This window comes from Streptomyces sp. NPDC006687 (assembly GCF_040636215.1).
Classification (GTDB): domain Bacteria; phylum Actinomycetota; class Actinomycetes; order Streptomycetales; family Streptomycetaceae; genus Streptomyces.
The window spans coordinates 1-49,517 of record NZ_JBEYJJ010000026.1 but is presented as its reverse complement, the minus strand read 5'-3'; the positions used below and the strand labels follow the sequence as shown (position 1 = coordinate 49,517).

Here is a 49,517-nt window from a genome sequence, read left to right as displayed (position 1 = left end):
TATTCGGCCAATCTCCCTTCGGCTTCCTGCTCTTCGGCACCGACCTCACCGTGCGGCGCGCCAACCGCCGCTTCGCCACCGTGTGCGGCGCCGGGGCGCCGCACCACCGGGGAACCGACGGGGCGGGCGGGTCAGGCGATCGAGAAGGTCACGACCGACTGGTAGGTGTCGGCGAACATGAACGGCGGCAGCTGGAGCATCGCCGCGCCGCCCACGGCGAACTCGCCGCCGGTCAGCTCGTCACCGCCGGCCGCCTGCGAGGCGACCTTCATCGGGCTCTCCGTGATCGCGCCCGGCGCGCCCGCGGTGCAGGTGCTGGGGCTGTCCGGGTTGGTCACGGTGCAGGACGGCTGGATGCCGAGCTGCGCCTTGGCCAGGGTGTGGCCCGTCGCCTGGTTCAGGAACGGCGTACGGGTCGCCGTCACGTCCCAGCCGAGGGTGCCGCCGCGGAAGTCCTGGACGGTGGCGGCGTTGAACGCGCCGAACACCGACTGCGCCTTGCCGTTGATGGTCACCGCGCCGAAGCTGACGGCGGGCTGGCCGTCCTTCGGGCCGAGCGCCAGCGGACCGGGCAGCACCTCGACGTCCACCGGGTTCTTGACGCCCGCCTGCTCCTCGACGAACACGAAGGGCTTGGCCGGCGGGACCGAGCCGTCGATCTTGATGGCGTCGGCCTTCTTGGTGACGGTGATGTTGCAGGTGGCGGCGCCGGAGGCGTCCGCCGAGCCGGTGCCGGTGTCACCGGTGGCCGCGCCCGCGAGGAGGGCGGAGCAGGTGACCGGTCCGGCCGGGAAGTTGGCGCCGGTGGCGACGACGGCGGTGCCCGCCTTGCCGCTGTTGGGCGTCAGCCGGGTGGTGACCGGGTCCTTGGGGAGGGCCTCGACGGCGATCGAGCCGACGGAGGCGCTGGGGCGCGGGTCCGGGGTGCAGGTCGTGGTGTAGACCGTGCCGCCCAGGTCGGCGTCGGTGACCACCTGGTCGATGGTGATCTGGACGGTGGTCCCCTCGCTGCCGTCGGGGATCTTGACCGTGCCGGAGAAGGCGGGCGGGTCGGACTTCTTGTTGGCCTCCTGGTGGCTGGGGACGGCCGGGCTGGTGACGGTCTGGGCGACCCCGCCGACCAGCAGCTTCGCCTTGATGGTGTTGACCGTGTCGATCGTGAACATGGGGATGACCGGTGTCTCGCCCGGGTCGATGGTGATGGGTACGGTCTCACCCGCCTTGGCGGTGTCCGGCACGGTGACCGTGTAGTCCTGGTTGCCGTTGGCGCCCGGCTGCGGCGCGGGGGCGACGCACTTCACGGGGACGGGAGTGGTCTTGGTCGCGGCCTGCGCCGGCCCCGTCAGGGCCACGACGCCGCCCGTCAGGGCCAGGGACAGGGCGCCCGCTCCGGCCAGCACTCTTCGTCGAAACGCTCTCGTACTCGTACTCACTGGGTCGCGACTCCTTCGTCATGACGAACCCCTCCCCCCACCGCTGTGTGGGGGAGGCCGAGCCGGTGCGGATGGCCGTCATTGACGCGTCGCGGTGCCGAGAAGTCAATGGATTGCCCGGGCGCGAAGCGCACAGACATTGATGTCCCATCAGACCTGGGCGGAGCGGGGCGGGGGGTTGGTGGTCAGGGCGCGGCCGGGACTTGGAGGAGCAGGTTCGGGGTGTCGGGGGGCAGGGCGGTGACCAGGTCCGGGGCGGCGTCGCGGAGCAGGGCCGCGCGGACCTGCTCGGGGCTGTGCGCCGTGCCCGCCGCCAGGAGCAGCGCGGCGGCGCCCGCCACGTGCGGGGCGGCCATGGAGGTGCCGGTGGCCCGGGCGAGGGCGGTGGCCGAGCCCTTCCAGGCGGAGACGACGGATACGCCGGGGGCGGAGAGGTCCACGCAGGGGCCGTGGTTGGAGAAGGAGGGGTGGCGGTCGGAGGCGTCGGTGGCGGCGACGGTGATGGCCTGCGGGACGTGGGAGGGGGAGCCTGTGCAGGCGTCGCGGCCCTCGTTGCCGGCGGCCACGGTGACGGTGATCCCGTAGGCGGCGGTGCGGACGACCGCCGCGTCGATGGAGCGGCTGCGGGAGCCGCCCAGGCTCATGTTGGCGACGGCCGGGCGCAGGGGCAGACCGGCGCGGGTGGCGTCCTTCACCACCCAGTCGAGGCCGCGCAGGATGTGCGACAGTCGCGCGTCACCATGGCAGTCGGCCACCTTCACCCCCACGAGGGAGACCCCCTTCGCCACCCCGTACGTGGCCCCGCCGACGGTCCCCGCGACGTGCGTGCCGTGGCCGTTGCAGTCCGCAGAGCCCTCCATCCACAGGGCGTTGAAGCCGGTGCGGGCGCGGCCGCCGAACTCCTGGTGGGCCGTGTTGATCCCGGTGTCGACGACGTAGACCGTGACGCCGGCACCGCTGGAGGGATACGCGTACGAGCCGTCGAGCGGCAGCCCCCGCTGATCGATCCGGTCCAGCCCCCAGGGCGCCCGCCCCTGCCGCCCGGCCCCGGCCACGGGGGCGGGGGCGGGGGCGGCCGGGGGCACCGCGGCAGGGGTCGGGGTGGGGGTCGGGGTGGGGCTGGCTGCGGGGGCGGGCGACGGCCGGGCGGGGGTGGGGGTGGGGGTGGGCTCCGGCGCGGGGCTCGCAGGAGCGGCGGGGGCGGCCGAGGGCGCGGGCGCGGGGGTGGGAGCGGTCGCGGGCACGGGCGCCGGGGCGGGCGTCGCGGGGGCGGCCGAGGGCGGCGGCACCGGGGTGGCCTGTCCCGGGGCGGGTACGGGCGCCGGGGTGGAGGCGGGCGCGGCCGAGGGGGCGGGCTGCTCGGGTGCGGGGGCGGGTGCGGGGCTTTCGGCGGCGGGCGCGGGTCGCTCGGTGAGGGGGTCGGTGGGGCCGGTCGGGGCGGGCGGGTCGGAGATGCGGTAGACGGTGTCCGGTTCGACGGAGGCCACCCGGGGGTCGGCGGCGAGCGCGGCGGCGCGGGAAGCGGTCGTGCGTACCGCGAAGCCGTTGAGGGCGGAGTCGTAGACCGCGTCCACCCGGTCACCCGCCTTCGCCGCCTCGGAGGCCAGGGCGCGGGCCGGGGCGCGGGTGGCGGCGTCCTTGAGCAGGACGACGTAGGCGGCGGTCGGCGCGTCGGAGCCTTCGGCGTGCGCGGGGGTGTGCGGCGGCAGGACGGTGGCCGCCGCCAGCAGGGCGGCGGCCGGGAGCAGAGAGGTCATCGCGGTCATGCGCCCGATGCTCGGCCCGCCCCCGCGTAGGCGCGCGGAGGGTGCGCCGACTGGCCGCACGACACGCCGCCCCACCGGGCGCGGCGCGGGGGTTGTCACACCGTCAGGCCGTGCGCACCGCCAGGGCGGCGGCGTAACCGGACGGCGCCGGGAGGTCGCGCAGCGCCCAGCCCGGCACCCGGGCGGGGTCGGCCGCCGAGCTCACATAGGGCTCGGCCAGACCCTCGGCGAGGCCCACGCCGGTGGCCTTGAGGCACGCCTCCTTACGGGCCCACACCCGGGCCAGCGCCGCCCGGCGCCCCTCCTCGGGCAGGTCCGTGAGCTCGGCGGTCTCCGCCGGATGCAGGGTCGTCAGGACATCGGCCACCGCCGCCGCGCTCGGCAGGCCCTCCACATCCACCCCCACCGGCACCCCCGCGAAGGCGAAGTACGCCAGATCGCCGCTGTGGGAGAGGGAGAAGTGCACCCCGCCCCCCGCCACCGCGGGCCGCCCGTGCGGGCCGCCGCAGTTCGGGCAGTCCTCCCGGACGAACCGCACCTCCTCGGGCGCCACCCCCAGGTACCCGCCGAGCAGCACCCGCAGCCCCAGGTGCGAGGCGAGGTAGGTGCGCTGGTCGCCGGGGCGCACCAGCCGGCCCGCCCGCGCCCGCTCCTCGGTGTCCAGCAGCGCCGCGGCCCCGCCGGCCTCGTGCCCGCCGATCACCGCGCGGGTGGTGTCCAGCACCCACACCGCCGTCCCCGATCCTGCCGGTATCTCCCCCACCAGGGGCGCCGCACCGTCGAGTTGGCTCAGTTCGTCGATCACCTCACGAGAGTAATAGGGGGCCGCCGACCCGGGCGTCTGGCTACCCTCGTGGCCGGTAGACCGTGATGACCAGGGGGAGAAACACACCGTGCACAGCGCTGTCGTGACACCGGAAGACGACCGGATCCGCTGGATCGAGCTCCCGGGAGAGGAACCGGCCCGCGTCTACCTGCACGGCCTCGGCTCCACCGCACCCGCCTACTTCGCGGCGACCGCCGTGCACCCCCGGCTGGCCGGGCGGCGCTCGCTGCTGCTCGACTTCCTCGGGCACGGGCACAGCGACCGCCCCACGACGTTCTCGTACACCCTGGAGGCCCACGCGGACACCGTGGCGCAGGCGCTGACCGCCGCCGGCGCCGGCCCGGCCGAGGTGATCGCCCACAGCATGGGCGGCGCGGTGGCCATCGTGCTGGCCGCCCGCCACCCGCACCTGGTCTCCCGGCTCGTCCTGGTCGACGCCAACCTGGACCCCGTGCCGCCCACCCCGGGCACGGCGGGCAGCAGCGGCATCGCCGCCTACACGGAGGAGGATTTCCTGGCCGGCGGCTGGGCCGAGGTCCGCGACCGGGTCGGCGCCCACTGGTGGTCGACCATGCGGCTGGCCGGCCGCACCGGCCTGTACCGCAGCGCCGTGAACCTCGCCGCGGGCACCACACCCACCATGCGCGAGCTCCTGCTGGAGCTGAAGATCCCGCGCAGCTTCCTCTATCCCGCGTCGGACGGAGCCCTCGCCGGGGCCGAGGCCCTGGAGGCCGCCGGGGTCACCGTCGTCGCCGTGCCGGAGTGCGGGCACAACATCATGCTGGACAACCCCGAGGGCTTCGCCCGGGCCGTGGCGGAGGCCCTCGCCCGGGACTGACCCCGTCAGCCACGGACGGCCGGTACGGCTTCCGGTATTCGCGCCCCCGGGGAGGGCGTCCCGTCGGTCCAGGCGTAGACCTTCTTGCCGCGCACCGACACCTGGTACTGGTAGTGGTCCCGGCACTCGGGCCGCTCCTCACCCCGGGTGTCGCGCGGCCACCAACGGGCGCCCAGCCGGGGGCCGCCGGCCTTCGTCGGGGCCTGCTCGGCGCACTGCGGCCCGTCCAGGGGCGTCTTGCCCAGGGTGAACCGGATGAGCCGGGCCTTGCCGTCGGTGCGGGCCTGGATCCGTATGTCCGTGGCATCCCTGGGCACCCAGCTGGGCAGGGCCAGGTTCCGGTCCCCCCGCGTGTGCGCCTCGGCGGCGCGGGCGGTGGCGAAGTGCCGGCCCTTCTCCTTGAAGAACCGGTCGTTGAGGGCGTTGGTGACGGGATTGGGCGGGAGGTTGGGCAGCGCGAAGGCCGCGGTGGCAAGGGCTCCCACGATGGCTGCGGCGATGACGAGCGGACGACGGTTCATACCGACAAGTGTTCGTGCCGGGGCCCGTTCACGCGTCCCTCCTCAGTACGAACTTGGAATCTGCCGGAAGTCGCATACGGAGTCATACCTGAGAGTGGTCCGCCCCACCGCCCCCACCGCCACGCCCCGAGGACAGCAACTCCCGCGCCCGGCCGTCGCCATGGCGACACGTGGAGGCACCCCGCCCGACTCCCGGCACCCCAAGGGCCGGCCGGTCGCCCGTCCGGGCGAAGGTGCTTTTGCGCCTGCAAGGGTCCGAGCGGGTGATTTCCCGCCAGCGATGGACGGCGTCCGCCCCCGGCATGCCCCTGCGGGGCTCCCCCTACGGGCGGAGAAGAAGTGCCCCCGGCAGGACTCGAACCTGCGGCCAAGCGCTTAGAAGGCGCCTGCTCTATCCGCTGAGCTACGGGGGCCAGTGGTGACCGTGGTGGCCTGGAGCCCCTTGGTGGGGGTGGGACTGCGGTCGTGCCGGGTCAAGGATAGGGCTCCGGTTGCCTTGTCCCGGTTGCTTCGCTCGCGTGCCACGTTGTGGAGGTTCGGTGAAGCGGTCCCGATAATCGCAGGCAGGTGCGATTCTCGCACCGCTTTTGCGCCGCGGCGGCCTGGGTGTTGTGCAGTCGTTATGCCTGCGTCCCACTCGTCCGCGGTGTCCATGATGTCCCACTGGAGTCGCGGTCGGCGCGCAGAGGGCGTATAAGCTTCAAAAATGGTCCCAAATTGGGCATTCTTCGCATGTGGTGACCTTGGATGTTCGGCCTCAGCTGCTCGATGCCCTGTCCGCCCTGCGCGACCGGGTCGCGTCCGTGCGTCTGCCGCTGCCCCTGCCCGGCGCCCCGCGCGCCCGCCAGACCAGAGCCGAGCTGCTCGCGCAGCTCGACGACTACCTCGTACCCCGGCTCAAGGCGCCCGAGGCGCCGATGCTCGCCGTCGTCGGCGGGTCCACCGGAGCCGGTAAGTCCACCCTCGTCAACTCCCTCGTCGGCCGCCAAGTCAGCGAAGCCGGAGTGCTGCGCCCCACCACCCGCGTCCCGGTGCTCGTCTGCCATCCGGACGACCACCACTGGTTCGCCGGGATGCGGGTCCTGCCCGACCTCATGCGCGTCTGGGCGCCCCAGGACGAGGACGACCTGCTCCCCGCCTCCCGCCCCGGCCGTCCGCCCGGAGCGCACCGCGGCCCCACGGTCCGCGAGCTGCGGATCGAGACGGTCTCCACCCTCCCGCGCGGGCTCGCCCTCCTCGACGCCCCCGACGTCGACTCCCTCGTCGTGGAGAACCGGACCCTCGCCGCCCAGCTGATCTGCGCCGCCGACGTCTGGGTGATGGTCACCACCGCCTCGCGGTACGCCGACGCCATCCCCTGGCACCTGCTGCGCACCGCCAAGCAGTACAACGCCACCCTGGTGATCGTCCTCGACCGGGTTCCGCACCAGGTGCTCGCCGACGTCTCCCGGCAGTACGGGGCACTGCTCACCCGGGCCGGGCTGGGCGACGTACCGCGGTTCACGGTGCCGGAGCTGCCGGAGTCGGCCGGCGGGGGCGGGCTGCTGCCGGCCAGCGCCGTCGCGCCGCTGCTCGGCTGGCTCAGCCACCACGTCCAGGACCCCGCCGCCCGGCAGTACGCCGTCAGCCGTACCGCGCTCGGCGCGCTCGACTCCCTCCGGCGCCGCATGCCGGAGCTGGCCTCCGCCGTCGCGGCGCAGCACGCCGCCGCCGTCCGGCTGACCTCGGCCGTCGAGGACGCGTACAAGAGGGAGGGCAGAAGGGTGCAGGCCCGGCTCGACAGCGGCGCCGTGCTCGCCGGTGACGCCCTCACCCGCTGGCGCGGCTACCCCCTCGACACCAGCGCCGACGAACTGCTGGACTCCCTCGCGGAATCCCTCGCCGCCCTCCTCCAGTGCGCCGTCGCCGCCGCCGACGAGCGCATCGCCGAAGCGTGGCGCAGTGAGCCGGCCGCCGGGGCGGTGCCCCTGCCCGGGCCCGACCGGGAGGCGGCGGAACGTATCGGCATGGCCGTACGGCGCTGGCGGCGCGTCCTGGAGGAGCTCGCGGAGGAGGAGGTCGCCCAGCTCGACCGACAGCCCGCGCCCGACCCCGACGGCATCGCCGCCCTCCTCGTCGCCGCCCTCCTCGGCGGCAGGAGGGCCCGGCCGGCGGGGGAGAAGCTCGCCGAGCGGATCGGCGTACAGGCCGCCGTACGTCTGCGCGACCGGGGCGGGGAAGTGGTCAGCGACCACCTCGACCAGATCCTGCGCGCCGAACGGGACCGCCGGCTCGCCCCGCTCCAGGCCCTCGAAGTGACCCCGGAACCACAGGCCGAGCTGATCGCGGCGCTGTCCGTACTGCAGAAGGAGAGGTGAGGGGGTGACCGCCTTGACCGACCGCGACCAGGCCGGGGACCGCGACCACGTCGGCGACCAGGCCCGGGACGGCCTGCGCATCCGCGACCGCGACGGGGCCGGCGAGCGCGTCCGGGCCGCCGAAGCGGGTACGGAGCGCACGGAGGGCCGTACGGGCAGACCGGCCGCCGAACCGGCTTCCGGGCCCGCTTGCGACCCGGCCGCCGAACGCTGGGACGACGGGTTCATCGCCCGATCCCGCCACCGGGCCACCCGCAAGGGTGGTTTCGGCAGGGCCCGTTCCCGAGGCGCCGACGACGAGCCAGAGGCCGAGGGCGCCGACGAGGAGGCGGACGCGGGCGAGGAGGCACTCGTCCGCGCCGTCTCCGGCGCCGGCAGCGACGGCGGCAAGTCCCCCGCGCCCCCGCTCAGCCCCGAGGCCCACGCCCTGCGCACCCGCCTCGACGCCCTCCGCCAGCTGGTCGGGCTCTCCCGCACCCGCCTCGACGGCAAGACCCTCGCCGAGGCCGGCCGGGTCCTCGACGAGGCGGCCGCGCGGCGGGGGCTGTCCGCCCAGCACACGGTCGTCGCCGTCGCCGGAGCCACCGGAAGCGGCAAGTCCACTCTCTTCAACGCCCTCGCCGGAGTGCAGATCTCCGAAACCGGGCTGCGCCGGCCCACCACCGCCGCGCCCATCGCCTGCAGCTGGTCGGACGGGGCCGCCGGACTGCTGGACCGGCTGGAGATCCCCGGCCGGCTCAGGCGCCGCCCCCGTGAGACCGCCGAGGCGGAGGCGCTGCGCGGGATGGTCCTCGTCGACCTGCCCGACCTGGACTCGGCGCTCGGCGTGCACCGCGAGCACGTCGACCGGGTGCTGGCGCTGGTCGACGCCGTCATCTGGGTCGTCGACCCGGAGAAGTACGCGGACGCCGTCCTGCACGAGCGGTACCTGAGGCCGCTGGCCGGGCACGCGGAGGTGACGTTCGTCGTCCTGAACCAGGTGGACCGGCTGCCCGGTGAGGCCGCCGACCTGGTGCTGGACGATCTGCGCCGGCTCCTGGACGAGGACGGCATCGCGCTCGGCGAGCACGGCGAGCCCGGAGCGACCGTCCTCGGACTGTCCGCCCTGACGGGTGAAGGGGTCGGGGAACTCCGCGAGCTGCTCGGACAGTTCACCCAGGAGAAGGGCGCCGCGACCCGGCGGATCGCCGCCGACGTCGACCGGGCCGCCGCCCGCCTGCGCCCGCTGTACGTCGCCGACGGGCGGGGCGGTCCCGCCGGGCCCGAGATCGGCGAGGCGGCGCGCGCCGAGTTCGAGGACCGCTTGGCCGAGGCCGTCGGGGCCTACGCGGCCGGTCTCGCCGCCGAACGGGCCTGGCGGCGCAACGCCGGCAAGGCATGCGGCACGCCCTGGCTGAGGCTGTGGCGCTGGTATGAGGGCCGGCGCGCCCCGCGCACGCTGGCCGGGATCTCCGCCCTGGCGGTGATCGGCCGCTCCACGACCGCCGCCGCCGCGCCGGCCGAGGGGGAGGTGACCGCCCGGCAGCGGGTGGAGCAGGCCGTGCGGACCGTCGCGGACGAGGCGGCCGTCGGGCTGCCCGAACCGTGGGCGCAGGCCGTACGGGAGACCGCCGTGCGCGGGGCCGCCGGGCTGCCGGAGGCGCTGGACGAGCTGGCGGTGACCCTGGGGCCGGCCGCTCCGGCGCCGGGCACGAAGCCGCCCCGGCCCGCCTGGTGGCCGGCGGCGGTACTGGCGCAGGCCGCCATGACGCTGGTGCAGGTCTTCGGCGGGCTGTGGCTCGTCGGGCAGATCGCGGGGGTCCTGGAGCCGAAGCTGCTGCCGCCCGTGCTGTTCATGGTGGCGGGCATCGTCGGCGGGCCGCTGGTGGAGTGGGCCTGTTCGATCGCGGCGCGGGGCCCGGCCCGCCGCTACGGGCAGGACGCCGAGCGGCGGCTGCGGCAGGCCGCGGCCGGCTGCGGGCGGGCGCGGGTGCTGGAGCCGGTGGCGGCGGAGCTGCTGCGCTACCGGGAGGTCCGGGAGCAGTACGCGACCGTCTCCGCAGGGGGGGCGAGGTTGTCCACAACCCGCCAGTAGTCCACAGGCCGGAGCGGGGGACGGGGGTCCGGGCCAGCATGGTCGTACCTCGTGCGGACGGTCCGCACGAGCCGTACGGAACGCGGGGAGGGCAGCCGGGATGAACGACACCCTGGTGACGCTGGTGGGGCATGTGGCGACGCAGATCGACTTCAAGGAGACGGTGACCGGCCCGTCGGCGAGGTTCCGTTTCGCGGTGACCCCGCGCTACTTCGACCGGCGGGCCGAAACGTGGACGGACGGCACCACCAGCTTCTACACCGTGTGGGCGCGGCGGGTGCTGGCGGTGAACCTGGCCAGTTCCGTCTCGGTGGGCGAACCGCTGGTGGTGCACGGGCGGTTGCGGGTCCGCGAGGGGCCGCCTGACGGCGAAGGGGTCCGCTGGTTCTCGGCGGACATCGACGCGGTCGCCGTCGGACACGACCTCAACCGTGGAACTGCGGCCTTCCGCCGGGTGGTCAAGACGGAGACTCCGCTGATGGGCCCTCAGAAGGCGGCGGTGGTCTAAGTGTTCGATGAGGCTAGGATTCCCCGGTACTCACGGGCACCTGGGTCTTTGGCCCGAAGGGGAAGACTGTGTCGATTGCTGTTCCCGCGTCCTGCGCGTCCTGCGCGTCCTCCGAGTCCCACGCCGCCTCCACGGGCGGACCGGCTACCGCCCCGGCAGCCGCCGCAGCGGCCTCGCCGGCGGTTCCGCTTCCGGGTGTGGCCGCCACTCCCGCCCCTCCTGGGGGCCCTGTTACCGATTCCCGTCCCCTTCCAGTCCCCGGCCCCGGCACGGGTGCGGGAGCCGGTCCCGGCGCGGGTGCCGCCGCCGGTGGTTCCGGCTTCGCGGGCGCCCTCGCCGCCGCGGGGAGTGCGGTGCGGGGTTCCGCTCGGCGGCCGCTGGCGGTGGCCCTGCTGGCCGCGGCCCTCACCGCCGCCCCGGGCGCCCGGGCCTCGGCCGACTCCGGCCCGACGACGGCCAGACCGGCGGCCGGGGGCGCGAGCGCCGTGCTCGACGGCCTGAAGACCTACGGCCAGGCGGTCCTGCACGGACGCGACGGCTCGGTGCGGCACATCCCGGCGGGGCTGTACGAGATGCGGGTCGACGGCGGCGGCACACTCCAGACGTACGGGGTCGGCGTCGCGGGCAACGCGCAGCCGCAGGCCCGCTTCACCGAGAGCGGCTGGACGGCCGGCCCCCTCGCCGGGAACGCCGACGCGGGCGGCCGGATCCGCTGGGTGCTGGAGCACTCCTACCCGCAGCTCAACGATCTGGCCGGGCTGGCGAAGGCGGCCGGGGCCGGGGCGCTGACGGCGGAGAGCGCGGCCGCCGGGACCCAGGTGGCGATCTGGCGGCTGGCCGACGGGGCTCAGGTCGAGGCCGCCGACCAGGCGGCGGAGAAGCTGGCCGAATACCTCCAGCGGGAGGCGGGCCGGCTGCCGGAGCCCCCGGCCTCGCTGGGGCTGGACCCCGGCCAGGTGTCCGGCCCGGTGACGGGGCCCACCGGGACCCGGCTCGGCCCGGTCACCGTCCGTACGGCGGCGCAGAGCGTCACCGTCGTCCCCGACGCGGCGGCCGTGGCCATGGGGGTGCGGGTCGTCGACGCCGACGGGCAGCCGGTCGCCACCGCGGCCAACGGCAGCCGGCTCTACTTCGAGGTGCCCCCGGGCACCCCTGACGGGACGGCGTCGGTCACCGTGCAGGGCTCCACGAAGGTCCCCGTCGGGCGGGTCTTCGCCAGCGGGGTCCCGGACGAGGCGCAGGTCGTGGCCGGCTCCAGCGAGTCCGCGGCGGCCGCCACCGCCACGGCGGTCTGGCCGCAGCCCGGCGCCGAGCCGGCGGGGAAGGTGGGCACGCTGGCCGGCAGCGCCGAGGTGGCCCCGGCCGCCGCCGGCGCGGAGGCGCCGTCACCGGACGAGGAGCGGCTGGCCGTCAGCGGCAGCTCCGCCGCCACCCCGGTGATCGCCTCGCTGGCGGTGGGCCTGGTGGTGCTGGGCGGGATGGTGGTCCTGCTGCTGCGCAAGCGGCCGCTGGAAGGGGAGGGAGGGGAGGAAGGACAGACGGAGGGCTGAACGAGGAGCGGGCGCTTCACCCAGCGGGTGTTTCACCCGGCGGGTGCTTCACCCGCCGCAGTCCGGGTAAGCGCGGGAAATGGCAGATCATGATCAGCGACTGACCTGGCGGGGAGCTTTCGCGCGAGGGGACCGGCGGCTGTTCGACGCCGTGGCCCGGCGGCACTGGCCCGCGGCCGAGCGGGCCCTGCCCGCCCTGGGGCGGGCCGCCAACCACGGAGTGCTGTGGGGCGGGATCGCGGCGGGGCTCACCGTCCTCGGCGCGCCGCGCACCCGCAAGGCCGCGCTGCGGGCGGCCGCCTCGCTCGCGCTGGCCTCCGCGACCGTCAACACCCTCGGCAAGTGGTCCGTCCGCAGACCACGGCCGCTGCTGGAGGGCGTACCGCTGGTGCGGCGGCCGGCCGTGCAGCCGTGGACCACGTCCTTCCCGTCCGGGCACTCCGCCTCGGCCTTCGCCTTCGCCACCGGGATGGCGCTGGAGTCCCCGTTCTGGGGGGCCGTGGTGGCGCCGGTGGCCGCGTCGGTGGCGTTCTCCCGCGTCTACACCGGCGTGCACTACCCGTCCGACGTGGCGGCGGGCGCGCTGCTCGGGGTGGCGGCCGGGTTCGCCGTACGCCAGCTCGCTCGGGGCGTGCAGCAGGCGCGGGCCGTGCCGGGCGACGAGCGGCCGGCGGCCGGGGTGCCCGCCCTGCCGGACGGGGCCGGGCTGACCGTCGTGGTGAACACCGGCGCCGGCACGGCCGGCGGCGCGGTGCTCAGCACCCTGAAGAACCGGCTGCCGAAGGCCGAGATCGTGGAGTGCGGGGGCGAGGAGCTCCAGGAGGAGCTGGCCGCCGCCGCGGCCCGGTCGCAGGTGCTCGGGGTCTGCGGCGGCGACGGCACGGTCAACGCCGCCGCGACCGCCGCGCTGCGGGCCGGCGTCCCGCTGGCGGTGTTCCCCGGGGGCACCCTGAACCACTTCGCCCTCGACCTCGGCCTCGCCGGCCCGGCCGACACCTGCCGGGCCGTCGCCACCGGCGAGGCGGTCCGCGTGGCCGTGGGCCGCTTCACCCCGGCCGGCCCGGGAGGCGCCGCCGAAGGGGAGAGCGGGTACTTCCTGAACACCTTCAGCTTCGGGGTCTACCCCGAGCTGCTGCGCCACCGGCTGCGCTGGGCCCCGCGCATCGGCGGCGGCCCGGCCGCGCTCGCCGCCGCCTGGCGGGTGCTGCGCGCCGAGCGGCCCGTACGGCTCACCCTGGCCGGACGGCCCCGCAGCGCCTGGCTGCTCTTCGCCGGCAACGGCACCTACTACGGCTCCGGCCCCACCCCCCGCCGCCGCGAGGGCCTCGGCGAGGGCCTGCTCGACCTGCGCCTCGTCCACGGCGGCGGCCGCCCCGGCCCCCGCCTCCTGGCCGCCGCGCTCGCCGGACCGCTGACCCGATCCCCGGCGCACGTGGCCATCCGCCTGCGCCGCCTGCACATCGAGGACATCCCGCCCGGCACCCCCTTCGCCTACGACGGCGAATACGCCAAGGCCCCGCCCGCCCTCCTCCTCGACACCCTCCCCGACGCCCTCCCGGTCTACCGCCCCCACTGACCCCCGCGCGCCGGCCCCACCCGCCGAAGGACCCGGTGCGGGCCCCACCCGGCCCGCCCGCACCCCCGCCCCCGCGCTCCGGCCGCTCCCCCCGGGCGCGGAGGGCGCGGCCCGGACCTCGCAGACCAGCGCCCTGACCCTGCGCGTTTCCCCCAGGGGATGGACGTACGGCAAGATGGGGTGTATCTGCCCACCATCGATCTGCCGGACGGTTTCTCTTGGCTGAGTTCATCTACACCATGCGCAAGACGCGCAAGGCCCACGGCGACAAGGTGATCCTCGACGACGTGTTCCTGAACTTCCTGCCGGGGGCGAAGATCGGCGTGGTCGGCCCGAACGGCGCCGGCAAGTCGACCGTCCTGAAGATCATGGCGGGCATCGAGCAGCCGTCCAACGGTGACGCCTTCCTGTCGCCCGGCTACTCCGTCGGCATCCTCATGCAGGAGCCCAAGCTCGACGAGTCCAAGACCGTCCTGGAGAACGTCGAGGACGGCGTCGGCGAGATCAAGCAGAAGCTCAACCGGTTCAACGCGATCGCCGAGGAAATGGCGACGAACTACACCGACGAGCTGATGGAGGAGATGGGCAAGCTCCAGGACGACCTGGACCACGCCAACGCGTGGGACCTCGACGCCCAGCTGGAGCAGGCCATGGACGCCCTGGGCTGCCCGCCCGGCGACTGGCCGGTCACCAACCTCTCCGGTGGTGAGAAGCGCCGCGTGGCCCTCTGCAAGCTGCTGCTCGAGGCCCCCGACCTGCTGCTCCTCGACGAGCCCACCAACCACCTCGACGCCGAGTCGGTGAACTGGCTGGAGCAGCACCTGGCCCAGTACAAGGGCGCCGTCGTGGCCGTCACCCACGACCGGTACTTCCTCGACAACGTCGCCGAGTGGATCCTCGAACTCGACCGCGGCCGCGCCCACCCCTACGAGGGCAACTACTCCACCTACCTGGAGAAGAAGGCCGAGCGCCTCAAGGTCGAGGGCAAGAAGGACGAGAAGCGCGCCAAGCGCCTCAAGGAAGAGCTGGAGTGGGTCCGCTCCAACGCCAAGGGCCGCCAGGCCAAGTCGAAGGCCCGTCTCGCCCGCTACGAGGAGATGGCGGCCGAGGCCGACAAGATGCGGAAGCTGGACTTCGAGGAGATCCAGATCCCGCCGGGCCCGCGCCTGGGCTCGATCGTCGTCGAGGTCAACAACCTCTCGAAGGCGTTCGGTGACAAGGTCCTCATCGACGACCTGTCCTTCACCCTGCCCCGCAACGGCATCGTCGGCATCATCGGCCCGAACGGCGCCGGCAAGACCACGCTGTTCAAGATGATCCAGGGCCTGGAGACCCCGGACTCCGGCGAGATCAAGGTCGGCGAGACCGTCAAGATCTCGTACGTCGACCAGGGCCGCGCCAACATCGACCCCAAGAAGACCCTCTGGGCGGTCGTGTCGGACGAGCTGGACTACATCAACGTCGGCAACGTCGAGATGCCGTCGCGCGCCTACGTCAGCGCCTTCGGCTTCAAGGGCCCGGACCAGCAGAAGCCGGCCGGTGTGCTCTCCGGCGGTGAGCGCAACCGCCTGAACCTCGCGCTCACCCTCAAGCAGGGCGGCAACCTGCTGCTCCTCGACGAGCCCACCAACGACCTCGACGTCGAGACCCTGGGCTCCCTGGAGAACGCGCTGCTGGAGTTCCCCGGTGCGGCCGTGGTCGTCTCCCACGACCGCTGGTTCCTGGACCGGGTCGCCACGCACATCCTGGCGTACGAGGGCGACTCGAAGTGGTTCTGGTTCGAGGGCAACTTCGAGTCCTACGAGAAGAACAAGGTCGAGCGGCTCGGCCCGGACGCCACCCGTCCGCACCGCGCCACCTACAAGAAGCTCACCCGGGGCTAGGTCGCGCACATGGCCAGACACCACTACCGGTGCCCGCTGCGCTGGGCGGACATGGATGCCTTCGGGCACGTCAACAACGTGGTCTTCCTCCGCTACCTGGAGGAGGCGCGCATCGACTTCATGTTCCGCCTGGCGCCCGGGGAGGGCAGCGAGTCCTTCACGGGCGGCTCCGTCGTGGCCCGTCATGAGATCGACTACAAGCTGCCCCTCGTGCACCGGCACGAGCCGGTGCTCATCGAGTCCTGGGTGACCCGCATCGGTGCCGCGTCCCTGACCATCCGCTACGAGGTCAAGGACGAGGCGACCGAGGACACGCCCGAGACGGTCTACGTCCGGGCCGAGACGGTCGTCGTGCCCTACAACCTCGCCGAGGGGCGGCCCCGCCGCATCACCGACGAGGAGCGGGTCTTCCTCCAGGAGTACCTGGAGGAGCCCGCGGGCCGCGCCGCCGGCCGCGCCAAGGGCCCGGAAGGACGCCTCGCGGCATGAACGACCAGCTGCACTTCGCCGACTCCGGGGAGGCGGCCGACCTCGCCGCCTTCCTGGGGCGGCTGGTGCACTACGACCGCGCCGCCGTCGTCCGCCTCCAGGCGCGGGCGGGCGGCGGCGCGCTCGCCGTCTTCGGACGGCCGCCGTCCTTCGACGTCCTCGCCGTCCGCGCCGTGCGGCTCGCCGCACCCCTCGCGACGCCGCTGGACGTGACCGTCTCGGCGGGCGAGCTGCTGGAGTCGGTCGACGAGACCGGCGCCGGGGCGCGCGTGCCGGGAGCCGTCACCGGCCCGCCCTGGACGGGCGTCCTGCCGCCCCAGGGCGGCTGGCGGCCCCTGCCCGGACTGCCCCGCCCCGAGGCGGTACGGGCGGTCCTCGCCGCGGCCGTCGCCGAGTTCCGCTCCCGGGACGAGGCCCTGCCCCCGCAGCACCGCACCCGCTCCGAGCGCGACCGCATCGGCCGGGAGATCTGGTCGCGCAGCCTCGGCGACACCGACCTCCCGCTGCGCGCCGCGCACGCCGCGCAGTCACTCGGCTTCCTGCGCCCCGTACGCGCCACCGCGGCGGCCCCCGCCTCCGGCTCAGCCCCCGGCGCGCCGGGCGGCCCCGCTCCCGTGGCGCTGTTCGCCTCCGGCGGCTGGCTGCGGCTGAGCACCCCGTACGGCTCCGTCGCCACCCGCCGGCCCGGACCGGGCGGCGGCCTGGGCGCCCTCCAGGTACGGCCGCTCTAGGCGCCCGTACGCCCGGGCCCGCACGCCCGGGCCGCCCGGACGCCGCCCTAACCCGCGGTGTTGATCATCGAGGCGGCCGCGTAGGTCAGGTACCGCCACAGCTGCGCCTCGTGCTCCGGCGCCAGGCCCAGCTCGTCCAGCGCCACCCGCATGTGCTTGAGCCACGCGTCGTGCGCCGCCGAGTCCACCTGGAACGGAGCGTGCCGCATGCGCAGGCGGGGGTGCCCGCGGTTCTCGCTGTACGTGCCCGGGCCGCCCCAGTACTGCATCAGGAACAGCGCGAACCGCTCCTCGGCGGGCCCGAGGTCCCCCTCCGGGTACATCGGACGCAGCAGCGGGTCTTCCGCGACACCCTGGTAGAAGCGGTGGACCAGACGGCGGAAGGTCTCCTCGCCGCCCACCTGCTCGAAGAAGGTCGTCTCCTGGACGTTGCTCTGCGGATCGTCATTCACCCGACCATCGTCTCAGACACCCGGACGGAGGACCCCGGTCCTAGGACCACTCTCCGGCCGGGTTCCGGGAGGGCTCGCACCCGGCGGCCGGGCGCCGCACAGTGGAGACATGGGCACGGGCGGCAAGGGCGCACACGCGGCACACGCACACGCGGCACACTCCGAGCGGGAACCGACGGAACCGGCGCGCGATCTGCGCGAGGTCGCGCACGCCGCCCAGGTACGGGAGCTCACCGCCGCCGGGGCGCTGGAGGATCCCGCCTGGCGGGCGGCCTTCGCGGCCGTTCCCCGGCACGTCTTCGTGCCGTACTTCTGGACGGGCCGCGGCGCCGGCCACGAACGGCTGTGGGCCGAGGACCCCGACCCCGAACGCCGCGCCCGCTGGCTGCGCGGGGTCTACACCGACGCCCCGCTCGCGACCAGGCTGCGCGACGGCGAACTGCTCTCCTCCAGCAGCCAGCCCTCCCTGATGGCGAAGATGCTGCACGCGCTCCGGGTGCGCGACGGGGACGACGTCCTGGAGATCGGCGCCGGCACCGGGTACAACGCGGCCCTGCTCTGCCACCGGCTCGGCGAGGAGCACGTCACCACGGTGGACCTGGACGAGGAGATCACCGAGTCGGCCCGGTCGCACCTGGCCCAGCTCGGCTACCGGCCCGCCGTCGTCACCGGGGACGGCGCGCGCGGCTGCCCCTCCCGCGCCCCCTTCGACCGGATCCTGGTGACCTGCACCCTGCCGCTGATCCCGCACGCCTGGCTCGGGCAGTGCCGGCCGGGGGCCCGGATCCTGGCTCCGCTGTCGACCGGGCTGATCGCGCTCACCGTCCGCGACGCCGACTTCGCCGAGGGCCGGTTCCTGCACACCTCGGCCTACTTCGTCCCCCTGCGCGGGGCCACGGCCGGACCGCCGCCGCCGGGCATGGGCGGTCCGGTGCACGGGATCCCGTACGAAATGGTGGAGAACGAACGCCTCCAGTTCCTGCTGATCCTCACCGCGGGCGTCCTGCGCCCCCGGGAGGCGCTGGACCTGTGGCGCGGCGAGGGCCGGCCGGCCCGTGAACGGTTCGGTGTCACGGTCACCGCCGAGGGGCAGTGGGCCTGGCTCGACGATCCCCAGGGGCCCTACGTGTGGCCCCTGGGGGAGACCGCCGGGGCGGCCGGCGCGTAGCGGGCGGGCGGCGTGTGTCGCTCAGCCGCGGCGGATGGTGATGGTGGTCCAGGCGCCCAGGTGGACCCGGTCGCCGTCGGCCAGCGGGACCGGGACGTAGGGCTGGATCGGCTCCTCGCCCATGTTCACGGTGGTGCCGTTGGTGGAGTTCTGGTCCACCACCGCCCAGCTGGCGTCGGGCTGCTGGACGAGGACCGCGTGGCTGTGCGAGACGCCCGGGTCCTCCGGGGGCACCGACAGGTCGATGTCGGGGGACTCGCCCGTCGAGGCGCGGCGCCGGCCGATGGTGATCTGGCCGCCGGTGAGCGGAAGGTGCAGCTCCGGAGAGTAGGCGGGCAGGTTGAGCCCGGCCGCCTCGGGGCCGCTGCGCCGCATCATCGCCATGAAGTACGAGCGGTCGGGGGCGATGGTCGCCGTCCAGGAGCCGCTGTCGGGCTGCGGCTCGCGGTGCGGCTCGGCGACGGGCGCGGGCGCGGCGGGGTACTCCGGCCGGCCGGACGGCTCCACGGGCGCCGGTGCCACGGCCGGGGGCGCCACCGGCGGGGGCGGCGGCGGGGCCAGTGCCACGGGAGGGGCCGGCGGGGCGGGCGGGGCCGGCGGCTCCGGGGCGGCGGGGCGTACCGGGGCGGCGGGCGGGGGCAGCAGCCAGTCGTCCTCGGCCTGGAGCGGCTCGGCCGGGCGGTTGACCCGCGACGGCCGGGAGCCCTGGTACTCGAAGTGGTCCTGGGAGTACACCGGCTGCGGCGGTACCGGGGGCGGAGGAGGCGGCGTCGCCCCTCCGGCCGGGGCTGCGGGGGGCTGCACGCCTCCAGCGTCCGGCAGGCTCGGCGGCGGCGGGGTGTACGGGGTCGCCGTCCGGGTCAGGAAGTTGTACCGGCACTCCTCGCAGAACGGGGCCATGGCCTCGCGCGGCGTCCGGCACTGCGGGCACAGCTCCGCCTGGGCGGTCGGCTCACCGGTGGTCGGCGGGTAGCCGTAGGAGGGCGCCGCAGGGGGGCTCGTAGGGGCAGCCATACGGTGGCCGCAGACCTCGCACCAGTCGTCGGAGGCGGACTGGTGCCCGTTCGGGCAGGTCGGCATCGCGGCGCTTCCCCCTTCTTCCCCCTGCGTCATCGCGGCAGGCGGCTTCTTCTCAGGTCTTCTTCACTCGGACGGTCTGTGTCGAACGCGTTTCAAGGGTCATCTCGTCGGCATCGGCGACCTTGGCCTTCAGCCGCACAGTACCCGCCGCCGCGTCGACGACATCCACGACCTTGGAGAGCAGTCTGGCGGTGTCGGCGTTCCCGGAGGCGCTCGCCAACTGCACCGCACGGCCGAGTTTGGCCGTGGCGCCGTCGACATCGCCCATTTTGCGTGCCTCCAGGCCCTGTTGGATAGCCTGCGCGAGCTCCGCCTGCCCCGTGTAGTGCGCCACCTGCGGGCTGATCGCGGTCGAGGCGGCGAGGTCGTTGGTCCACACCGCCCGGACCAGTCCCTGGGCGAGCGGCGGCCGGGGCTCGCCGGCCGGCCCCGGCAGGACGATCGAGGCGCGGGCGGCCAGCATCTCCTGGCCGACGGACGCCTGCGGCACCCGGACGCACACGTGGTAGTCGCGGGCCTCGTCGCCCCAGGAACCCGTCGGGTAGTCCCCGGCCCGAGGGCCCGCCTCGGTACGGCGGGCGGTGAGGTCCTGGACGGACGGCGAGACCTGCTTGACGTACTGGATCTCCGCCCCGACGGGTGTCCACAGGCGCAGCGAGACGTCCGCGACCTCCTTGCCCATGACCTTCTCCATCATGAGCGTGAAGTCCTCGGCGAGGTGGGCGGGGTCGGCGACGATGTCGGCGGAGCCGAGCAGGGCTCCGGCGATCCCCGTCACCTCCTTGACCTCCCAGTCGGTGCCGACCCCGCGCGCGTCGCAGGTGAAGCGGCCGGCGCAGGCGTCGAGGGTGGCGCGCAGCACGGCCGGGTCCTCGTGCTCGTTGCGGCCGTCGGTGAGGAGGATGCCGTGCCGGATGGCGGCCGGGGAGCGGCGCAGCAGTCCGTCGGCCAGCCGCAGCCAGGTGCCGATGGCGGTGCCGCCGCCCGCGCTCAGGCCGCGCAGGGCCTCCTTGGCGTGGGCGCGGGTGTCCGGGCCGGCGGTCGCGAGGAGGCCCTGGCCGGGGTAGACCTCGCGGGCCTCGTGGGTACCGGCGATCACGGCGAACGCCGTGCCGTCGCGCAGGGTGTCGATCGCGGCGGCGGTGGCCTCGCGGGCGCCGCGCATCTTCTCCGGCGGGTACTCCATCGAACCGGAGCAGTCGACCATGATCACGACGGCCGCGTCCTGGCCGAGCGCCCGTGCGGTGGCGGTGGCGCCGCCGGTCGAGGTCACCGTCACGATGGCGTGGACGTCCCGCCCGCCCTCGGGGAGGAACTCGTTCTGGTACACCTCCACGCTGAAGCGCGGGGCGCGCGGCTTGGCGAAGTTCGCCATCGGGATGACTCCTCGGGGCTGTCGGGACGGCTCGGGCGGGGGCGGCTCGGGCGGGGCCGGGGGTTCGGGCGGGGGCCCCGGCCGGCGGCTCGGCTCAGGCCGGGGGGAGCGGCCGCCCGGGCGGTGCCCCCGCCCCCTCTTCTTCCGATGCGGCTTCCGACGCGGCTTCCGGTTCGCTTCCCGTTTCGGCTTCCGGTGGCGTGGCCGCGAACGGCACGACCGCGACGGTGATGTTGTCGTGGCCGCCCCCGTCGAGGGCGTGCCCGACGAGCACCTGGGCGCAGTGCAGGGGCCGTTCGGCGGCGTCCGCCGGCAGGAGCCGGGCCAGGTCCGTCGCCGACTCGGCATAGTTCCACAGCCCGTCGGTGCAGACCACGACCACACCGGGGTGGTCCGGCCGGAAACTGGCCGTGTGCGGGTCGAGGTCGTACGCGTCGGCGCCGAGCCAGCCGGTGATGGCGTGCGCCCGGATGTCGGCGTACGCCTCGGCCTCGCCCATCAGCCCCGCCGCGACCATCTGCGCGGCCCAGGAGTCGTCCTCCGTCAGCCGGCGGGGCAGGGCGGCCCGGTCGTCGGGGACCCAGTAGGCCCGGCTGTCACCGACCCACCCGACGGTCAGCAGACCGCTGCTGACGACGGCACCGACCAGGGTGCAGGCGGGGGCGTTCTGCGCGCCGGGCGGCTGCGGGGCGAGGGCGCTCACGGCGGCGCCCGCGGCGAGGATCGCCTGGTGCATGGCCTCCGCCGGGTGCGCGCCGCGGGGCAGGGCGTCGAGCAGCACCTCACTGGCTGCGCCCGCGGCGGCGGCCGACGCGTCGTCGGGGCGGCTGGCGGAGGAGACGCCGTCACACACGATGGCGACGGTGGCGGCCGAGCCGTCGGGCAGGGCCGTGGCGGCCACCGCGAAGGAGTCCTCGTTGCGGTGGTGGCGCAGTCCGCGGTCGCTGACGGCGGCGACGCTGCAGAGCTCCTCCTCCAGGTGATCCCGCTCGCGCGGCTGCGCGTGGCCGCAGTGCTCGCAGTACCCGTCGCTGTCCACGGACCCACTACGGCAGGCGACACAGCTCCGCCCGCCCTCAGCGACCCGCGGATCCCCTTGTGGAACGCCGTCGAGGGGGCCGGTGTGGGGCTCGCCCTGGGAAGCGCCGTTGTACGGGGCTTCGTGCGGGCCCCCCTGCGGGGCGCCGTGGTCCGGGCCTTCGTGCGGGGTGCTGTGGTGCGGGTCCCCGGGGGAACTGGCTACCGGCTCCGGATGGTTGGCGGGGTACGGGTCCACTTGCGGCTCCGGTCGGCCGTACGGGGGGGTGCTGTACGCGCCCTCGTGCGGGTTTCCCTCGCCGCACGCGGTCTCCGGTGCGGGCCCGGCCGGCCGGGCGGGGGTTTCGGGCTCCGGCTCGGCGGTGTCCCAGGGTGCGGTCAGGACGGCGGAACCCGGGGCCACGGGGGTGCCCTCCCAGCCGGGTGCGGGCACCCCGGCGGCCGAGCCGAAGCCCGGGCCGCCCTGCCGTACGGGCGCGCCGCCCGCCGGAGCACCGTGGCCGCCGCCGGCCCGGGCAGGGGCGTCCCCGCCGGCGCGGGTGCCGGGTGCCGTGGCCGGGCGGGGCGGCGCGTACGCGGACCCGGCCGGGCTGCCGTAGCCGGGGGCGGAACCGCCCTCGGCTCGGGCGGGCTCCCCGTCGGCGGCGCGTGCGCCGGGCGGGGCCGGCGGGGCTCCGAAGGCGGCGCCGGCGGGGTCGGGGAGGGTCGGGGTCGGGTCCGGGGGTGCGGGCGGGGCCGAGAGGGCGTAACCGCACACCCCGCAGAAACGGTCACCCTCTTCCAGGGGCTCCGCGCAACTGGGGCAGCCCGACAGCCGATGCATCGACATCACTCACACCCACGTCCGGGGACGGAAACGGTTCGCCCGCTCCACCAGTTCGATCCTCTCCTCGCCCCGCTGTGCCAGCCGGGCGAGGACGCGGTAGGAGCGCTCCAGGCCGAAGCGCAGCCCCCGCTCGTCCAGTTGACTGCCGAGCAACGAGCTCCGGCCGGGGTCGGCACCCCGGCTACCCGACAGTACCCAGTCCAGGGCCGTGCCCAGAACCTCCGTAGCCAGCCGCTCCTGGCGTTCGGGGTCCAGCCCGAACCGCCGCAGCGCCTCCACCTGGTCGGACGCCGCCCCGAGGTCGGCCAGCAGCTCCTCCTGCGGGGACCGGTCGCGCAGGCGTGCCCGTACCGCCGCCACCCGTGCGGCGGTGTAGTGGATGGAGGACTCCGGTACCGACTCCAGCGTGCGGACGGCCGATTCGCGGTCGCCGGAGGCCAGTTGGACCCGGGCCAGCCCGAACGCCGCGCTCACGAAGCCGGGGTCCGTGATCCAGACGAGCCGGTAGTACTCGGCGGCGTTGTCCAGCTGGCCCAGCACCTCCGCGCACAGCGCGAGCGCCAGCTTCGGCGCGGGCTCGCCCGGGAAGGCGTCGTAGACGGCGTCGAAGGACAGGGCGGCTATCTCGTTGTCCCCGGTGGCCAGCGAGGCGACCCCGCGGGCCCACACCACCCGCCAGTCGTCCGGGTACGCGGCCTCCAGCTCGGCCAGCGCCCGGACGGCGGTGGCCAGTTCGCCCAGTTCGAGCCGGGCGCGCAGCTCCCGCAGCCGCAGTTCGACGGAGTCGGCGGCGGCCGAGCCCAGCGCGCCGAGCAGGTCGGCGGGGGCGGAGGCGAGGAGCCCCGCGAGGAACCCGGCGTTCGGGTCGGACGGGTCCACCAGCGGTACGGGGAGGGCCAGGGCGGTGTCACGGGCGTCGAGCGGAGCCAGCCCGGCCGCCGCCGCGGGGGCCGGGGCCGGGGTGACGGGCCCGACGACGGCGGGCCCCACCGGCGCCACGGGAGCCGTCCGGGGTGCGGGCACCCCGGCGGTCCCCACGTGCGTGGCGGTGGTCCCGAGCACGGAAACTCCGCCGAACGGCCCCTGACTCCGCGCAACTCCGGCCCCGGGCCGGCCGCTTCCGGGCACGCCGTTCCCGGGCCGCCCGGCCCCGGGCGCCCCTGGAGCCCCACCCGGCGCCACGACGCTCCCGGAGAGGGGATCCGGCGCCGCGGGTCCGAGCGGGCGGGGCGCCTGCCCCGAAGGCTCCGGTGCGCCGGACGCGGCGGCCCAGGGGCCCGGCGCCCCGGTTCCGACGGCTCCCTGTACCCCGGATGCCGGGACCCCCGGAGCCGGGACGCCGGCCTCGGCCGCGCCCGCCGCCACCGCCGCGGCCCCAGCGGAGCCCCGCCGGCGGCCCAGGGTGAAGACGCGGCGGGGGAGGGGGCGGGGCCCCAGGCGGGAGACCTGGGCCGTCGGGGTGTCCTCGTACAGCTCGGTGTCCGGGACGCGCAGTTCCGGGCCGAACAGGGTCGACAGCTGCGGACGCGGCCGGCCCGTCTGGAGCGCGACCACCTCCCGCAGCACCCCCGTCAGCTGGTCCGCCATCTCCTGCGCGGACGCGAACCGCCGCCCCGGATCCGGATCGGTGGCCCGTACCAGCAGCCGGTAGAAGGACTCGTAGCGCTGGAACACCTCGATGTGCTCCGGGTCCGGCAGCGAGTCCACGAACACGTTGGTGTAGCCCTGGAAGTCGAACGTCAGCACCGCCAGCGTCCGCGCCACCGTGTACAGGTCCGAGGCCACCGACGGGCCGAGCTCCGCGACCTCAGGGGCCTGGTAGCCCACCGTGCCGTAGATGGCCGACTCCACGTCGTCCATCCGCCGCACCGCGCCCATGTCGATCAGCTTCAGCTGGTCCTGCTGCTGGATCGCGTTGTCCACCTTGAAGTCGCAGTACAGCAGATTGCGGCTGTGCAGGTGCCCCAGCGCCTCCAGGGCCTCGATGCCGTACGCGCACGCCTGCTCCACCGGCAGCGGATCCCGGCGCCCGTCCGGCCGGCGCCGCTCGTTCGCGATCTCCTTCAGCGACTTGCCGCCGACGTACTCCATGACGATGTACCCGTCCAGCGAACCCGTCCGCTGGTCCAGGTGCTCCACGAAGTTGTAGATCCGCACGATGTTGGAGTGCTCGATCTCCGCCAGGAACCGCCGCTCGGAGATCGCCGCCTCCATCGCGTCCTGGTCACCGGTGTCCAGCAGCCCCTTCAGCACCACCCACCGGTGCGAGACCGCCCGGTCCGCCGCCAGGTACACCCAGCCCAGCCCGCCGTGCGCGAGGCAGCCCGCCACCTCGTACTGGCCGTGCACCACATCGCCCGCGCGCAGCTTCGGCACGAAGGAGTACGGGTGCCCGCACTTGGTGCAGAACCCCTCCGTCCGCCCCGGCCGGTCCCCCCGGGAGCGGCCCACCGGAGCCCCGCAGTCCGCCCGCGAGCAGAACCGCTTGCGCTCGGGCACCTCCGGGTTCTCCAGCACCGCCGCCGACGGATCCGGACGCGGCACCTCCGGCACGCTGACCAGCCCCGCGCCCAGCCGGCCGCGCCCCGAGGACCCGGCCGCCGAACCCGAACTGCGCACCGAAACCGACCGGCTGGAGCCCGTGCCCCGCAGGGACCGCGACAGCCGGCCCGACACCGAGCGGCGCGAGGACGAGGAACGGGAGGAGGCCGAACGCGCCGACGCCGAGGACCGGCCCGACCCGTGCGGACCCGCCGAACCCCGCGAGTCCCCCTGCCGGGCGGCGCTCGTCATCCCCGTCGGCGGCGACACCAGCTCCTGCGCGCCCGCCGCGACCGCCCCCACCGGGGCCAGCCCGCAGGTGTCGCAGTACACCTCGCCGCCGCCCATGTCCTCGTACGCGCCGGGGCAGCCGGAGCGCAGGCAGGGCGTTCCGATCAGGCTCACGCCTCCTCCTCCCCCGGCCCGCCGGGCCGGTGCTGCTCCTGCGGCGGGGCCAGTGCCTCGGCCGCCGCCCGCTGGTAACGCAGGACCGCCCCCTCGGCCGCCCTCAGGTCGCACGGCGCGCTCCACAGCATCCGCCGGGCCGCGTCATAACGCTCGACCAGCAGCGGATCCTCCGCCATACCGTGCCGGGCCACCTTCGCCCTGTACGCGTCGAGCCGCCCGCGCAGCTCGGCCCGTACCGCGAGGGGGGCCGTCACCGCGGTCAACGACTCGCGGGCCCGCCGGAGTTCCTCATCGGCCCGCACCTCCAGCGCGTCCAGCAGCGGAGACAGCCGGTGCCACTGCGACCGCCGCCGGTACTCGGCGGCCGCCGCCAGCTGCTCCTGCAGGGCCGTCGGCGGCCCGCTGACCGCCGGCACCTCCGAAGCCGCGATCTTCGCCAGCACCTCCCCGCGCGCCGTCCGCGCCTCGGCCAGGGTCCGGTCGGCCCGCGACAGCACGTCCCGCAGGGCGATCAGCCGCGCCTCGGCGTCCTGCCGCACGGTCAGCACCGCCTCCACCTCACGGCGTACGTCATCCAGCGCCCGGGCCGCCCGGTCGTACCGGGCGGTGTCGGGACGGCCGCCGCCCGGCGCCGAACTCCCCGCCGCCGCGACCCAGAACGCCAGCGGATCGGCGATCACCTCCTCGCGCAGCCGCGCCAGCTCGGCGGTGATCTCCTCCAGCTCGTCCCCCGCCGGGTGCTCGCCCGGCCGGACCCCCACCGAGTACGCCAGCGACCGCGTCCGGTGCAGCTCGGCGGCGAGCAGGTCGATGCGCGCGGGCAGCGCCGACCACACGGTGTCGGCGGCGACCACCACATCCAGCGAGGCGGCGTACAGCTCGTTCATCCGGGCCACCAGCTCGGCGAGGGAGAACCGCTCCGCCAGCGCGGCACCCTCCGCCCCGGCCCCGGCGATCGTCACCCCCGGCCCGCGCAGCCGCTCCGTCAGCTCCGCCAGGTCCTCCCGGCTCGGCCAGCGGCGCCGCTCGCGGATCTCCCGGGCTGCGGCCAGCGCCCCGCTGTAGGCGTCGAAGTACGTCCACAGCCGGGTCACGGCCGCGTCGGCCACGGCCCAGCGCTCCTTGGTGACCCCGGTCAGCGCGGCGCCCTCCAGCAGCCGGCGCCCGGCATGGTCCTGCAACGCCAGCAACGAGGTCTCCACGGCCTCGTGCTCCGCGCCGAGCCGCGTCAGCGCGCGGTCGACGTCGTCCCGGTCCATCAGCCCCGCATGACTCACGTACGGCTCCGATCCTGCACCCCGAACGGACGGTACCCCGGCCACCGGCCTCAGCCCTCCCGGTACTTGGGCGCGGGCGGCACCGCGGCCCTGGGCAGCACGTCCTCGAAATGCTTGCGGTACGAGATCGCCCACGGGCTCTGGTCACCGCCCGCACGGTAGTTCTCCAGCACCTTGTTCACCCGGCGCACCAGGTCCGAGGCGTCCTTGTTCATCGCCACACCGTAGAACTCACGGGTGAACGGGGCGCCGACGAGCTGCACCGACGGGTCCTGCGCCGCCTGCCCGGCGGCCAGCGCGTTGTCGGTGATGATTCCGTCGACCTCGCCCAGCTGGAGCCGCACCAGGCAGTCCAGCTGGTTCGCCACCGACACCGGCACCGAGCCGTACCCCTGGGACTTCAGGGCCGCCTCCGCCGTCGACCCGGCGGCCGTGCAGATCCGGCGGCCCTTCAGCGAGGCGTCGTACCCCGTGATCGGGGAGCCCTTGGGCGCCAGCACCTGCTGGCCGGCCTCGAAGTAGGCGGTGGAGAAGGCCACGTCCTCCAGCCGCTTGCAGTTGATCGTCATCGTCCGCACCACGACATCGACCCGGCCCTCCTGGAGCGCCGGGATCCGCTGGCTGGTGGGGATGGCCCGGTAGATGACCGCCTCCTCGCTGCCCAGGATGTCCTTGGCTATGGCCTTGACCAGGTCGATGTCGAAGCCGTCGAGGTGCCCGTCCGGATTGCGGTAGCCCCACTTGAAGCTGTTCTGGTCCACCCCCGCCACCAGCTTGCCCGCCTTGCGGATCCGCTCGATGGCCGGCCCGTCCAGCGCGGACGGCCGCAGGCTCGCCTCCGGGTCCTGGCAGGTGTCGGTGAGGGTGAAGGGGGCCGCCAACGAGGCCGGCTCGCGCACCACCCCGGGATGGTGCGCCGTGCCCGGCGAGGCCCCCGCCAGGGGCAGCAGCACGGCCGCGGCCGTCATCGCACAGGCGGCGGCCATCGCGCTCACACCGCCCCAGCCCCGCAGCCGCCCCGCCGCACGCCGCACCCGGCCGGCCCGCTCCGCCTGTGTCCGCCGTATCCGCACCGCACTCACCTGTACTCCGAAAGCCTGCGACCGATGCCGAGGAGGGCCGCCCCCGCGCCGACGGCCGCCAGCGCCGCCGAGCCCGTCACCAGACCGCCCAGCGCGCCGAGCCCGCCCCGGGCGGCCACGGTGAACTGCCGCTGCTCATGGGCCACGGCCTGCTCCAGCGAGGCGTCCACCGTGTCGAACGAGGCCCCGCTGCTGTCCTCGTGACCCGGGCCGCCGATCACCTGGGGCAGGGCGAGCTCGTAGTCGCCCCGCACGTCCGTCTCCCGGGCCGCCGCATGGCGCTGCTTCCACTGCGCCACCCCCGCGACGGCCTTGGTCACCGGGTCCCGCCCGCTCGCGTCGTCCGCCAGCTCCAGGGCCCGCGCCAGCCCCGCGTCGAGCTGCTTCATGTTCTTCTCGTAGTCCACGTCGTACTTGTCGGACTTCTTGTCCTGTGCCAGTACGGCGCCCCGCGCGATCAGCGTCAGGTTCTCGTTCGCCCGGGCCTGGAGGGAGGCGATCCGGGCGTCGTTGAGCACCTTCAGCGACTCCTGCCCGTCCGCCCGCGCCTCGCCCAGCCCCGACCGGGCCACCGTCTGCCCCACCGTCAGCCACAGCAGCGCCACGGCCGTCGCCGCCGTCGCCGCCAGCAGACCGTGGTTGAACACCCGGTTCGTCCGCAGGTAGGTGCGCCGCTGCGCCCACACCAGGGCGGCGAGCGCCACCAGCCCCGCCGCCGTCGCGGCCAGCGGCCAGCCCCGGGCCTCGTCGTAGTCCGTGTACAGCCGCCCCGTCTCCGCCTCGTACAGCCGCTGGGCGGCCGGCAGCAGCACCGTGCTCATCTGCTCGTTGGCGTAGCGCAGGTACGCGCCGCCCAGCGGCAGACCCTGCCGGTTGTTGGCACGGGCCTGCTCGATCAGGCCGGTGTAGCGGGGCAGCTGCTCCCCGAGCAGGGCTATCTCCTTGCGGGACTCGTCCCCGGCCCCCGTGCCGGCCGCGGCGTTCACCAGCAGCCGGGAGGCGTTCGCCATGTCCTTCTCGTACCGCTGGCGGACCTCGCGCGGCTCCTGGGCACCCGCGAGGAAGCCGCTGGAGGAGGCCGTGTCGGCATCGGCCAGGGAACGGTAGATGCTCGCCGCGTCCGCGCTGAGCGGCTGGCTGCGGCCCACCACCTCCTGCGCGGCGCCGACCCGGTCCGCGACCTCCCACACCGCCACCGCGCCGAACAGCAGCACCAGTGCCGCCAGGACCGCGCCGATGATCCGCAGCCGGCCCGGCTCGGTCGTCGCCCCCGCACGCAGCCGCTCCACGCCCTCGGCCCAGGCCGTACCCCGCCCGGCCGGCCCGGAGGGTGCCCCGGAGGCACCGCCCCCGGGCGCGGACGGGCGTGTCGTGATGGCCACCCTGACCTCCCCCTCGGTCCCTCTGCTCCGCAGCAGTATGGCCGTAGTGGCGCCGGACCACAGCACCCGGTGCCCGATCGTGGACGATCACCTCCCCCGGCCGCCCCGATCACCCGCCCCGGCTTCCCCCGCCGCCCCTTCACCGTGAATACGCCGGGCCCGCCCCCTCGGTTCCCCGCGCACGCGCCCCCGGCGCGGGTTCACCCGAATTGGGCACGCAGCCTGCCGTACGCACCCGCCGGGGCGCCCAGGGCGTCCAGTCCCAGCAGGGCCGCCCCCAGCACCGGCGGGGCCGTGACCACCGAGAGCCGGGCGCGCGGGGCGCGGGCCGCCAGCAGCTCCCCGATCCGCGCGTCGAGCCGCCGATGCCCGGCCGTGAGGACCCCGCCGCCCAGGACCACCGGAACCTCCTCGGCCAGCAGCCCGAGCCGCTCCAGCGCCACCGCCGCCAGCGCCACCACCTCCTCGGCCTGCCGCTCCACGAGCGCCGACGCCACCGCGTCACCCGCCGCCGCCACCTCGAACAGCACCGGCACCAGCTCGTGCAGCCGCGAGCGCGGGATGCCGCCCAGATGCAGCCCTTCGATCAGCCCGGCCATCGACCCCAGCCCGAAGTGCCCCGGCAGGGCCTTCGCCAGGCCGGTCGGCCCGCCCCGGCCGTCCTCGGCCCGCGCCGCCCACCACAGGGCCTCCTCCGCCAGGCCGCCCCCGCCGCCCCAGTCCCCGGAGATCCGCCCCAGCGCGGGGAAGCGGGCGGTACGCCCGTCGGGCAGCATCCCCACGCAGTTGATGCCCGCCCCGCACACCACGGCCACCCCGCGCGGCCGGTCCACCCCGGCGCGCAGGAGGGCGAAGGTGTCGTTGCGGACCTCGGTGGCCGTGCCCCAGCCGCGCGCGGCGACCGCCCCGGCCAGCTCCCGCTCCTCGACCGGCAGGTCGGCGTTGGCCAGGCAGGCCGACACCCGCACCGCGAAGGGCGGCCCGGCGAGCCCGGCCGCCGCCGCGGCGGCGGCGACGGCCTCCCCGAGGACGTCCACAGCCGCCTCGACCCCCGTCCGGGGCGGCTGGAACCCTCCCGCGCGGCCGGTGCCCAGGACCGTGCCGTCGCCGCCGACCAGGGCCGCGTCCGTCTTGCTGTTGCCCGCGTCCAGTGCCAGCACCGCGGCGGACGGGGGGCGGCTCACGCCCATGGCAGATGCTCCTTGTTGTGCGCGAGCAGCCGGTCCGTCAGCGCCTCGGCCAGGTCGAACTGCCCGACCAGCGGGTGCGCGAGGAGCGCCCGCGCGACCCGTTCGCGTCCGCCGCGCAGCGCGGCGTCCAGCGCGAGGTCCTCGTACGCCGTCACGTGCGCGAGGAGCCCCGCGTACAGCGGGTCCGGCCGCGGGACGGCCAGCGGCACCGGGCCGGAGCCGTCCACCGCCGCCTGCACCTCGATGACCGCGTCCTCGGGGAGGAAGGGCAGGGTGACGCCGTTGCGGGTGTTGACCACCTGGACGGCCGGGCCGCCGCCGCCCAGCAGGGCCGCCGCGAGCTCCACGGCCGCCTCCGAGTAGAAGGCCCCGCCCCGCTTCGCCAGCAGCGCGGGCTTCTCGTCCAGCGCCGGGTCCGCGTACAGGGCGAGGAGCTCGCGTTCCATCGCGGCGACCTCGGCGGCCCGCGAGGGCTTCGCGCCGAGCTCGCGCACCACCTCGTCATGGGCGTAGAAGTAGCGCAGGTAGTACGAGGGGACCACGCCGAGCCGGTCCAGCACCGCGCGCGGCAGGCGCAGGTCGGCGGCGATGGCCTCCCCGTGCTCCGCCAGCAGCCGGGGCAGTACGTCCTCCCCCTCGGGGCCGCCGAGCCGTACCCCGAACTCCCAGGTCAGATGGTTGAGGCCGACGTGGTCGAGGTGGATCCCGGCCGGCTCCGCGCCGAGCAGCGCGGCGAACTTGCGCTGGAAGCCGATGGCGACGTTGCACAGCCCGACCGCCTTGTGCCCGGCCTGGAGCAGGGCCCGGGTGACGATCCCGACGGGGTTGGTGAAGTCGATGATCCAGGCTCCGGGAGCGGCCCGCCGCACCCGTTCCGCGATGTCCAGCACGACCGGGACGGTGCGCAGCGCCTTCGCCAGCCCGCCCGCGCCGGTGGTCTCCTGGCCGACGCAGCCGCACTCCAGCGGCCAGGTCTCGTCCTGGAGCCGGGCCGCCTGCCCGCCGACCCGCAGCTGGAGCAGGACCACGTCGGCCCCGGCGACGCCCGCCTCCAGGTCGGCGGTGGTGGTGATCCGGCCGGGGTGCCCCTGGCGGGCGAAGATCCGCCGGGCCAGCCCGCCGACGAGCTCCAGCCGCTCGGCGGCCGGGTCGACCAGGACGAGTTCGGTGACGGGCAGGGCGTCGCGCAGCCGCGCGAACCCGTCGACCAGTTCGGGGGTGTAGGTGGAACCGCCGCCCACCACTGTGAGTTTCATCGGGCTCAGCCTTTCACTCCGGTCAGGGTGATGCCCTCGACGAACGCCTTCTGGGCGAAGAAGAAGAGCAGGATCACCGGGGCCATGACGAGCACGGTCGCCGCCATGGTGAGGTTCCAGTTGGTGTGGTGCGCGCCCTTGAAGGACTCCAGCCCGTAGCTGAGGGTCCAGGCGGCGGGGTTGTCGGAGGCGTAGATCTGCGGGCCGAAGTAGTCGTTCCAGGCGGCGAAGAACTGGAAGAGGGCGACGGCCGCGATGCCGGGCCTGGCCATCGGCAGGACCACCCGCAGCAGGGTGCGCAGCTCGCCGCAGCCGTCGACGCGGGCCGCGTCCAGGTACTCGTCCGGAATGGTCAGCAGGAACTGGCGCAGCAGGAAGACGGAGAAGGCGTCCCCGAAGGCCATCGGGAGGATCAGCGGCCACAGGGTGCCCGACAGGCCGAGCTCCCTCGCCCAGAAGAGGTACATGGGGATGACCACCACCTGCGGCGGCAGCATCATCGTGGCGATCACCAGCAGCAGGGCCGGCCGCCGCCCGCGGAAGCGGAACTTGGCGAGGGCGTAGGCGACGGGGACCGAGGACACCACGGTGAGGACCGTGCCCAGGCCCGCGTAGAGGAGGGTGTTGCGCCACCAGGTGAGGAATCCGGGGGTGTGCCAGACGGCGGCGTAGTTGCCCCATTCCCAGGTGCGCGGCCACAGCTCGCGGGTGAGGGCCTGCTGGTCGCTCATGAGGGAGGTGAGCAGGAGGAAGACGAAGGGGAGGACGAAGAACAGGGCGGCGGCCACGGCCAGGGCGTGCACGCCGACCCAGTGCAGCAGGGCCCGCCGCCGTCCGGCGCGTACGGCGGGTGCGCCGCGTCCGGCAGGTGCGCTGCGTCCGGCGGGTGCGCCGCGTCCGGTACGTACCGTGCGTACGGTCATTCGCCCGCTCCCGTCAGTCCGCCGCGGCGGCGCATCAGCAGGGCGGTGAAGCCCATCGAGAGGGCGAACAGGACGAGCGCGACCACGCAGGCGGCCCCGTAGTCGAAGCGCTGGAAGCCCAGGTTGTAGACCAGCTGGGGCAGGGTCAGCGTGGACTTGTCGGGGTATCCGGGCTCGAACTGCTGGCCCGAGCCGCCGATGACCCCGGCGGCGGCCTTCCCCGCGACGAGCGGCTGCGTGTAGTACTGCATCGCCTGGATGACCCCGGTGACCACGGCGAACAGGATGATCGGGGAGATGTTCGGCAGGGTGATGTGCCGGAAGCGGGCCCAGGCGCCGGCCCCGTCCAGCGCGGCGGCCTCGTACTGCTCCTTCGGTACGTCGAGCAGCGCGGCCATGAAGATGACCATCAGGTCGCCCACCCCCCACAGGGCGAGCGCGGTCAGGGCGGGCTTGGACCAGCCGACGTCGGTGAACCAGCCGGGCGCGGGCAGCCCCGCCCCGTCGAGCAGGGTGTTGACGGGGCCGGTGCCGGGGTTGAGGAGGAAGACGAAGGCGAGGGTCGCGGCCACCGGCGGGGCCAGGTAGGGCAGGTAGAACAGGGTGCGGAAGAGCCCGGTCCCGGTCTTGAGCTTGGTGACGAGCAGTCCGATGCCGAGGCCGAAGACGACCCGGCAGCTCACCATGACGACGACCAGCCACAGGGTGTTGCGCAGGGCGGGCCAGAACAGCGGGTAGTCGGTGAAGACGTAGCTCCAGTTCGCGGCGCCGTTGAAGACGGGCGGCCGGAAGCCGTCGTAGCGGGTGAGGGAGAAGTAGGCGGTGGACAGCAGGGGGTAGACGAAGAAGACGGCGAAGCCGGTCAGCCAGGGCGACAGGAACGCGGCGGTCCGCAGGGCGGAGCGGCGGCGCCGGGCCCGCAGGGCGGTCGGGGCCACCGGGTCACTCGGCCTTGGCGATGTCGGTGTCGATCTGCCGGGCGGTGGCGGCGAGTCCGGCCGCGAGGTCGGGCACGTCGCCCTTCTCGGCGCGGTACGCGAAGTCCTGGAAGGTCAGCTGGTAGGTGCCGCCGTCCGCGCGGGCGGGGGTGGTGCTGGACCTGGGGTGGCGGGCGATGTCGAGGAAGGTCTTGAACTCGGGTGTGACCTTCAGCTGCGGGGAGTCGAGCGCGGTCAGCGTCGAGGGGACGTTGTGGATGGCGTTGGCGAAGGAGACCACCGCCTCGGTGTCGGTGGTCATGTACCGCACGAGTTCCCAGGCGGCGTTCTGTTTGCGGCTCTTGGCCGATATGCCCATGACGGTGCCCGAGACGTAGCCCTTGCCGTAGTCGGCGGCCTGGTCGTCCGGTACGGGCAGCGGGGCGGTGCCGATCTCGAAGCCGACCCCGGCCTCCCGGGCCATCGCCGGCCGCCACTCGCCGTCGATCTGCATGGCGACGAGCCCCTTGTGGAAGGGGTGTTCGGCGCTCCACTCGTCACCGAAGCCGGCCCGGAACCGCTCCAGCTTCTCGTATCCGCCGAGCTTGGCCACCAGGTCCTTCTGGGTGGTCAGCATCTTCGCGAAGGCCGGGTCCCTGGCCAGGTCGGAGCTGCCGTCGGCGGCGAAGTAGGAGGGGCTCCACTGGGCGGCCAGGCGCATGGGGGTGGTCTCGTAGCCGTGGAAGACGGGCATCACGCCGACCCGCTCGTACGAGTCCCCGCTGGGCTTGGTCAGCTTCTGGGCGTCCTCCGCGAACTGGCTCCAGGTGCGGGGCGGTTCGGTGATCCCGGCGGCGGCGAAGGCGGTCTTGTTGTAGACGAGCCCGTAGGCGTCGGTCAGCAGCGGCAGCGTGCACTGGTCGCCCTTGTACTGGGTGTACTCCAGCAGGGTCGCCGGGAAGACCTTGGCCTTGTCGATCCCGGAGGTGCGCAGGAAGGGGTTCAGGTCGGCGAAGGCGCCGGAGTTGCAGAACTTGCCGACGCTGTCGGTGGTGAAGGAGGAGACCACGTCGGGGGCCTTGTCGCCGCCCGCGCGCAGCGCCTGGTTGATCTTGTCGTCGGTCATGTTGCCGGTGACCTGGACCTTGATGTTGGGGTGGGCCTTCTCGAAGCGGGCGATGTTCTCCTCGACCGCCTTGACCTCGCCGGGCGCGGACCAGCCGTGCCAGAAGGTGAGGGTGGTCGGCGCCTTCGGGTCGTCGGAGGCGGTGGCGGCGCCCTGGCCGGTGCAGGCGGTGGCGAGGAGGGCCAGGGCGGCGAGGGCGGCCAGGGCGGTGGCCGCGCTGGCGGGGCGTCCGGCTGTGGGCATGGCGGGGCTCGCTCTCTCTGGGGGAGGAAGGAACTTCCGGGGGAGGGGTGCCGGTCGGGGGTGAGGGGGGCGGGGGTCAGCGGGAGGTGTCGAAGACGGTTTCGCGGGCGGTGGCCAGGGCGCTCTCCAGGGCGCCGCGCAGTACGGGGTGTTCGCGGACCTCGCCGGAGACCAGCCGGGGCCGGGAGGGGGCCAGCTCGGCGAGCTCGGCCTCCAGCAGGGCGCGCAACGGGTCCCCGCCGGCGGCGATGGCCTCCCCGGCCAGGACCACGATCTCCGGGTCGAGTACGGCGACCAGCGAGGCCAGCCCGGTCGCGAGGGCGGTGGCGTAGGCCCGGAGGAAGGCCAGGTGCGGCCCCTCGGGCGTGGCGGCGGCCCGCCGCAGGAGCTCGACGGCGGCGGGCACCTGGGCGTCGCGGGGGATGTTGGAGGTGTCGACGCCCGCCCCGGCGGCGAGCGCGGGCAGCCCCTGTACGCCGGCCAGCTCCTGGTAGCCGCCGGTGTTGGCCCGGGTGACCTGCCGGACGAGGGGGTGCCCGGGGACGGGGAGGAAGCCGACCTCGCCGGCGCCGCCGGTCCAGCCCCGGTGCAGCCGGCCACCGAGCACCAGGGCGGCGCCGAGTCCCTCCTCGTTCCACAGCAGGACGAAGTCCTGGTGGCCGCGGGCCGCGCCGAGGAGCTGTTCGGCGACGGCGGCGAGGTTGACGTCGTTCTCGTAGCCGACGGGCACGGGCAGGGCCGCGGCCAGTTCGTCGAGGAGGGTGGGGGAGTGCCAGCCGGGGAGGTGGCTGGCGTAGCGCAGGCGGCCGGAGCGGGGGTCGAAGGCGCCGGGGGTGGCGATGACCAGGCGGTGGAGGTCCTCCGGGCGCAGGCCGGCGTCCGCGAGGGCTCCGGCCAGGGCGCCGGTGACCTGGCCGACGGCGTCGGAGCCCTCGGCATAGGGCAGCTCGAAGCGGCCGACGACGGCGCCGGTGAGGTCGGCGACGGCGGCGAGCACCCGGTCGGGGGTGACGTCGAGGCCGCCGACGTGGGCGGCGCGGGCGTTGAGCGCGTACAGCTGGGCGTTCGGTCCGGGCCTGCCCTCGTCGGTGCCGGTGGCCTCGACCAGTCCGGCGGCCTCCAGGCGGGCGAGGAGCTGGGAGGCGGTGGGCTTGGACAGGCCGGTGAGCTGTCCGATGCGGGTGCGTGAGAGGGGGCCGTGCGTCAGCAGCAGCTCCAGGGCGGCGCGGTCGTTCATGGCGCGCAGCAGGCTGGGCGTTCCGGGCGTGGCGGCGGGCATGACGGGGCTCTCCCTCACCGAAGCGAACTGTTAGGTAAGTTTCCTATCCGCCGAGGAAGCCTGTCAATGAAACGGCCCCGCCGGAAGACCGGCGGGGCGACGGGGCGGAGGCGTGACGGGGCTACTTGGGCAGCCGGGGTCCGCTCGCCGGCGGGATCGGGGTCGCGGCCAGGGACTGTGGCGAGGCGGGGTTGGCCAGCGCGGACGGCGCGGCGACCGAGGCGGCCGGGTCGGCGGGCGCCGTCGCCGCCTCCTCCTCGCCGTCGGCCTGGAGCCCGCCGATGATCCGGATGCCGGCGGCGTCGAACGCCTCCTTGATCCGCCAGCGCAGCTCGCGCTCCACGGCGAGCTGCTGGCCCGGCATCGTCTTGGCCGAGACCTTCACCGTCATCGAGGCCAGCAGCACCTCGTCCAGGCCCAGCACCTCGACCGGGCCCCAGAGGCGCTCGTCCCACGGGGACTCCTTGGCGAAGGCGTCGGCCACCTCCTGGAGGGTGGTGCGCAGCCGGGCCAGGTTCTCGGTCGGCTTGACCTGCACGGCCACACCCGCCGTCGCCCAGCCCTGGCTCAGGTTGCCGATGCGCTTGATCTCGCCGTTGCGGACGTACCAGATCTCACCGCTGTCCCCGCGCAGCTTGGTCACCCGCAGCCCGACCTCGATCACCTCACCGGAGGCCACCCCGGCGTCGATCTTGTCGCCGACGCCGTACTGGTCCTCCATGATCATGAACACGCCGGACAGGAAGTCGGTGACCAGGTTGCGGGCACCGAAACCGATCGCCACACCCGCCACACCGGCACTCGCCAGCAGCGGGGCCAGATCGATCTGCAGAGCGGCCAGCACCATCAGCGCGGCCGTGCCGAGGATCAGGAACGAGGCCACCGAACGCAGCACCGAACCGATCGCCTCGGAACGCTGCCGCCGCCGCTCGGCATTGACCAGCAGCCCGCCGAGCGCGGTGCCCTCGACGGCCTCCGCGCTGGTGTTCATCCGGTTTATCAGCTTGGTCAGTGCCTTGCGCACCACCGAGCGGAGCGCGGCCGCGATCACGATGATCAGCAGGATCCGCAGGCCGACGCTCAGCCAGGTGGCCCAGTTCTCCTCGATGAAGCTCGCGGCGTTGGTCACGCTCTCGGCTGCGTCGTCGGTGGTCGCTGCCAACGGGAGCAGAGTGGCGGGCGAGGGCACGGGGAACCTCCAGGCATGGCGTCCTGCCCGTGGAAACGGAACCGGGTGTACGGGCAGGAGTTCCACACTAACGGGGCACACGCCCGACCTCGTTGCGCCGTTCGAGGGAGAGACCGCCCCCACCTGGGGAGGAACGGGGTGTGGTGGAAAACACCTCGGGCCCGTTACCGGCGCGTGGTGGCATTTCGACCAGCCGTAAGGGGAGACTGGAAAACAGATCGTCCCGGCGCGAGCCACGCGCCGCCGGCGTACAAGGAGGCAGTCCGTGCCGCACGTCCTGGTCCTCAACGCGTCGTACGAGCCCCTCGGCGTCGTACCGCTCCGCCGCGCGCTCGTCCTCGTCCTGGAGAACAAGGCCATCTCCCTGGAAGAAACCGGCGCCTTCCTGCACAGCGCGACCCAAGCCGTCCCCGCGCCCAGCGTGGTCCGGCTCAAGCGCTTCGTGCGGGTCCCCTACCGGGGGCCCGTTCCCCTCACCCGCCGCGCGCTGTTCGCCCGCGACGGCGGCCGCTGCATGTACTGCGGGGCCGTCGCGACGAGCGTGGACCACGTCATCCCGCGCAGCCGCGGGGGCCAGCACGTCTGGGACAACGTGGTCGCCGCGTGCCGCCGCTGCAACCACGTCAAGGCCGACCGCCACCTCCTGGAACTGGGCTGGCGGCTGCGCCACCAGCCGGCTCCGCCGTCCGGGCTGGCCTGGCGGATCATCGGAACGGGACACCGCGATCCGCGGTGGATGCCCTACCTCCAGCCGTACGGCGCGGACGACGCGCTGGAACGCATCGGGATCGGCGCCGCCGCGGCCCCCCGAGCCGCAGCGGCCTCCTGACCCGCCGCTACGGCGCCACCGCGAAGGCCGTCGCCGACCACAGGCTGCACCCGTAGCGGGTCGCGCGGCGGTCGCAGGTGACCCGGAGGTAGCGGGCGGGCTCCGCCGCGTCCAGCCGGACGGTGTCGGTCCCGCCCCGGGAGGACACCGAGGCGGCCGTCCGCCAGGTGACCCCGTCCGCCGAGGTCTGCACGCGGTACGCCGACGGGTACGCGTCCTGCCAGTGCAGGGTCAGCACCCCGAGCCGCGCCGGAGCGGCCAGTTCCGCCTGCCACCACGCCCCGTCCACCGGCTTCGAGGACCACCGGGTCGCCTCCGAGCCGTCCGCCGCCGCCGACGCCGGGAACTTCGGCGACTCGTCCCCCGAGGAGGTGACGCGGGCGGTGCGCAGCAGGTCCGGGCCGCCGGTGCGCGGGACCGCCCGGACGGTGAGGGTGCGCACCTGGCTGTCGAAGGCGAGCGGGATCGCGTACGTCCCGACCGGGGTGGACGCCGGGAGGCGGATCTCCACCGGGAGGGAGAGCCGGCCCCCGCGCGGGAGCGTGACCTCGCCCGGCAGGCGCACCTCGATGCCCGCCGGAGGGGGCCCCGAGAGGGTGAGGGCGCCCCGGACCTCACCCGGGCGGACCGCCGACAGCTGCGCCGACACCGTCCGCGCGGCCCCGCCGGCCTCCACGTCCACCCGGCCCTCGTCGGCCAGTTCGAAGCCGGCCTGCGGATCGTCCGCGAACCACGGCACCACCTGGTGGACCCCCGGATCCTCACCGGTCCACGACAGCCGCACCGCGTCGGCCCGGACACCGCCCGCGTCGGCCTGCGTCCACCCCGACGCCGCGGCCTCCCCGATACGCCGCCAGCCCTCGCCCGGTATGTGCACCTCGACGGCCGCACCCCGCGACCCCGGCGCCAGCGGGTCGGTCATCGCCGTGACCGCCGCCACCGGACGCGGCTCCTCCAGCCACACCGTCCACGCCCCGGACTCACGCTGGACGGTCCCGGCGGGGCGGGACGCGCCGGTCCAGGCGTCCGACTCCGCCGCGGCCCTCTTCAGGAACGGGTCCAGCACCGAGGCGTCCACCCGGACCCCGTCCTGCTCCGCCAGCGCGCTCCGCGCCGCCTCCAGGTCCCGCGACGCCTGCCAGGCGGCCGCCCCGTCACCCCGGGCCTCCGCCCGCAGCAGGTCCACCGCCAGCTCGCCCGCCGCCCCGTACCGCGAGAGCCGCTCCAGCCACGGGCCCGCCTCCCCCGCGAGGGAGGGCAGCCGCGCCGGGGCCTCGCGCAGCACCGTGAACGCCGCCCGCAGCCGCTCGCCCGCGGCCTTGTCACCGGCCGCGCGGGCCCGCCAGAACTCCTCCACCAGCGGCTTCAGATACGCCGACTCCTCCAGCTTCAGCCCCGAGGAGGCCGTGTTCCCGGCCAGCGCGGCCAGCGCCGCACGGGTGCGCGGGTCGGGGCCCGACAGATCGCGCACGGCCGCCGCCCACGACTCCCCGGGCCGGTAGCCGCTGGGGTTCCAGGCGTAGTCGGCGGCCGTGAACAGCGGGATCCGCGACAGGGTGCCCTGCGGCATCGCGTTGGCCAGCACCGCCGCCGAGCCGCCGGCCACCGCCGGATCCCGCCCGGCGTACGGGCCGAGGAAGATGCGGTCCGGGTCCCAGTCGTTGACCGGGTAGTTGTCCATCGTCACCAGCGGGTGCCCCAGCGCAGACCGGGCCCCGGCCAGCTCCTTGCCGGTGATGGTGCGCGGCACCACGCCCACGCCCGTCCAGGCCACCTCCACCCGCGGATCCAGCGCCCCGGCCAGGGCCGTGCGGTAGGCGGTGGCGCCGTCCTGGAAGTACTCGGTCGGCAGCAACGACAGCGGCGCCGCCCCCGGATGCCGCTCGGCCAGGTGCGCCGCGAGCTCGCCCGCGACCTCCGCGTGCGCCTTCGCCGCCGCCGCGGGCCCCGTCCCGTACCGCACCCGGTCGGCCCGGCAGCCCCACTCGGCGTAGCTGACGTCCTGGAACTGGAGCTGGAACGCCTGGAAGCCCAGGTCCCACATGGCGTCCACCTTGCGCAGCAGCGCCGCCCGGTTCTCCGCCGAGGCCAGGCACATGGACTGCCCCGGGGAGACCGCCCAGCCCAGCGTCACGTGGTTGGCGCGGGCCCGTTCGGCCAGCGCCCGGAACTCCTCGCGGGCCGCCTCCGGGTACTCCTCGCGCCAGGCCGTCGTCCGGTACGGGTCGTTACCGGGCGCCAGGAGCAGCCGGTTCTGCTTCGTGCGGCCCAGGAAGTCCAGCTGCGCCAGGCGCTGTTCCTGGGTCCAGGGCTGCCCGTAGAACCCCTCGGTGACCCCGCGCACCGGGGCGATGGGCCAGTCCCGCACCAGCATGCCGGGGACCTTCCCGCCCCCGGCCGCGAGGAGTTGACGCAGCGTCTGCGCGGCGTGGAAGAGCCCGTCCGCGCCCACACCGGCCAGCGCGACGGTGTCCCGGCCGCCGGCCTTGCCCACCGCCAGCCGGTAGCCGCCCTCGGGCAGATCCCCGGCCGGCGCGGCGCCGAGCGCCCGCAGCGCCGCCTCCGCGTCGGGCCCCTGGAGCCGTACGACGAGGGCCCCTTCGGGCAGCACGGCCCCCGGCGGACGCTCGTGCAGGGTCCGTACACCGGCCGCGCGCAGGGCGGTGCGTACGAGGTCCACGGCGTACGGGTCCACCCCGGCCGGGGCCACCAGCACCGCCTCCGCCCCCACCGGCACCTCCCGGGCGGGGTCGGCCGAGGCCGACTGCGGCCGGGGCCACACCGCCGGCCCCTCGGCGGGGGCTCGCGGAACGTCGTAGGCCGGGTCGAGGAGCGGTCCGGAGCCGCCGGAGGCCACCGCGGCGGACCCGCCGTCGGAGCGCGGCACCGCCGGGGACCTGGGCGTGGCGGCCAGCATCCCCTCGGGCACCGAGGCCGCCGCCCCGCCCAGCAGCGAACCTATGACGGCGACCGCCGCGGCCGCGCTCCGCTTCCTGCCCCTGAGCTGCACGGAGCCTCCCCGTCCCGAGTCGTCCCCCGTCCGTACGAATGAGCCAGACCCCACCACCCGTGCGGCTCAAGTGTCAATGCGCGAGGGGCGGTCTGACCGGGATCGGCCAGGAATGCGGTGCCCCGGACTGGGTATGGCTGCGGTGTCCGGAGCGGGTGTTGCATGGGCGGGTCCGCCGGACCGGCCGGGTCCGGAGCAACGGCCCGAAGCACGTACGAGGGAGCCCCATGAAAGCCCGCACCGCGCCGCCCGCCGCCCGTCCCCGTGCCCCGCTCGCCCACCTGCCCGCCCAGTCGGGCCCCGCGGACGTGCCCCCGGGCGCGGGTTCCCCGTTGTCCGGGTGCGCGGACGCGCCGCTGACCAGTGAAACCCCGCTGCCCGGCTCGGCGTACGCCCCGCTGACCAGTGAGACCCCGCTCGTGCACCAGGCCCCGCTCACGAGCGAGGCGATCTCCTAGCCCTCCCACCCCCAAGGATGCAGATGGACGACCTCGCCCGGCTCGCGGCCCAGCACGGCGTCGCCACCTCCTACCGGCCCGCCGAGGACCACACCGTCCAGGTGCCCCCGGCCACGGTCCGCACCGTGCTCGGCCTGATCGGCGTCCCCGTGGACACCCCGGAGGACGTGCGGCGGACGGCCGACTCCGCCGAACGGGAAGCGGCCGGGCGGCTGCTGCCCCCGACCGTGGTCCAGTGGCGCGGTGAACCCGCCCCCGAGGCCCTGACCGGGCTGCCGGCCGGGACCCGGCTGCGGGTGACCCTGGAGGACGGGGCCGGGGAGGCGGAGTGGGACCTCCGCCTGCCGCTGGGGGTGCACCGGCTGAGCGCCGGAACCCCCGACGGCCGTACCGCCGACGCCACCCTGATCGTGGCCCCGGACCGGGCCCCGGCGGCGCCCGACCGGGCGCACGGGCTGCTCGTCCAGCTGTACTCCCTGCTCTCGGAGGGCTCCTGGGGCATGGGCGACCTCGCCGACCTCGCGGAACTGGCCCGCTGGGCCGCGAGCACCCACGGCGCCGGGTTCCTCCAGGTCAACCCCCTGCACGCGGCGGTCCCCGGCACCCCGACCGACCCCTCCCCCTACCGGCCCGCCTCCCGCCGCTTCCCCGACCCGGTGTACCTGCGCGTCGAGGACCTCCCCGAATGGGAGGCGTGCCCGCACCGCGAGGCCCTGGCCGCACTGGCGGAGCGGGGCGGTCAGCTGCGCCGCGAGGTGCTGGAGAAGGGCGCCCTGATCGACCGGGACGCCGTGTGGGCGCTCAAGCGGGCCGCCCTGGACCTGCTGTACTCCGTCCCGCGCACCCCCGCCCGCGAGGCCGCCTACCGGGCGTTCCGCGCCGCCCAGGGCGAGGGGCTCGACGCGCACGCCGCCTGGTGCGCGGCCGCCGCCGGGGAGGACCCCGCCGAGCGGGCCGACTTCCACGCCTGGCTGGTGTGGCTGACGGACACCCAGCTGACCGCCGCGCAGCGGACCGCCCGGGAGGCCGGGATGGAGGTGGGCATCGTCCACGACCTGGCCGTCGGCGTGCACCCCGACGGATCGGACGCCTCCACGGGCCCCTTCCACGCCCGGCGGGTCTCCGTCGGCGCCCCGCCGGACGCCTTCAACGCCCGCGGCCAGGACTGGGGGCTGCCGCCCTGGCGGCCCGACGCCCTGGAGGCCGCCGCCTACGCCCCCTTCCGGGCCTTGCTGCGCGGGGTGTTCCGGTACGCGGGCGCGCTGCGCGTGGACCACGTCATGGGCCTGTTCCGGCTGTGGTGGATCCCGGAGGGGACCCCGCCCGCCGAGGGCACGTACGTCTCCTACGACGGCGAGGCGATGCTGGCCGTACTGGTCCTGGAGGCCCACCGGGCGGGGGCCCTGGTGGTCGGCGAGGACCTCGGGACGGTCGAGCCCGGGGTCCGCCAGGCGCTGGCCCGGCGGGGCATCCTCGGGACCTCGGTGCTCTGGTTCGAGCGGGACTGGGCCGGGGACGGCAGCCCGCTCGACCCCGGGACCTGGCGGGCCGACTGCCTGGCCACCGCCACCACCCACGACCTGCCGCCCACCGCCGCCAAGCTGGCCGGCGCCCATGTCGAACTCCGCGACCGGCTGGGCCTGCTGACCCGGCCGGTGGAGGAGGAGCGGGCCGAGGACGCCGCCGACACCGCCGAGTGGCTGCGGCTGCTGGACGGGCTGGGGCTGGAGACCAAGGACGAGGAGGGCGCGGTGCGGGCCCTGTACGCCTTCCTGCTGCGCACCCCGGCCCGGCTGGTCGGCGTGTGGCTGCCGGACACGGTGGGGGACCGGCGCCCGCAGAACCTTCCGGGCACCTGGGACCAGTACCCCAACTGGCGGCTGCCGCTGGCCGACGCGGCGGGCCGGCCGCTGACCCTGGAGGCGCTGACGGCCTCGCCCCGGGCGAACGCCCTGCTGAGCGCGGTACGGGAGGGCGCCCGGACCCGTACGGCACCCCCGGGCGCGCGCCCGCTTTAGGTGTTCGCTACGTTTGCACCGTGGACAAGAAGAACGCTCTGCGCGCCGGCGCCGTCACGGCCGGAACGACGCTGATGATGCTGCTGATGACGTCTCCCGCCCTCGCGGTCACCCGCGACGACGGCGACGACCCGGGCAACGGACTGAGCGTCGGTGAGACGCTCGGCCTGTACGTGGGCCTGCCGATCCTGATCTTCCTGATCATCGCGGGTCTCGTGATGGTCGGCGACAAGTCGCGCAAGCAGCAGAACCAGGGCTGAACCGCCCCCGGGCGGTCCTCCCACTCCAGCACTTCCGGGCGCCGGAGGTCCGCGGAGCCGGCGTGAGCCGGCCCCGTGGCGACCTCCGGCGCTTCGGCGTACCCGGGCGCGGGGCGCCTTACGGCATTCCGGCGAGGAGCTTGCGCAGCAGTCCGCCGAGGTCCTCGACCTCCTCGGGGGTGAAGCCGGCGAGGCCGGCCCGGTTGACCTCGATCCCGGCGGCGACGGCCTCGTCCACCAGCGCGAGCCCCTGGTCGGTGAGGGTCACCTGGAGTCCGCGCCGGTCGTACGGGTCGGGGCTGCGGGTCAGCAGCCCGGCCTTCTCCAGCTTGTCCAGGCGTCCGGTCATACCGCCCGTCGTCAGCATCAGCGTGGCCGACAGCTCGCGGGGCGAGAGGGTGTAGGGGCTGCCGGACCGGCGCAGCGTGGCGATGACGTCGAACTCGCCGCGGGAGATCCCGTGCCGGTTGTACGCCCGCTCCACCGCGTCCCCCATGGCCTTGGAGATCCGGTAGATCCTGCCGAAGACGGCCATCGGGGTGGTGTCCAGGTCGGGGCGCACCGCATGCCACTGCTCGGTGATCGCGTCGACGGCGTCCTTGGCGGTGTCGTTCTTCAGTGCGGTCATACCCGCAAGTATCCGCATTCCGCTTAGAGGCCCACAAGAAAGTAGCTTGCCAAAAAGTAGCTTAGTGCTAAGCTACTTACTAGCGACCTACCCGGGGAGGCCCGGGACGGGCCCCCGGGTGGGTCGCGGCCAACTCTCCACCGCCTTCACCCGCCATCTGCCCGAGGAGTGAGTGACCGTGAACCGTGTCACCACGATCGTCCTGACCGCACTGGCCCCCGTCTCCTGGGGCTCGACCTACTTCGTCGCCAGTGAACTGCTGCCGCCGGACCGGCCGCTGTTCACCGGCGCCATGCGGGCCCTGCCCGCGGGTCTCCTGCTGGTCGCGCTCTCCCGGGCCCTCCCCAAGGGCGCCTGGTGGTGGAAGTCGGCGGTCCTCGGCACCCTCAACATCGGCGCCTTCTTCCCGCTCCTCTTCCTCGCCGCCTACCGCCTCCCCGGCGGTGTCGCCGCCGTCCTGGGCTCCGCCGGGCCGCTGTTCGTCGTCGGACTGGCCGCCCTCCTGCTCGGGGAGCGGGCGAAGCTGCGCAACATACTCGCGGCGGTCGTCGCCGCCCTCGGCGTGAGCATGGTGGTGCTGACCTCCCAGGCCCAGCTCGACCTGGTCGGCGTCATCGCCGGCATCGTCTCCTCCGCCTCCATGGGCGCGGGCACCGTGATGACCAAGCGCTGGGGGCGCCCCGAGGGCGTCGGCCCGCTGGCCGTGACCGGCTGGCAGCTCACCGCCGGCGGACTGGTCATCATCCCGATCGCCGCCCTGGTAGAAGGCGCGCCGCCGGCGCTCGACGGCAAGGCGTTCCTCGGCTACGGCTACATGATGCTGATCAACACCGGCGCCGCGTACTTCCTCTGGTTCCGCGGTATCGGCAGCCTCTCCGCCACCTCGGTCACCCTGCTCGGCCCGCTCTCCCCGCTCACCGCCGCCGTCATCGGCTGGGCCGCCCTCGGCCAGGCACTGAGCCCCGTCCAGGTCCTCGGCATGGTGATCGCCTTCGGCGCCACCGTCTACGGACAGCTCCCCGGCCGGGCACCGAAGGCCCCGGCCGCCGTGCGGCCCCCCGAGGCCCCGGAGCCGAGCGCCGAAGCCCCCCGGATGAAGGCCGCCTGAACCGCCCGCCGTCCCTGAGCCCGGTCCCCGGGAGGTCGCACCAGACCTCCCGGGGACCTTTCACTTTTTCCGAACCGACCCATCGAAATCTTTCGATGGACCTGGACGGTCCTCCGATGCGACGGTAGGCGCACCACACCCGACGAAACCCTGAGGGGGACACCAGAAGTGGCCGTCACGGACCGCGCCCGGACCATGTCACAGCAGGACCGGCAGCCCACCGCCGGCACGGCGAAGAAGGGCGCCGCGGGGCTCGGCGTCCTCCTCGCCCTGCTGGCGACGGTCGTCTGGTCCGGCAGCTTCGTCGCCACCCGCGGCATGGCCGGCACCGTCCCGCCGGTCCAGGCCGTCTTCTGGCGCTGGATCATCGCCGCCCTCGCGGTCGCCCCCTTCGCCGCCCGCCAGGCATGGCAGCAGCGGGCCCTGATCCGCCGCCACCTCGGCTACATCAGCCTCGCCACCCTCTTCGGCGTCACCCTCTACAACACCCTCGTCCACCAGGCCGGGCTGACCACCTCCGCCTCCAACATGGGCACGATCATGGCGGCTTCGCCGGTCATCATGGCCCTGTACGCCCGCCTCGGCGGCGAACGCCTCGGCGCCCGGCGCGTCCTCGGGATGCTCCTCGCCGCCTTCGGCGTGCTGCTGCTGGTCGGCCACGGCTCCCTGAGCCTGCACTTCGGCGCCGGCGACCTGTGGATGTTCGCCGCCGCCCTCTCCTTCGCCACCTACAGCGCCCTCCTCAAGCGCAAGCCCGCCGAGATCGGCCAGCTGGCCTTCCTCCTGACCACCTTCGTCCTCGGCGCCCTGATGCTGGCCCCCGCGTACGCGATCTCCCTCGACGTCCAGGGCGGCTTCGAGGCCACTCCCGCCACCATCGGCCCGCTCCTCTACGTCGGCATCTTCTCCTCCGCCGTCGCCTTCTTCGCCTGGAACAGGGCCATCTCCCTGATCGGCGCCGCCCGGGCCGGCGTCGTCTACTACCTCCAGCCGGTGTGCGTCGCCGGCCTCGGCCTGCTGCTGCTCGGCGAGCGGACCGGCCCGGTGCAACTGCTGTGCACGGCCCTGATCCTGGGCGGGGTCGCCCTGGGCAGCGCGGGCCGCAGGTAGTTTCACCCCGTGACCGACTGGGACATCAAGAAGCTGCGCATCCTGCGGACCCTGGCCGACCGGGGCACCGTGACCGCCACCGCCGAGGCGCTGCACATGACCCCCTCGGCCGTGTCACAGCAACTGACCAACCTCGCCCACCGCCTCGGCGTGGTCCTCCTGGAGGCCCAGGGGCGCGGCGTCCGCCTCACCGACGCCGCCCACCTCGTCCTGCGGCACACCGACGCCGTCTTCGCCCAGCTCGAACGCGCCGACGCCGAACTCGCCGGCTACCGGGCCGGCGAGACCGGGGAGGTCCGGGTCGGCGCCTTCTCCACCGCCGTGCCCGCCCTCGTCGTCCCCGCCGTGGCCGCGCTCCGGCGGACCCACCCCGGCGTGGAGGTCCGCGTACGGGAGGCCGAGGCGGCGCAGTCCTACGAGCTGCTGGCCGCCGGGGCGGTGGACCTCGCCGTATCACTGGCCGCGCACGCCCCGACCGCCCGCGACCCCCGCTTCACCCGGATCCCGCTGCTCGCCGACCCCCTGGACGTGGCCCTCCCGCCGGACCACCGGCTGGCCGCCGCCCCGGACCTGCGGCTGGCGGACCTCTCCTCCGAGCCGTGGATCTACGGGGGCTCCGGCCCCTGGTCGGAGATCACCCGGACCGCGTGCGAGGCGGCCGGCTTCGTCCCCGAACAGGCCCACTCGGCCGCCGGCTGGACCGCCATCCTGGCCCTCGTCGAAGCGGGCATGGGCGTCGCGCTGATCCCCCGCATGGCCGCCGGACGCGCCGCCGGGGTGGCCGTCCGCCCGCTCCCGCACGACCGTCCGACCCGCCACGTCATCGCCGCCACCCGACGCGGCGCCGATGTGGCCCCCGCCGTCGCCCGCGTCCTCGACGCCCTCCGCGAGGCCGCCGGTTGACCCTCGACCTGGTGCAGGGGCCACAGTGAAGGCCGTGGAGAACAACACGATGCGCAGTATCGGCGAGACTGCCCGCGACAGCGGCCTGGGCGTGAGCGCCCTGCGGTTCTACGACCGGGCCGGCGTCCTCGTCCCCGCCCGGGTGGACCCCGTCACCGGCTACCGCTGGTACGGCCCCGAGCAGGTGGACGAGGCCCGCCTGCTGGCCCGGCTGCGCCGGGCGGGCCTGCCGCTGGCCGACATCCGGCTCGTCCTGGCCGGCTGGCCCGGGCGGGACGCCGGGCTCGTGCAGCAGCTGTTCCAGGCCCATCTGCGCCGGCTCGAACGCGGCCTGGCCGAGGCGCGCACCGAACTCTCCACGGTCCACTCACTCTTCGACCGCCAGGAGAACCCCATGAGCACGCTCCCCACCACCCAGGTATCCGTCCCGGCCGCCGCCTTGGCCGCCGCCCTCGACGCGGTCCGCTTCGCGGCGGGCACCGACCCCGAGCTGCCGGCCCTCGGCGGGGTCCTGTTCGACCTCGACGGCGCCACCCTGCACCTGGCGGCCACCGACCGCTACCGCCTGGCCGTCGCCCAGGCCCCGGCCCAGGGCCACGACGGCCCCCGCACCCAGGTCCTCGTACCGTCCCCGCTCGCCGACGCGATGCGGGCACTGCTCGCCGACGACACCACCGCTGTGCTCACCGTGGACGGTGACCGGGTGGCGCTGGAGGCCGGGGACCGCCAGACCGCCGGCGTCTGCCCGGACCGCGACTTCCCCGACTACCGGCGCCTGACCCAGCTCCCCGAGGGCCGCCGCGCCCTCATCGACGTACCGGCCTTCCGCACCGCCCTGGAGAACGGCCCCGTCGTCACCGGGGAAGCCCACGACGGCAGCCCCTGCGCCCTCAGCCTCCTCACGGTGACGGGCGCGGACGCCGCCGTGTGCGAGGACGGCGAAGCCGCCCCCGACCGCGTCGCCGTCAACCGCGCCTACCTCCTGGAGGCCCTCACCGCCGCCGCCACGAACCGCCTCCTCCTGGAACTCGGCACCCCCACGGCCCCCCTGGCCGTCCGCCACCCGGAGAACGAGACGACCTTCTCCCTCCTCATGCCGGTCCGCCTGGACGCCTGACCCCCACCCTCACCGCACGACCGGCCCGCCACCGGCCCGCCAGTCCTCAAGTCGCTTGCGGATGCTGGGCACCATCGGCAGCCGGTCGGTCTCGTCGGGGCGGAACCTCGAACGACTCGTCAAAGCTGCGGAGCGTACCGCCGGTGGACCGGGCGAGGAGCCAGACGGAGATCTCCTGCCACACCTCACCGTCGTCGTAGGCGAAGACGCGGCCGGGTGCCCATGCCCCATCGCGGGCAGCGTAGCGATCGCCCGCGGGTGGCTCCGCCAACCAGCCCGCCCGCCATGTGGTGCGGTATCAGCCCCAGACGGCCGCCGGACGCCGAAAAGACCGAAGCGCTTAGCGATCTGACGCGCCCCAGGCCGCGAACGCTCCTCTGTTCGGCGTTTGGCGCAGGTAGCGACCCCAGACGGCGGGCGGACGCCGATCCGGAAGGAGCGTGTAGCGATCTGTCGCGCTTGGGGACTCCGCCCGCTGCTCTGTTCGGCGTTTGGTGCAGTTAGCAGCCCCAGACCAGCGGCAGCCGCTGGAACAAGAGGAGCGCGTAGCGATCTGCGGCGGAGGGAGGATCCGGTCACCGTCTGAGGCGGGCCCGGATGCCCGGTCTGCCGGCCCCCGACCCCTCGCCTCATCGCCGAGGGAGCCGAATGTCCTTTTCTGGCCCGGCCCGTTCCTTTGGGGGCTTCCCGGCAGTCCTTGTCTTTCCGGGGCGGGTCGGTCTGTCAAGGGTGGCCGAAGGCCATCGCGCAGCGACGCGACCGAAGGGAGCGC

General features: G+C 74.9%; 39 protein-coding genes and 1 tRNA gene. 18 read left to right on the top strand and 22 right to left on the bottom strand.

Features of this window, described 5'->3' with window-relative positions:
* Nucleotides 1-131: 131 nt before the first annotated feature.
* The 3 genes from ABZ716_RS23885 to ABZ716_RS23875 form a co-directional block, all read right to left on the bottom strand.
* On the bottom strand, nt 132-1,400 hold the full coding sequence (locus ABZ716_RS23885) for a hypothetical protein (protein WP_358961569.1): 1,269 nt from the start codon (nt 1,398-1,400) through the stop codon (nt 132-134).
* 218 nt (nt 1,401-1,618) lie between these two features.
* Nucleotides 1,619-3,199, bottom strand: coding sequence for a S8 family peptidase (locus tag ABZ716_RS23880; RefSeq protein WP_358961567.1), 1,581 nt, complete (start codon nt 3,197-3,199; stop codon nt 1,619-1,621).
* A 103-nt stretch (nt 3,200-3,302) separates the two neighbouring features.
* Nucleotides 3,303-4,004, bottom strand: a complete 702-nt coding sequence (locus ABZ716_RS23875) for a 4'-phosphopantetheinyl transferase superfamily protein (RefSeq protein WP_358961565.1) — start codon at nt 4,002-4,004, stop codon at nt 3,303-3,305.
* Between the two features lie 88 nt (nt 4,005-4,092).
* Between ABZ716_RS23875 and ABZ716_RS23870 the strand changes: the two genes are divergently transcribed.
* Nucleotides 4,093-4,863 (top strand): alpha/beta hydrolase, encoded by a 771-nt coding sequence (locus ABZ716_RS23870; protein WP_358961562.1) that lies wholly within the window; start codon nt 4,093-4,095, stop codon nt 4,861-4,863.
* 5 nt (nt 4,864-4,868) lie between these two features.
* Here the strand turns inward: ABZ716_RS23870 and ABZ716_RS23865 are convergent, their stop codons facing one another.
* Nucleotides 4,869-5,384: a hypothetical protein gene (locus ABZ716_RS23865; RefSeq protein WP_358810046.1), complete on the bottom strand. Its 516-nt coding sequence runs from the start codon at nt 5,382-5,384 to the stop codon at nt 4,869-4,871.
* Between the two features lie 340 nt (nt 5,385-5,724).
* Nucleotides 5,725-5,797, bottom strand: a tRNA-Arg gene (locus ABZ716_RS23860).
* A gap of 321 nt (nt 5,798-6,118) precedes the next feature.
* On the opposite strand from ABZ716_RS23860, the gene ABZ716_RS23855 reads away from it, so the two are divergent.
* The 8 genes from ABZ716_RS23855 to ABZ716_RS23820 all read left to right on the top strand — a co-directional run bounded on the left by ABZ716_RS23855 (nt 6,119) and on the right by ABZ716_RS23820 (nt 16,552).
* Nucleotides 6,119-7,741 (top strand): dynamin family protein, encoded by a 1,623-nt coding sequence (locus tag ABZ716_RS23855; protein WP_358961560.1) that lies wholly within the window; start codon nt 6,119-6,121, stop codon nt 7,739-7,741.
* Nucleotides 7,742-7,745: 4 nt separating this feature from the next.
* On the top strand, nt 7,746-9,815 hold the full coding sequence (locus ABZ716_RS23850) for a YfjP family GTPase (protein ID WP_358961558.1): 2,070 nt from the start codon (nt 7,746-7,748) through the stop codon (nt 9,813-9,815).
* Between the two features lie 100 nt (nt 9,816-9,915).
* Complete coding sequence (locus ABZ716_RS23845) at nt 9,916-10,323, top strand: single-stranded DNA-binding protein (RefSeq protein WP_358810043.1); 408 nt, start codon at nt 9,916-9,918, stop codon at nt 10,321-10,323.
* A gap of 353 nt (nt 10,324-10,676) precedes the next feature.
* The gene (locus tag ABZ716_RS23840) at nt 10,677-11,873 is read left to right on the top strand and encodes a thioester domain-containing protein (protein ID WP_358961556.1); all 1,197 of its coding nucleotides are present in this window, start codon (nt 10,677-10,679) and stop codon (nt 11,871-11,873) included.
* Between the two features lie 79 nt (nt 11,874-11,952).
* Nucleotides 11,953-13,449, top strand: a complete 1,497-nt coding sequence (locus ABZ716_RS23835) for a phosphatase PAP2 family protein (RefSeq protein WP_358961554.1) — start codon at nt 11,953-11,955, stop codon at nt 13,447-13,449.
* Between the two features lie 218 nt (nt 13,450-13,667).
* The gene (gene ettA, locus ABZ716_RS23830) at nt 13,668-15,332 is read left to right on the top strand and encodes an energy-dependent translational throttle protein EttA (protein WP_007264121.1); all 1,665 of its coding nucleotides are present in this window, start codon (nt 13,668-13,670) and stop codon (nt 15,330-15,332) included.
* A 9-nt stretch (nt 15,333-15,341) separates the two neighbouring features.
* Complete coding sequence (locus ABZ716_RS23825; protein ID WP_358810040.1) at nt 15,342-15,821, top strand: thioesterase family protein; 480 nt, start codon at nt 15,342-15,344, stop codon at nt 15,819-15,821.
* Nucleotides 15,818-16,552: a hypothetical protein gene (locus ABZ716_RS23820; RefSeq protein ID WP_351892637.1), complete on the top strand. Its 735-nt coding sequence runs from the start codon at nt 15,818-15,820 to the stop codon at nt 16,550-16,552. Before ABZ716_RS23825 ends, ABZ716_RS23820 begins: the two co-directional genes overlap by 4 nt.
* A gap of 47 nt (nt 16,553-16,599) precedes the next feature.
* On the opposite strand, the gene ABZ716_RS23815 is transcribed toward ABZ716_RS23820, so the two are convergent.
* Nucleotides 16,600-17,004 (bottom strand): globin, encoded by a 405-nt coding sequence (locus tag ABZ716_RS23815; RefSeq protein WP_351892634.1) that lies wholly within the window; start codon nt 17,002-17,004, stop codon nt 16,600-16,602.
* A gap of 193 nt (nt 17,005-17,197) precedes the next feature.
* On the opposite strand from ABZ716_RS23815, the gene ABZ716_RS23810 reads away from it, so the two are divergent.
* Nucleotides 17,198-18,172 carry a methyltransferase domain-containing protein gene (locus ABZ716_RS23810; RefSeq protein ID WP_358810223.1) on the top strand — a complete coding sequence of 325 codons (975 nt, stop codon included), beginning with the start codon at nt 17,198-17,200 and terminating at the stop codon, nt 18,170-18,172.
* A 21-nt stretch (nt 18,173-18,193) separates the two neighbouring features.
* On the opposite strand, the gene ABZ716_RS23805 is transcribed toward ABZ716_RS23810, so the two are convergent.
* The 14 genes from ABZ716_RS23805 to ABZ716_RS23740 form a co-directional block, all read right to left on the bottom strand.
* Nucleotides 18,194-19,252 (bottom strand): FHA domain-containing protein, encoded by a 1,059-nt coding sequence (locus ABZ716_RS23805; RefSeq protein WP_358961551.1) that lies wholly within the window; start codon nt 19,250-19,252, stop codon nt 18,194-18,196.
* 52 nt (nt 19,253-19,304) lie between these two features.
* Nucleotides 19,305-20,627 carry a VWA domain-containing protein gene (locus tag ABZ716_RS23800; protein WP_351884717.1) on the bottom strand — a complete coding sequence of 441 codons (1,323 nt, stop codon included), beginning with the start codon at nt 20,625-20,627 and terminating at the stop codon, nt 19,305-19,307.
* A 94-nt stretch (nt 20,628-20,721) separates the two neighbouring features.
* Entirely contained in the window at nt 20,722-22,494 is a 1,773-nt protein-coding gene (locus tag ABZ716_RS23795; RefSeq protein WP_358961549.1) for a protein phosphatase 2C domain-containing protein, read from the bottom strand.
* A 3-nt stretch (nt 22,495-22,497) separates the two neighbouring features.
* A complete protein-coding gene (locus ABZ716_RS23790) occupies nt 22,498-25,380 on the bottom strand; it encodes a tetratricopeptide repeat protein (protein WP_358961573.1) in 2,883 nt (960 codons plus the stop codon).
* A gap of 53 nt (nt 25,381-25,433) precedes the next feature.
* Nucleotides 25,434-26,699 carry a hypothetical protein gene (locus ABZ716_RS23785; RefSeq protein ID WP_358810221.1) on the bottom strand — a complete coding sequence of 422 codons (1,266 nt, stop codon included), beginning with the start codon at nt 26,697-26,699 and terminating at the stop codon, nt 25,434-25,436.
* A gap of 68 nt (nt 26,700-26,767) precedes the next feature.
* Nucleotides 26,768-27,784 (bottom strand): glutamate ABC transporter substrate-binding protein, encoded by a 1,017-nt coding sequence (locus ABZ716_RS23780; protein WP_358810220.1) that lies wholly within the window; start codon nt 27,782-27,784, stop codon nt 26,768-26,770.
* Nucleotides 27,785-27,795: 11 nt separating this feature from the next.
* On the bottom strand, nt 27,796-29,181 hold the full coding sequence (locus ABZ716_RS23775) for a hypothetical protein (RefSeq protein ID WP_358961546.1): 1,386 nt from the start codon (nt 29,179-29,181) through the stop codon (nt 27,796-27,798).
* Nucleotides 29,182-29,381: 200 nt separating this feature from the next.
* Nucleotides 29,382-30,371, bottom strand: a complete 990-nt coding sequence (locus ABZ716_RS23770; protein WP_358961543.1) for a BadF/BadG/BcrA/BcrD ATPase family protein — start codon at nt 30,369-30,371, stop codon at nt 29,382-29,384.
* Nucleotides 30,362-31,627: a 6-phospho-beta-glucosidase gene (locus tag ABZ716_RS23765; RefSeq protein ID WP_358961541.1), complete on the bottom strand. Its 1,266-nt coding sequence runs from the start codon at nt 31,625-31,627 to the stop codon at nt 30,362-30,364. The genes ABZ716_RS23770 and ABZ716_RS23765 overlap by 10 nt, the downstream gene beginning before the upstream one ends.
* Before the next feature lie 5 nt (nt 31,628-31,632).
* On the bottom strand, nt 31,633-32,550 hold the full coding sequence (locus tag ABZ716_RS23760) for a carbohydrate ABC transporter permease (RefSeq protein ID WP_358961539.1): 918 nt from the start codon (nt 32,548-32,550) through the stop codon (nt 31,633-31,635).
* Nucleotides 32,547-33,488: a sugar ABC transporter permease gene (locus ABZ716_RS23755; protein ID WP_358961536.1), complete on the bottom strand. Its 942-nt coding sequence runs from the start codon at nt 33,486-33,488 to the stop codon at nt 32,547-32,549. The genes ABZ716_RS23760 and ABZ716_RS23755 overlap by 4 nt, the downstream gene beginning before the upstream one ends.
* Before the next feature lie 4 nt (nt 33,489-33,492).
* A complete protein-coding gene (locus tag ABZ716_RS23750) occupies nt 33,493-34,836 on the bottom strand; it encodes an ABC transporter substrate-binding protein (protein WP_358961534.1) in 1,344 nt (447 codons plus the stop codon).
* A gap of 76 nt (nt 34,837-34,912) precedes the next feature.
* On the bottom strand, nt 34,913-36,115 hold the full coding sequence (locus ABZ716_RS23745) for an ROK family transcriptional regulator (protein WP_358961533.1): 1,203 nt from the start codon (nt 36,113-36,115) through the stop codon (nt 34,913-34,915).
* Nucleotides 36,116-36,236: 121 nt separating this feature from the next.
* The gene (locus ABZ716_RS23740) at nt 36,237-37,286 is read right to left on the bottom strand and encodes a mechanosensitive ion channel family protein (RefSeq protein WP_358810219.1); all 1,050 of its coding nucleotides are present in this window, start codon (nt 37,284-37,286) and stop codon (nt 36,237-36,239) included.
* A gap of 283 nt (nt 37,287-37,569) precedes the next feature.
* On the opposite strand from ABZ716_RS23740, the gene ABZ716_RS23735 reads away from it, so the two are divergent.
* Nucleotides 37,570-38,133 (top strand): HNH endonuclease, encoded by a 564-nt coding sequence (locus ABZ716_RS23735; protein WP_351884739.1) that lies wholly within the window; start codon nt 37,570-37,572, stop codon nt 38,131-38,133.
* 7 nt (nt 38,134-38,140) lie between these two features.
* Here the strand turns inward: ABZ716_RS23735 and ABZ716_RS23730 are convergent, their stop codons facing one another.
* Nucleotides 38,141-41,143 (bottom strand): beta-N-acetylglucosaminidase domain-containing protein, encoded by a 3,003-nt coding sequence (locus tag ABZ716_RS23730; RefSeq protein ID WP_358961530.1) that lies wholly within the window; start codon nt 41,141-41,143, stop codon nt 38,141-38,143.
* A 227-nt stretch (nt 41,144-41,370) separates the two neighbouring features.
* Between ABZ716_RS23730 and ABZ716_RS23725 the strand changes: the two genes are divergently transcribed.
* The 3 genes from ABZ716_RS23725 to ABZ716_RS23715 are packed head-to-tail and all read left to right on the top strand — an operon-like array spanning nt 41,371 to nt 43,879.
* Nucleotides 41,371-41,601, top strand: coding sequence for a hypothetical protein (locus ABZ716_RS23725; RefSeq protein WP_358961528.1), 231 nt, complete (start codon nt 41,371-41,373; stop codon nt 41,599-41,601).
* Nucleotides 41,602-41,618: 17 nt separating this feature from the next.
* A complete protein-coding gene (locus ABZ716_RS23720) occupies nt 41,619-43,619 on the top strand; it encodes a 4-alpha-glucanotransferase (protein WP_358961526.1) in 2,001 nt (666 codons plus the stop codon).
* Nucleotides 43,620-43,639: 20 nt separating this feature from the next.
* Nucleotides 43,640-43,879, top strand: a complete 240-nt coding sequence (locus ABZ716_RS23715) for a hypothetical protein (protein WP_358810025.1) — start codon at nt 43,640-43,642, stop codon at nt 43,877-43,879.
* A 118-nt stretch (nt 43,880-43,997) separates the two neighbouring features.
* On the opposite strand, the gene ABZ716_RS23710 is transcribed toward ABZ716_RS23715, so the two are convergent.
* Nucleotides 43,998-44,507: a MarR family transcriptional regulator gene (locus tag ABZ716_RS23710; RefSeq protein WP_358810024.1), complete on the bottom strand. Its 510-nt coding sequence runs from the start codon at nt 44,505-44,507 to the stop codon at nt 43,998-44,000.
* Nucleotides 44,508-44,685: 178 nt separating this feature from the next.
* Between ABZ716_RS23710 and ABZ716_RS23705 the strand changes: the two genes are divergently transcribed.
* From ABZ716_RS23705 to ABZ716_RS23690, 4 genes are all read left to right on the top strand, one after another.
* Complete coding sequence (locus ABZ716_RS23705; RefSeq protein ID WP_358961523.1) at nt 44,686-45,615, top strand: EamA family transporter; 930 nt, start codon at nt 44,686-44,688, stop codon at nt 45,613-45,615.
* A 195-nt stretch (nt 45,616-45,810) separates the two neighbouring features.
* Complete coding sequence (locus tag ABZ716_RS23700; RefSeq protein ID WP_358810022.1) at nt 45,811-46,725, top strand: EamA family transporter; 915 nt, start codon at nt 45,811-45,813, stop codon at nt 46,723-46,725.
* A gap of 9 nt (nt 46,726-46,734) precedes the next feature.
* Nucleotides 46,735-47,628 carry a LysR substrate-binding domain-containing protein gene (locus ABZ716_RS23695; RefSeq protein WP_358810021.1) on the top strand — a complete coding sequence of 298 codons (894 nt, stop codon included), beginning with the start codon at nt 46,735-46,737 and terminating at the stop codon, nt 47,626-47,628.
* A 49-nt stretch (nt 47,629-47,677) separates the two neighbouring features.
* The gene (locus tag ABZ716_RS23690) at nt 47,678-48,745 is read left to right on the top strand and encodes a MerR family transcriptional regulator (protein ID WP_358961571.1); all 1,068 of its coding nucleotides are present in this window, start codon (nt 47,678-47,680) and stop codon (nt 48,743-48,745) included.
* Nucleotides 48,746-49,517: the final 772 nt, after the last annotated feature.

Coding starts and splice junctions, on each gene's coding strand:
- ABZ716_RS23720 (WP_358961526.1), top strand. CDS start 41,619: ATGCAGATGGACGACCTCGCCCGGCTCGCGGCCCAGCACGGCGTCGCC.
- ABZ716_RS23700 (WP_358810022.1), top strand. CDS start 45,811: ATGTCACAGCAGGACCGGCAGCCCACCGCCGGCACGGCGAAGAAGGGC.
- ABZ716_RS23820 (WP_351892637.1), top strand. CDS start 15,818: ATGAACGACCAGCTGCACTTCGCCGACTCCGGGGAGGCGGCCGACCTC.
- ABZ716_RS23690 (WP_358961571.1), top strand. CDS start 47,678: ATGCGCAGTATCGGCGAGACTGCCCGCGACAGCGGCCTGGGCGTGAGC.
- ABZ716_RS23880 (WP_358961567.1), bottom strand. CDS start 3,199: ATGACCGCGATGACCTCTCTGCTCCCGGCCGCCGCCCTGCTGGCGGCG.
- ABZ716_RS23710 (WP_358810024.1), bottom strand. CDS start 44,507: ATGACCGCACTGAAGAACGACACCGCCAAGGACGCCGTCGACGCGATC.
- ABZ716_RS23795 (WP_358961549.1), bottom strand. CDS start 22,494: ATGTCGATGCATCGGCTGTCGGGCTGCCCCAGTTGCGCGGAGCCCCTG.
- ABZ716_RS23805 (WP_358961551.1), bottom strand. CDS start 19,252: ATGCCGACCTGCCCGAACGGGCACCAGTCCGCCTCCGACGACTGGTGC.
- ABZ716_RS23835 (WP_358961554.1), top strand. CDS start 11,953: ATGGCAGATCATGATCAGCGACTGACCTGGCGGGGAGCTTTCGCGCGA.
- ABZ716_RS23825 (WP_358810040.1), top strand. CDS start 15,342: ATGGCCAGACACCACTACCGGTGCCCGCTGCGCTGGGCGGACATGGAT.
- ABZ716_RS23800 (WP_351884717.1), bottom strand. CDS start 20,627: ATGGCGAACTTCGCCAAGCCGCGCGCCCCGCGCTTCAGCGTGGAGGTG.
- ABZ716_RS23760 (WP_358961539.1), bottom strand. CDS start 32,550: ATGACCGTACGCACGGTACGTACCGGACGCGGCGCACCCGCCGGACGC.
- ABZ716_RS23865 (WP_358810046.1), bottom strand. CDS start 5,384: ATGAACCGTCGTCCGCTCGTCATCGCCGCAGCCATCGTGGGAGCCCTT.
- ABZ716_RS23790 (WP_358961573.1), bottom strand. CDS start 25,380: ATGGGCGGCGGCGAGGTGTACTGCGACACCTGCGGGCTGGCCCCGGTG.
- ABZ716_RS23750 (WP_358961534.1), bottom strand. CDS start 34,836: ATGCCCACAGCCGGACGCCCCGCCAGCGCGGCCACCGCCCTGGCCGCC.
- ABZ716_RS23785 (WP_358810221.1), bottom strand. CDS start 26,699: ATGGACCGGGACGACGTCGACCGCGCGCTGACGCGGCTCGGCGCGGAG.
- ABZ716_RS23845 (WP_358810043.1), top strand. CDS start 9,916: ATGAACGACACCCTGGTGACGCTGGTGGGGCATGTGGCGACGCAGATC.
- ABZ716_RS23765 (WP_358961541.1), bottom strand. CDS start 31,627: ATGAAACTCACAGTGGTGGGCGGCGGTTCCACCTACACCCCCGAACTG.
- ABZ716_RS23725 (WP_358961528.1), top strand. CDS start 41,371: ATGAAAGCCCGCACCGCGCCGCCCGCCGCCCGTCCCCGTGCCCCGCTC.
- ABZ716_RS23770 (WP_358961543.1), bottom strand. CDS start 30,371: ATGGGCGTGAGCCGCCCCCCGTCCGCCGCGGTGCTGGCACTGGACGCG.
- ABZ716_RS23745 (WP_358961533.1), bottom strand. CDS start 36,115: ATGCCCGCCGCCACGCCCGGAACGCCCAGCCTGCTGCGCGCCATGAAC.